Source organism: Serratia sp. BNK-23 (genome assembly GCF_047456145.1).
Lineage (GTDB): Bacteria > Pseudomonadota > Gammaproteobacteria > Enterobacterales > Enterobacteriaceae > Serratia > Serratia nematodiphila.
The window spans coordinates 4,256,479-4,314,149 of sequence record NZ_CP179900.1; the positions used below are offsets into that span (position 1 = coordinate 4,256,479).

General features: G+C 60.1%; 49 protein-coding genes and 1 other annotated feature (1 of these 50 running past the window's edge). Of the genes, 14 read left to right on the forward strand and 35 right to left on the reverse strand.

Going from position 1 to position 57,671, the window contains the following annotated elements:
- Positions 1 to 55 precede the first annotated feature (55 nt).
- Together ACMGF9_RS20265 and ACMGF9_RS20270 are read right to left on the reverse strand one after the other, a co-directional pair.
- On the reverse strand, positions 56 to 520 hold the full coding sequence (locus tag ACMGF9_RS20265) for a threonine/serine exporter (RefSeq protein ID WP_015376621.1): 465 nt from the start codon (positions 518 to 520) through the stop codon (positions 56 to 58).
- Positions 517 to 1,317 (reverse strand): threonine/serine ThrE exporter family protein, encoded by an 801-nt coding sequence (locus tag ACMGF9_RS20270; protein WP_015376620.1) that lies wholly within the window; start codon positions 1,315 to 1,317, stop codon positions 517 to 519. The genes ACMGF9_RS20265 and ACMGF9_RS20270 overlap by 4 nt, the downstream gene beginning before the upstream one ends.
- Before the next feature lie 128 nt (positions 1,318 to 1,445).
- On the opposite strand from ACMGF9_RS20270, the gene ACMGF9_RS20275 reads away from it, so the two are divergent.
- Positions 1,446 to 2,060, forward strand: a complete 615-nt coding sequence (locus ACMGF9_RS20275; RefSeq protein ID WP_015376619.1) for a LysE family translocator — start codon at positions 1,446 to 1,448, stop codon at positions 2,058 to 2,060.
- Positions 2,061 to 2,095: 35 nt separating this feature from the next.
- Here the strand turns inward: ACMGF9_RS20275 and kefC are convergent, their stop codons facing one another.
- The 8 genes from kefC to pvcA form a co-directional block, all read right to left on the reverse strand.
- On the reverse strand, positions 2,096 to 3,949 hold the full coding sequence (gene kefC / locus ACMGF9_RS20280; RefSeq protein ID WP_033651689.1) for a glutathione-regulated potassium-efflux system protein KefC: 1,854 nt from the start codon (positions 3,947 to 3,949) through the stop codon (positions 2,096 to 2,098).
- Positions 3,942 to 4,499, reverse strand: coding sequence for a glutathione-regulated potassium-efflux system oxidoreductase KefF (gene kefF / locus ACMGF9_RS20285; RefSeq protein ID WP_160125732.1), 558 nt, complete (start codon positions 4,497 to 4,499; stop codon positions 3,942 to 3,944). Before kefF ends, kefC begins: the two co-directional genes overlap by 8 nt.
- A 171-nt stretch (positions 4,500 to 4,670) precedes the next feature.
- Positions 4,671 to 7,895 carry a carbamoyl-phosphate synthase large subunit gene (gene carB / locus ACMGF9_RS20290; RefSeq protein WP_414160384.1) on the reverse strand — a complete coding sequence of 1,075 codons (3,225 nt, stop codon included), beginning with the start codon at positions 7,893 to 7,895 and terminating at the stop codon, positions 4,671 to 4,673.
- Between the two features lie 16 nt (positions 7,896 to 7,911).
- The gene (gene carA / locus ACMGF9_RS20295) at positions 7,912 to 9,060 is read right to left on the reverse strand and encodes a glutamine-hydrolyzing carbamoyl-phosphate synthase small subunit (RefSeq protein ID WP_004932920.1); all 1,149 of its coding nucleotides are present in this window, start codon (positions 9,058 to 9,060) and stop codon (positions 7,912 to 7,914) included.
- A gap of 470 nt (positions 9,061 to 9,530) precedes the next feature.
- Positions 9,531 to 10,352: a 4-hydroxy-tetrahydrodipicolinate reductase gene (dapB, locus tag ACMGF9_RS20300; protein WP_021505361.1), complete on the reverse strand. Its 822-nt coding sequence runs from the start codon at positions 10,350 to 10,352 to the stop codon at positions 9,531 to 9,533.
- Positions 10,353 to 10,615: 263 nt separating this feature from the next.
- Positions 10,616 to 11,875, reverse strand: a complete 1,260-nt coding sequence (locus tag ACMGF9_RS20305; RefSeq protein ID WP_160125757.1) for a glycosyltransferase — start codon at positions 11,873 to 11,875, stop codon at positions 10,616 to 10,618.
- A gap of 25 nt (positions 11,876 to 11,900) precedes the next feature.
- Positions 11,901 to 12,764, reverse strand: a complete 864-nt coding sequence (locus ACMGF9_RS20310) for a TauD/TfdA dioxygenase family protein (protein ID WP_004932933.1) — start codon at positions 12,762 to 12,764, stop codon at positions 11,901 to 11,903.
- Positions 12,765 to 12,859: 95 nt separating this feature from the next.
- Positions 12,860 to 13,828 carry an L-tyrosine isonitrile synthase gene (gene pvcA, locus ACMGF9_RS20315; RefSeq protein WP_004932937.1) on the reverse strand — a complete coding sequence of 323 codons (969 nt, stop codon included), beginning with the start codon at positions 13,826 to 13,828 and terminating at the stop codon, positions 12,860 to 12,862.
- 212 nt (positions 13,829 to 14,040) lie between these two features.
- Between pvcA and ACMGF9_RS20320 the strand changes: the two genes are divergently transcribed.
- Positions 14,041 to 14,946: a LysR family transcriptional regulator gene (locus ACMGF9_RS20320; protein WP_021505363.1), complete on the forward strand. Its 906-nt coding sequence runs from the start codon at positions 14,041 to 14,043 to the stop codon at positions 14,944 to 14,946.
- A gap of 271 nt (positions 14,947 to 15,217) precedes the next feature.
- Here the strand turns inward: ACMGF9_RS20320 and ispH are convergent, their stop codons facing one another.
- From ispH to ribF, 5 genes are all read right to left on the reverse strand, one after another.
- Positions 15,218 to 16,171 (reverse strand): 4-hydroxy-3-methylbut-2-enyl diphosphate reductase, encoded by a 954-nt coding sequence (ispH, locus tag ACMGF9_RS20325; protein WP_004932946.1) that lies wholly within the window; start codon positions 16,169 to 16,171, stop codon positions 15,218 to 15,220.
- Positions 16,152 to 16,622: an FKBP-type peptidyl-prolyl cis-trans isomerase gene (gene fkpB, locus ACMGF9_RS20330; RefSeq protein WP_004932949.1), complete on the reverse strand. Its 471-nt coding sequence runs from the start codon at positions 16,620 to 16,622 to the stop codon at positions 16,152 to 16,154. Before fkpB ends, ispH begins: the two co-directional genes overlap by 20 nt.
- A gap of 1 nt (position 16,623) precedes the next feature.
- The gene (gene lspA, locus ACMGF9_RS20335; protein ID WP_004932951.1) at positions 16,624 to 17,133 is read right to left on the reverse strand and encodes a signal peptidase II; all 510 of its coding nucleotides are present in this window, start codon (positions 17,131 to 17,133) and stop codon (positions 16,624 to 16,626) included.
- Between the two features lie 13 nt (positions 17,134 to 17,146).
- Positions 17,147 to 19,963, reverse strand: a complete 2,817-nt coding sequence (gene ileS, locus ACMGF9_RS20340) for an isoleucine--tRNA ligase (RefSeq protein ID WP_015376613.1) — start codon at positions 19,961 to 19,963, stop codon at positions 17,147 to 17,149.
- Between the two features lie 156 nt (positions 19,964 to 20,119).
- Positions 20,120 to 21,058 carry a bifunctional riboflavin kinase/FAD synthetase gene (gene ribF, locus ACMGF9_RS20345; RefSeq protein WP_060558553.1) on the reverse strand — a complete coding sequence of 313 codons (939 nt, stop codon included), beginning with the start codon at positions 21,056 to 21,058 and terminating at the stop codon, positions 20,120 to 20,122.
- Between the two features lie 390 nt (positions 21,059 to 21,448).
- Between ribF and rpsT the strand changes: the two genes are divergently transcribed.
- Positions 21,449 to 21,712 (forward strand): 30S ribosomal protein S20, encoded by a 264-nt coding sequence (rpsT, locus tag ACMGF9_RS20350; protein WP_004932960.1) that lies wholly within the window; start codon positions 21,449 to 21,451, stop codon positions 21,710 to 21,712.
- A gap of 71 nt (positions 21,713 to 21,783) precedes the next feature.
- Here rpsT and nhaR read toward each other — a convergent pair whose 3' ends face one another.
- The 4 genes from nhaR to dnaK all read right to left on the reverse strand — a co-directional run bounded on the left by nhaR (position 21,784) and on the right by dnaK (position 27,423).
- Positions 21,784 to 22,683: a transcriptional activator NhaR gene (gene nhaR / locus ACMGF9_RS20355; protein WP_025159627.1), complete on the reverse strand. Its 900-nt coding sequence runs from the start codon at positions 22,681 to 22,683 to the stop codon at positions 21,784 to 21,786.
- 192 nt (positions 22,684 to 22,875) lie between these two features.
- Positions 22,876 to 24,042 carry a Na+/H+ antiporter NhaA gene (gene nhaA, locus ACMGF9_RS20360; RefSeq protein WP_021505367.1) on the reverse strand — a complete coding sequence of 389 codons (1,167 nt, stop codon included), beginning with the start codon at positions 24,040 to 24,042 and terminating at the stop codon, positions 22,876 to 22,878.
- A gap of 236 nt (positions 24,043 to 24,278) precedes the next feature.
- Positions 24,279 to 25,403, reverse strand: coding sequence for a molecular chaperone DnaJ (dnaJ, locus tag ACMGF9_RS20365; RefSeq protein WP_004932969.1), 1,125 nt, complete (start codon positions 25,401 to 25,403; stop codon positions 24,279 to 24,281).
- Positions 25,404 to 25,509: 106 nt separating this feature from the next.
- Complete coding sequence (dnaK, locus tag ACMGF9_RS20370) at positions 25,510 to 27,423, reverse strand: molecular chaperone DnaK (RefSeq protein WP_004932972.1); 1,914 nt, start codon at positions 27,421 to 27,423, stop codon at positions 25,510 to 25,512.
- Positions 27,424 to 27,747: 324 nt separating this feature from the next.
- Between dnaK and satP the strand changes: the two genes are divergently transcribed.
- Positions 27,748 to 28,347, forward strand: coding sequence for an acetate uptake transporter (gene satP, locus ACMGF9_RS20375; protein WP_015376609.1), 600 nt, complete (start codon positions 27,748 to 27,750; stop codon positions 28,345 to 28,347).
- A gap of 44 nt (positions 28,348 to 28,391) precedes the next feature.
- On the opposite strand, the gene ACMGF9_RS20380 is transcribed toward satP, so the two are convergent.
- The 3 genes from ACMGF9_RS20380 to tal all read right to left on the reverse strand — a co-directional run bounded on the left by ACMGF9_RS20380 (position 28,392) and on the right by tal (position 31,516).
- Complete coding sequence (locus tag ACMGF9_RS20380; protein ID WP_015376608.1) at positions 28,392 to 29,699, reverse strand: MFS transporter; 1,308 nt, start codon at positions 29,697 to 29,699, stop codon at positions 28,392 to 28,394.
- 124 nt (positions 29,700 to 29,823) lie between these two features.
- A complete protein-coding gene (mog, locus tag ACMGF9_RS20385; protein WP_015376607.1) occupies positions 29,824 to 30,411 on the reverse strand; it encodes a molybdopterin adenylyltransferase in 588 nt (195 codons plus the stop codon).
- 151 nt (positions 30,412 to 30,562) lie between these two features.
- Positions 30,563 to 31,516, reverse strand: coding sequence for a transaldolase (gene tal, locus ACMGF9_RS20390; protein ID WP_004932982.1), 954 nt, complete (start codon positions 31,514 to 31,516; stop codon positions 30,563 to 30,565).
- Between the two features lie 383 nt (positions 31,517 to 31,899).
- Between tal and ACMGF9_RS20395 the strand changes: the two genes are divergently transcribed.
- Both ACMGF9_RS20395 and yaaA read left to right on the forward strand, forming a co-directional pair.
- On the forward strand, positions 31,900 to 33,336 hold the full coding sequence (locus ACMGF9_RS20395) for an alanine/glycine:cation symporter family protein (RefSeq protein WP_082997241.1): 1,437 nt from the start codon (positions 31,900 to 31,902) through the stop codon (positions 33,334 to 33,336).
- A 105-nt stretch (positions 33,337 to 33,441) separates the two neighbouring features.
- Positions 33,442 to 34,218 (forward strand): peroxide stress protein YaaA, encoded by a 777-nt coding sequence (yaaA, locus tag ACMGF9_RS20400; protein ID WP_118892456.1) that lies wholly within the window; start codon positions 33,442 to 33,444, stop codon positions 34,216 to 34,218.
- A gap of 46 nt (positions 34,219 to 34,264) precedes the next feature.
- On the opposite strand, the gene thrC is transcribed toward yaaA, so the two are convergent.
- From thrC to ACMGF9_RS20425, 5 genes are all read right to left on the reverse strand, one after another.
- On the reverse strand, positions 34,265 to 35,554 hold the full coding sequence (gene thrC, locus ACMGF9_RS20405) for a threonine synthase (RefSeq protein WP_015376606.1): 1,290 nt from the start codon (positions 35,552 to 35,554) through the stop codon (positions 34,265 to 34,267).
- Positions 35,555 to 35,557: 3 nt separating this feature from the next.
- A complete protein-coding gene (gene thrB, locus ACMGF9_RS20410) occupies positions 35,558 to 36,487 on the reverse strand; it encodes a homoserine kinase (RefSeq protein WP_004932993.1) in 930 nt (309 codons plus the stop codon).
- Between the two features lies 1 nt (position 36,488).
- Positions 36,489 to 38,948: a bifunctional aspartate kinase/homoserine dehydrogenase I gene (gene thrA, locus ACMGF9_RS20415; protein WP_414160385.1), complete on the reverse strand. Its 2,460-nt coding sequence runs from the start codon at positions 38,946 to 38,948 to the stop codon at positions 36,489 to 36,491.
- A gap of 24 nt (positions 38,949 to 38,972) precedes the next feature.
- Positions 38,973 to 39,090: a sequence feature (Thr leader region), on the reverse strand.
- Positions 39,029 to 39,115, reverse strand: coding sequence for a thr operon leader peptide (gene thrL, locus ACMGF9_RS20420; RefSeq protein ID WP_071525951.1), 87 nt, complete (start codon positions 39,113 to 39,115; stop codon positions 39,029 to 39,031). Its footprint overlaps the feature before it by 62 nt.
- A 194-nt stretch (positions 39,116 to 39,309) precedes the next feature.
- Positions 39,310 to 39,996 carry a tRNA/rRNA methyltransferase gene (locus ACMGF9_RS20425; protein WP_004933000.1) on the reverse strand — a complete coding sequence of 229 codons (687 nt, stop codon included), beginning with the start codon at positions 39,994 to 39,996 and terminating at the stop codon, positions 39,310 to 39,312.
- Positions 39,997 to 40,625: 629 nt separating this feature from the next.
- Between ACMGF9_RS20425 and arcA the strand changes: the two genes are divergently transcribed.
- Positions 40,626 to 41,342, forward strand: coding sequence for a two-component system response regulator ArcA (gene arcA / locus ACMGF9_RS20430; RefSeq protein ID WP_004933003.1), 717 nt, complete (start codon positions 40,626 to 40,628; stop codon positions 41,340 to 41,342).
- Between the two features lie 51 nt (positions 41,343 to 41,393).
- Here arcA and creA read toward each other — a convergent pair whose 3' ends face one another.
- Complete coding sequence (creA, locus tag ACMGF9_RS20435) at positions 41,394 to 41,873, reverse strand: protein CreA (protein WP_004933005.1); 480 nt, start codon at positions 41,871 to 41,873, stop codon at positions 41,394 to 41,396.
- Between the two features lie 342 nt (positions 41,874 to 42,215).
- Between creA and robA the strand changes: the two genes are divergently transcribed.
- A complete protein-coding gene (robA, locus tag ACMGF9_RS20440; RefSeq protein ID WP_015376605.1) occupies positions 42,216 to 43,085 on the forward strand; it encodes an MDR efflux pump AcrAB transcriptional activator RobA in 870 nt (289 codons plus the stop codon).
- Here robA and gpmB read toward each other — a convergent pair.
- Entirely contained in the window at positions 43,082 to 43,729 is a 648-nt protein-coding gene (gpmB, locus tag ACMGF9_RS20445; protein WP_004933012.1) for a 2,3-diphosphoglycerate-dependent phosphoglycerate mutase GpmB, read from the reverse strand. The two genes, robA and gpmB, sit on opposite strands and share 4 nt — an antisense overlap.
- Positions 43,730 to 43,830: 101 nt before the next feature.
- Between gpmB and yjjX the strand changes: the two genes are divergently transcribed.
- Complete coding sequence (gene yjjX, locus ACMGF9_RS20450) at positions 43,831 to 44,349, forward strand: inosine/xanthosine triphosphatase (RefSeq protein WP_004933015.1); 519 nt, start codon at positions 43,831 to 43,833, stop codon at positions 44,347 to 44,349.
- 11 nt (positions 44,350 to 44,360) lie between these two features.
- Here yjjX and trpR read toward each other — a convergent pair whose 3' ends face one another.
- Positions 44,361 to 44,690, reverse strand: coding sequence for a trp operon repressor (gene trpR / locus ACMGF9_RS20455; RefSeq protein WP_004933017.1), 330 nt, complete (start codon positions 44,688 to 44,690; stop codon positions 44,361 to 44,363).
- A gap of 54 nt (positions 44,691 to 44,744) precedes the next feature.
- Positions 44,745 to 46,673 carry a murein transglycosylase gene (gene sltY / locus ACMGF9_RS20460; RefSeq protein ID WP_414160386.1) on the reverse strand — a complete coding sequence of 643 codons (1,929 nt, stop codon included), beginning with the start codon at positions 46,671 to 46,673 and terminating at the stop codon, positions 44,745 to 44,747.
- Positions 46,674 to 47,311: 638 nt separating this feature from the next.
- On the opposite strand from sltY, the gene ACMGF9_RS20465 reads away from it, so the two are divergent.
- From ACMGF9_RS20465 to ettA, 4 genes are all read left to right on the forward strand, one after another.
- Positions 47,312 to 47,917, forward strand: coding sequence for a YfiR family protein (locus ACMGF9_RS20465; protein WP_015376603.1), 606 nt, complete (start codon positions 47,312 to 47,314; stop codon positions 47,915 to 47,917).
- Positions 47,914 to 49,161, forward strand: coding sequence for a diguanylate cyclase domain-containing protein (locus ACMGF9_RS20470; protein ID WP_015376602.1), 1,248 nt, complete (start codon positions 47,914 to 47,916; stop codon positions 49,159 to 49,161). Before ACMGF9_RS20465 ends, ACMGF9_RS20470 begins: the two co-directional genes overlap by 4 nt.
- Before the next feature lie 38 nt (positions 49,162 to 49,199).
- Positions 49,200 to 49,697, forward strand: coding sequence for an OmpA family protein (locus ACMGF9_RS20475; RefSeq protein ID WP_015376601.1), 498 nt, complete (start codon positions 49,200 to 49,202; stop codon positions 49,695 to 49,697).
- Between the two features lie 142 nt (positions 49,698 to 49,839).
- Positions 49,840 to 51,507, forward strand: a complete 1,668-nt coding sequence (gene ettA, locus ACMGF9_RS20480) for an energy-dependent translational throttle protein EttA (RefSeq protein ID WP_015376600.1) — start codon at positions 49,840 to 49,842, stop codon at positions 51,505 to 51,507.
- Between the two features lie 30 nt (positions 51,508 to 51,537).
- On the opposite strand, the gene ACMGF9_RS20485 is transcribed toward ettA, so the two are convergent.
- Entirely contained in the window at positions 51,538 to 52,449 is a 912-nt protein-coding gene (locus tag ACMGF9_RS20485; RefSeq protein WP_015376599.1) for a LysR family transcriptional regulator, read from the reverse strand.
- 97 nt (positions 52,450 to 52,546) lie between these two features.
- Here ACMGF9_RS20485 and ACMGF9_RS20490 point away from each other — a divergent pair, with 97 nt between their 5' ends.
- Complete coding sequence (locus tag ACMGF9_RS20490; RefSeq protein ID WP_015376598.1) at positions 52,547 to 53,548, forward strand: zinc-binding alcohol dehydrogenase family protein; 1,002 nt, start codon at positions 52,547 to 52,549, stop codon at positions 53,546 to 53,548.
- Positions 53,549 to 53,579: 31 nt separating this feature from the next.
- Here ACMGF9_RS20490 and ACMGF9_RS20495 read toward each other — a convergent pair whose 3' ends face one another.
- The 3 genes from ACMGF9_RS20495 to radA all read right to left on the reverse strand — a co-directional run.
- Positions 53,580 to 55,013: a glycosyltransferase family 39 protein gene (locus tag ACMGF9_RS20495; RefSeq protein ID WP_414160387.1), complete on the reverse strand. Its 1,434-nt coding sequence runs from the start codon at positions 55,011 to 55,013 to the stop codon at positions 53,580 to 53,582.
- Between the two features lie 133 nt (positions 55,014 to 55,146).
- On the reverse strand, positions 55,147 to 56,421 hold the full coding sequence (gene nadR / locus ACMGF9_RS20500; RefSeq protein ID WP_015376596.1) for a multifunctional transcriptional regulator/nicotinamide-nucleotide adenylyltransferase/ribosylnicotinamide kinase NadR: 1,275 nt from the start codon (positions 56,419 to 56,421) through the stop codon (positions 55,147 to 55,149).
- Positions 56,422 to 56,479: 58 nt separating this feature from the next.
- Positions 56,480 to 57,671, reverse strand: the 3' portion of a protein-coding gene (radA, locus tag ACMGF9_RS20505) for a DNA repair protein RadA (RefSeq protein ID WP_015376595.1). The gene runs 194 nt beyond the window's last position; the window shows 1,192 of its 1,386 coding nt (coding positions 195-1,386); its start codon lies off the right edge, out of view; the stop codon is at positions 56,480 to 56,482.

Genomic DNA, 57,671 nt, shown 5'->3' on the forward strand with positions numbered 1-57,671 from the left:
ATAAGATAGCTCTTATCAGCATATCTAATAACCAACGTTCTTCCGCCGGGAAATTTCACACGCCGGGGCGTTTGCGGTACAGCCACAGGCCCGGTAACGACAGGCCGATCGACAAGGCACCGACGATAAAACTGGCCTTGAGGAAGTTAGTGATCATGGTCTCCATCAAGGCCTCGCTGTAGCCCAGATGCGAGATCTCCACCACAGTTATCATCGCGGTATAGGCGGAAATGCCGGGGAACATCGGGATCACCGCCGCCACGGTGAACACCTTCGGGTGCGCCAGCAGCCAGCGCGACCAGTAAATGCCGATGATGCCGATCAGGATCGCCGCCAGCAGCGAGGCCCACTCGATGTTCATGCCGGCATGCATCATCAGCATGCGCGAACCGCGCCCGATAGCCCCGAGCAATGCGCAATAGCGCAGCGCACGCAGCGGCACGTTAAACACCATGGCGAAGCCCAGCGCCGGCACCGCCGCCAACAGCATCTCCTGCAACAAGGCCCACAGCAGATTCATGACCACCCCCGCAGATCCCACAGCGACATCGCCATCACTACCCCGATACAGGTCGCCAGCGTCAGCAGGCTGGCCATCGCCCAGCGCGCCAGCCCGGTATTCACATGCCCCTTGAACATGTCGGCCACCGCGTTGATCAGCGGGAAGCCCGGCACCAGCAGCAGCACGCTGGCGGCCATCGCCACGCTCGAGGTGTCTTTAAACGCCGGCAGGCGCAGCAGCAGTCCGGAGATCGACGTCGCGACAAATGCCGTCAGGCAGAAATTGATCAGCGGATTCATCTGGCGGGCGGTGAGGATTTGGCGTACCAACATCGCCGTGCCGCTGGCGATAAAGGTCACCAGGAAGGCGTCGCCGCCACCGCCGTTGAGCATGCTGAAGCACCCGCAGGACAGCCCCACCATCAATACCACCAGCCAGCGCGGGTAGCGCAGCGGCCGGATCCTTTCAAAGCGGCGCGCCACGTCGTGCGCATCCGCCAGGCGATGCTCGGCGAGGATCACGATATGCTGCACTTCGGTCACCACCTGCATATTGATGCCGCGATCGACGTTCTTACGGGTGGTGGTCAGACAGGCACCATGGCTAAGAGTGGTCAATACCACCGCATTGGCGGAGATCGAGCTTTCCACGCTGTCCATGCCCAGCGCCAGTCCCAGGCGAGTTGATAACTGTTCCACCACCGTGCTCTCGGCGCCGTGCTGCAACAGCAGCAACGCGCATTGAATGCACAGTCGGGTGATTTCACGCTGTTGCCGGTGCGGTTCCGGCCTGTCTGTGGCGGTAGTCTGCTGCATGGTGCTCCGTCGCGGGCGGTAGATGAATTATTATCATAGAGCCTAACAATACCTCATTGGGTTGATGCGCATCAGAGGAAGCGGCGTTATTATCGCCAGATTGCTGCCTTTTGCGCGAGACGTCTCCCATGCTTGAAACTTCGTTGTTCGTCGCCGGCATTGCCGCCCTCGGCATGCTCTCCCCCGGCCCGGATTTTTTCCTGGTGATCAAAAACGCCGCCCGCTACCCGCGGCTGGCCGCCATGATGACCGCCTTCGGCGTGATCTGTGGCGTCGCCACCCACATGTCCTACTGCGTCGCCGGGCTGGCGGTGGTGATCACCACCACGCCGTGGCTGTTCAACCTGCTGAAATACGCCGGGGCGGTCTATCTGGTGTGGATCGGCATCCAGGCGCTGCTGTCGCGCGGCGGCGGCAAAATGAACGTCAGCAATCTGCCGCAGCAGCAGGTCAGCCTGAAGAGCGCCTTTGCGCAAGGCTACCTGTGCAACCTGCTGAATCCGAAAGCCACCCTGTTCTTCCTGGCGGTCTTCACCCAGGTGCTGCAGATCGATTCCGGTCTGGGTGACAAGCTGTGGTACGCGGGGATTATTCTCGGCCTGTCGGTCATCTGGTGGCCGCTGCTGGTATTTTTGATCCAGAGCGGGCCGGTGCGCCGCGGGCTGGAAAAGACGCAGAAGATCGTCGACAAATTGCTGGGCGGCATGTTGATCGCCTTAGGCATCAAGGTCGCGCTGAGCTAAGCAAAAAAAGGGGCGCCATCACGGCGCCCCTCCCCTTATCCTTTGGCTTCCACCACTTCATCCTCCGGCGCCTTGCCGTCGATACTGCCGCGCCAGCCGGTCTGCTGCACCCGCGCCAGCCGATTCTGATCCTGCTCGATGGCCGCGCTGAGCATCTCCTTGGCCCGCTGCAGGCTGGCGATACGGAATTCAGTATCCTGGTAATTATCCAGCGTATCTTCCAGCATCTTCAGGTTATAGCGACGGAACGTGTCCGCTTTCTCGCGCGCCTCATAGGCGTCCAGCCCCAGCAACTCCAGCGTTTCACGGCCGACGCGCAGCGAGCTTTCGAAGGTTTCGCGCTCCGGTTTTTCCACCCCCAGCTGCCGCAGCTGATACCAATGATCGACGTCGCGCGCCCGCGCCACCACCTTAAGATGCGGGAAGTGCTGCCTGGCCAGCTCGGTTAACGCCAGGCTGTCTTCCACGTCGTCGATGGCGTTGATCAGCACCTTGGCGTGAGCGGCGCCGGCGGCCTCCAGCAGATCGGCGCGCGTGGCGTCGCCGTAGAACACCTTGGTATCGAATTTGCGCAGCGTTTCGATATGGTCCGGATCGTGATCCAGTACCACGGTGTGCACGCCGTTGGCCAATAACAAACGACCGGCGATCTGGCCGAAACGGCCGAAGCCGGCGATGATCACGCTGGCATTCTCGTCATCAATGACGTCAGCCGGGCGATCCTCTTTCGGCGCATTTTTCTCCAGCTGCGCGGCGATCACCAACAGCAGCGGGGTGGCCGCCATCGACAGCGCCACCGCCAGCGTCAGCGACTTGGCCCACTCAACCGGCAAGACGCCGGCCAGCTGTGCGGCGCTGAAAATCACGAAGGCGAACTCACTGCCCTGCCCCAGCAGAATGGCGAACAGGCCGCGCTGGCGCTTCGGCACGCCGAGCAGCGGCCCAATCAGCCACAGCAACGCCGCCTTGATCAGCATAAAGCCCAGCAGCAGCGAGGCGATCAGCAACGGATGATGGAACAGCGTGCCGAAGTCGATCGACATGCCGACGCCGATGAAAAACAGCCCCAGCAGCAATCCCTTGAACGGCTGAATATCGCTCTCCAGCGCGTGGCGGTATTCCGAGCTCGCCAGCAGCACCCCGGCGAGGAACGCCCCCATCGCCATCGATAACCCGGCCATCTCCAGCAGGATGCCAAAGCCGAACACCAGGAACAGCGCCACGGCGCTGAACACTTCGCGCATGCCCGAACGGGCGACGAAGTGCAGCAGCGGGCGGGTGACGTAGCGGCCAAGCAGCACCACCATCGTCAACGCGCCCACCACCTTGGCCGCCGACAGTACGAAAGCGCCCAGCGTGGTGGTGGCGCCGCTGCTGGCCAGCAGCGGGATCATCGCCACCAGCGGGATCGCCGCGATATCCTGGAACAGCAGCACCGCAAACGCGCTGCGGCCGATCGGCGACGGCGTCAGATTGCGTTCGCTCATCGCCTGCATGGCGATGGCGGTGGATGAGAGCGCCAGCGTCAGGCCAATCAGCAGCGCCACCTTCCAGTTGAGGCCGAGGAAGTAGCAGAAGGCGCTCAGCGCCAGGCCGCAGCCCACCATCTGAATGCTGCCGCCGCCGAACACCGAGGCGCGCAGCGTCCACAGCCGTTTGGGATCCAGCTCCAGGCCGATGATAAACAGCATCAGCACCACGCCGATCTCGGCGAAGGTCAGGATAGACTCGGCATCCGACACCAGCTTCAGCCCCCAGGGACCGATAATGCAGCCGGCGATCAGGTAACCGAGCACCGAACCCAGCCCCAGGCGCACCGCAATCGGCACGAACAGCGCGGCGGAACCGAGATAGATCAGCCCCTCGATCATCATGTGGTGATTATCCATGGCTGGCCTCCCGGGTTTCCGCTTCGGCATGTTCCATCAGGTAGTCGACCAACCGCTGGCGGTAGGCTTCGCCGGCGGCGATCAGCGCCGGTTCGTTGCAGGTAAAGGTGTTGTGCACGGCGAAGTACGGCTGCCAGTTCATGCCGCAATAGATCGCCGTGGCCTGCAGCGGCTGCGCCAGCGCGGCGAAGTTGGGGAAGTCGCCCAGCTCGAAGTGGTGCTCGTCACCGCCGCTGGTCACCGCCCACAGGCAGTCTTTACCCACCAGCGCATTGCCGTCGTGGCCGTAGGCCCAGCCGTGCTCCAGCACTTTGTCGATCCACAGCTTCAACAACGGCGGGAAGCTGTACCACTGCATCGGATGTTGCAGCACCACCAGGTCGGCGCGCTCCACCGCCCGCTGCTCGGCGTTGATGTCGATATTGAAATCGGGGTACAGCTCATACAGCGAGCGCACCTCCACCTCGGGGAGATCCTTCACCGCCTGCAGCAGGCGGTGATTGGCATGCGAATGCCGGGGATACGGGTGAGCATAAATTATGAGAATCATTGTTATCGTCGTTCCTTCGTTCCTTGCCAATACACCAAGCATATACCAATCACACAGAGTGACAGTTTGCCCACTGATTGATAGCGGAAATTTTTAACGCCAGCCGACAAATTCGCTGAATAAAAAAGGGCGCTGCATCTGCAGCGCCCCTTACGTTGCGTTATCGCGCGGTTACTTGCCGATGCGCGCGTGCATTTCCTGCACCGACGTCACCTGCTCGGTCGGATCCGCTTTCAGCGCCATCGCGGTGGCGAAGCCGCCGTTCAGCGTGGTGTCGTAGTGCACCTTGTACTGCAGTGCGCTGCGGCGAATCAGCTTGGAGTCCTCAATCGCCTGACGGCCTGCCGTGGTGTTGACGATGTAAGTGTACTCGCCGTTCTTGATACGGTCCTGAATGTGCGGACGCCCTTCGTGCACCTTGTTGACCAGGCGCGGGTTGATGCCCGCTTCGCCCAGCACCACCGCGGTGCCGTGGGTGGCGTCCAGCTCGAAGCCCTGCTTCAGCAGGCTGGCGGCCAAATCGACCACGCGGGCTTTATCGCCTTCGCGCACCGACAGCAGCGCGCGGCCCTGCTTCTTCATGCCCGAGTTGCTGCCCAGCATCGCTTTGGAGAAGGCTTCCGCGAAGGTGCGGCCCACGCCCATCACTTCCCCGGTAGAGCGCATTTCCGGCCCCAGAATCGGGTCGACGCCCGGGAATTTGTTGAACGGCAGCACCACTTCTTTCACCGAATAGTACGGCGGGATGATCTCTTCGGTCACGCGCTGCTCGGCCAGCGTTTTGCCCGCCATCACGCGCGCGGCCACTTTGGCCAGCGGCACGCCGGTCGCTTTGGAGACGAACGGCACGGTGCGCGCGGCGCGCGGGTTGACTTCAATCAGGTAGACTTCGTTGTCTTTCACCGCGAACTGCACGTTCATCAGGCCGCGCACCTGCAGCTCGAACGCCAGTTTTTCCACCTGACGACGCATCACGTCCTGAATTTCCTGGCTCAGGGTGTACGCCGGCAGCGAACACGCGGAGTCGCCGGAGTGCACGCCCGCCTGCTCGATGTGCTCCATGATGCCGCCAATCAGCACGCGCTCGCCGTCGCAGATGGCATCGACGTCCACTTCCACCGCATCGTCCAGGAAGCGATCCAGCAGCACCGGCGCATCGTTGGACACGCTGACCGCGGTCTGGAAGTAGCGGCGCAGGTCGGTTTCGTCGTAAACGATTTCCATCGCCCGGCCGCCCAGCACGTAGGAAGGACGCACCACCAGCGGATAGCCGATGGCCGCCGCCTTCTCCACCGCCTGTTCGATGGCGGTGACGGTGGCGTTGGCCGGTTGCTTCAGGCCCAGACGGTTGACCGCCTGCTGGAAGCGCTCGCGGTCTTCGGCGCGGTCGATGGCGTCCGGACTGGTGCCGATAACCGGCACGCCTGCGGCTTCCAGCTCGCGTGCCAGCTTCAGCGGAGTCTGGCCGCCATACTGCACGATTACGCCCTTCGGCTTCTCTATGCGCACGATTTCCAGCACGTCTTCCAGCGTTACCGGCTCAAAGTACAGGCGGTCTGAGGTGTCGTAGTCGGTGGAGACGGTTTCCGGGTTACAGTTGACCATGATGGTCTCGTAGCCGTCTTCACGCAGCGCCAGCGAAGCGTGCACGCAGCAGTAGTCAAACTCGATGCCCTGGCCGATACGGTTCGGCCCGCCGCCCAGCACCATCACTTTCGGCCGGTCGTTGGTCGGATTGGACTCGCACTCTTCTTCATAAGTGGAGTACATGTAGGCGGTGTCGGTGGCGAATTCCGCCGCGCAGGTATCCACGCGCTTGTAGACCGGATGCAGGCCGTAGCTGTGGCGCAGCTTGCGAATTTCGCTCTCGGCGACGCCGGCCAGCTTGGCCAGACGCGCATCGGCGAAGCCTTTGCGCTTCAGGGTGCGCAGGAACTCTTGGTTCAGGCCGTTGATGCCCGCGTCGGCCACCTGCTCTTCCAGGCGCACCAGCTCTTCAATCTGCACCAGGAACCAGCGGTCGACGTTGGTCAGGTTGAACACGCCGTCGACCGACAGACCGGCGCGGAAGGCGTCGGCGATGTACCAGATGCGGTCGGAACCGGCGTCTTTCAGCTCGCGGCGGATTTTGGTCAGCGCTTCCGGATCGTCCAGGCTCACTTTCGGGTCGAAACCGGTGGCGCCCACTTCCAGACCGCGCAGCGCTTTCTGCAGCGACTCCTGCTGGGTGCGGCCGATGGCCATCACTTCACCGACCGACTTCATCTGGGTAGTCAGGCGATCGTTGGCGCCGGCGAACTTCTCGAAGTTGAAGCGCGGGATCTTGGTCACGACGTAGTCGATGGACGGCTCGAACGACGCCGGGGTGCGGCCGCCGGTGATGTCGTTCATCAGCTCATCGAGGGTGTAGCCCACCGCCAGCTTGGCGGCAATCTTGGCGATCGGGAAGCCGGTGGCTTTCGACGCCAGCGCCGAAGAGCGCGACACGCGCGGATTCATTTCGATAACGATCAGGCGGCCGGTTTTCGGGTTGACCGAGAACTGCACGTTGGAGCCGCCGGTTTCGACGCCGATCTCACGCAGCACCGCCATCGAGGCGTTGCGCATGATTTGGTATTCCTTGTCGGTCAGGGTCTGGGCCGGCGCGACGGTGATCGAGTCGCCGGTGTGGATGCCCATGGCGTCGAAGTTTTCGATGGAGCAGACGATGATGCAGTTGTCGTTCTTATCACGCACCACTTCCATCTCGTACTCTTTCCAACCGATCAGCGATTCGTCGATCAGCAGCTCGTTGGTCGGCGACAGATCCAGACCGCGTTCGCAGATCTCTTCGAACTCTTCGCGGTTGTAGGCGATGCCGCCGCCGGTGCCGCCCATGGTAAAGGAAGGACGGATGATGCACGGGAAGCCGACGTCAGCGGCCACCGCCAGCGCTTCTTCCATGGTGTGCGCGATGCCGGAACGCGCGGTATCCAGACCGATTTTCTTCATCGCCACGTCGAAACGGCGACGGTCTTCGGCCTTGTCAATCGCATCGGCGGTGGCGCCGATCATGGTAACGCCGAACTCGGCCAGCACGCCCTGACGCTCCAGTTCCAGCGCGCAGTTCAGCGCCGTCTGGCCGCCCATGGTCGGCAGCACCGCATCCGGGCGCTCTTTTTCGATGATCTTGCGCACCACTTCCCAGTGGATCGGCTCAATGTAGGTCGCATCGGCCATTTCCGGGTCGGTCATGATGGTCGCCGGGTTGGAGTTGACCAGAATGACGCGGTAACCCTCCTCGCGCAGCGCTTTACACGCCTGGGCACCCGAGTAGTCGAACTCACACGCCTGGCCGATAACGATCGGGCCAGCGCCGAGGATCAGGATGCTTTTTATGTCTGTACGTTTTGGCATTTTTTACTGCTCCTGATTATTTGGCGTTAGAACGGTAAGTCTCAATCAGTTCGATAAAGTGATCGAACAGCGGCGCGGCGTCGTGCGGGCCTGGGCTGGCTTCCGGGTGGCCCTGGAAGCTGAACGCCGCTTTGTCGGTGCGGTGAATGCCCTGCACCGTGTGGTCGAACAGCGATTTGTGCGTCACACGCAGGTTCGCCGGCAGATTGTTCTCATCTACCGCAAAGCCGTGGTTCTGCGCGGTGATCATCACGGTGTTGTTGTCCAGATCCTTCACCGGGTGGTTGCCGCCGTGGTGGCCGAGCTTCATCTTCATGGTTTTCGCCCCGCTGGCCAGCGCCAGCAGCTGGTGGCCCAGGCAGATGCCAAACACCGGAATGTCGGTTTCCAGGAACTGTTTGATGGCGGTGATGGCGTAGTCGCACGGCTCCGGATCGCCCGGGCCGTTGGACAGGAAGATGCCGTCCGGATTCATTTTCAGCACCTCGTCGGCCGGGGTCTGCGCCGGCACCACGGTCAGGCGGCAGCCGCGATCCACCAGCATGCGCAGGATGTTGCGCTTGGCGCCGTAGTCGTAAGCCACCACGTGGAACGGCAGTTCCGCGGCGGTTTTGGCTTCGGGCAGGTCGCCTTCAAGCGTCCAGCTGCCTTGCTGCCAGCTGTAGGCCTCTTGGGTGGTGACCTCTTTCGCCAGATCCATGCCCTTCAACCCCGGGAAACCTTGCGCCTTGGCCAGGGCCAGCGCGGCGTCCGGCGAATCGGCGGCGATGATGCAGCCGTTCTGGGCGCCCTTCTCGCGCAGCAGGCGGGTCAATTTGCGGGTATCGATATCGGCGATCGCCACGATGTTGTGACGCTTGAGGTAGTCGGACAGGCTTTCTTCGTTGCGGTAGTTGCTGGCGATCAGCGGGAGGTCGCGAATGACGAGGCCTTGGGCGTGTACTGCGGAGGATTCTTCGTCGGAAGCATTGGTGCCGACATTGCCGATATGAGGATAAGTAAGAGTAACGATCTGGCGGGAATAGGAAGGATCAGTGAGGATTTCTTGATAACCGGTCATCGACGTATTGAAGACCACTTCCCCCACTGCCGTTCCCTCTGCCCCGATGGCCCGACCGTGGAATTGGGTTCCGTCTTCCAGAACCAATAGCGCTGACTTTATCAAAACACCCTCCAAGGAATAATCAATCACAATATTTGCATATTAATTCAGATATCGCGATCTAAATCAATGCAAAAACCGTCCGCGAGGCCAATTTTTGGCAAATTGGGCGCATTTTAATGATGAGTGCCTGGCTTGTCTACCCAAACTGCCGTTTTTTGTTTTATTTTTGCAGTTCTCGGCGCTCATGCGGCTTGAGCGGCGATAAAAACACAGAAAACCGGGGCTGGAAAACGGTTGCGGGGAAGAATGACGGAAAATAGCGCCGGAATGGGACAAAAAAGACGCTGAAAAAGCCGAGGGTGGAAAAAAAGGAGATGATTAGCAAAGTAAACACAGACAAATAACAGCTTTGGCAATGAAATAAAATCAACATGATATTTATCATGTTAAAAAAAAGGACAATAAAATTATTGCCCGATTATCATAGCATTATGATCAATACAACCACATCACGATGGTATGCAAATCAATTATAACTGGTCCAAATTCAACACGTCTCGCATATCAAATAAACCTTTATCCCGGTTATGCAGCCAGGCAGCCGCGCGCACCGCACCGCTGGCAAAAGTCATGCGGCTGGAAGCCTTATGGGTAATTTCCACCCGTTCACCGATGTCGGCGAACATCGCGGTATGCTCGCCGACGATGTCGCCGGCGCGAATGGTGGCAAAGCCGATGCTCTTCGGATCGCGCTCGCCGGTATGGCCTTCGCGCGCATAGACCGCACAGCTTTTCAGATCGCGCCCCAGCGCGCCGGCGATCGCTTCGCCCATCGCCAACGCCGTGCCCGACGGCGCATCCACTTTGTGGCGGTGGTGCGCCTCGACGATTTCGATATCGGTATAGTCGCCCATCACCTGCGCGGCCTTCTCCAGCAGTTTCAGCACCAGGTTGACGCCGACGCTGAAGTTGGCGGCGAACACGATGCCGATATGCTGCGCTGCAGCGCGGATCGCCTGCTTGCCCGCGTCATCGAAGCCGGTGGTGCCAATCACCATCGCCTTGTGGTGCGCCACGCAAAAATCCAGGTAGTTCCGCGTGCTTTCCGGGCGGGTGAAGTCGATCAAAATGTCGAACTCGCTCGCCACTTTCTCCAGGCTGTCGCTTACCTTGACGCCCAGCGCGCCAATGCCCGCCAACTCGCCGGCATCGACGCCGATCAGGCTTGAACCCGGGCGCGACAACGCCGCGCCCAACACCACGCCTTCCGCCTGCTGCACCGCCTGGATCAACTGACGGCCCATCCGGCCGCCGGCGCCCGCAATCGCAATGCGGATTTGTGAATCACTCATGCTTGCTCTCTTCTTGATTTGACGCCTATCCCATTAGGCTATCGATTCAGGGTAACTGCCCCGCTGCAGCGCCGCCAGAGGATTCATTTCATAATTAGAAAATTATGATATTCCCCCGTTTTCATCAGCGGCGCTGTCGTGAGATTAACATTCAACCGATTTGGCGGCCTGCGACGATTGTACATAATCATGCAGTTTCCATGGCAAAAAAATGCAGAAAAAAGGCGCCGAAAACGGCGCCTGAGGAACGGAGTGCGGCGATGTCAGGCGGTAATGGCGGCCACTTCGTTGGCGATCGCCGTCAGCGCATCGTGGCGGGCATAGTCCTCACGCACCAGCGCCGCGCGCTGGCGATAGATCGGCTGCTGCAGAATGCGCGTCGCCGCCGCCAGGATCTGTTCAGGGCTTGGCGTGCTGGTGTGCAGGCTGATGCCGCAGCCGGCGGCGACCACGCGCGCGGCCGCCTCCAGTTTGTCTTCGCCGGTGCCGGCGACGATCAGCGGCACGCCGCTGTTCAGCGCATAGTTGATCGAGCCGTAACCGCCGTTGGTGATCAGCAGCGCCGTCTCCGGCAACCAGCGTTCGAAGGAGATAAACTCCCGCACTCTGGCATTGGCCGGCAGCGCGTCCATCAGTCCTTCCGTCGCCCGCCCGCCGGTGGTGGCCAACACCCGCACCGGCAGATGCGCCAGCGCCTGCAGCGTCGGCACGATCAGCTGATGCAAATCGACATTGGCCAACGTGCCCTGAGACACGATCACCAGCGGCCGGCGGTCGTCCGCCTCCCACAGCGTCTCTTCCGACGCCGGCTGGCCGCCGCTGCGCAGCGGGCCGACGAAGCGCACGCCGCTCGGCAGATCGTCGCGCTCATATTCCAGCGCCGTGGTAGCCAGCTGCAGGAAACGCTCGCAGCCGCCGATCAGCGCGTCGGTGAACGGGCGATCCAGCGCCCGCCCGCCCGCCTGCACCAGCGCCGCATCGAAGCTCTGCTGTACTTCATCGAGCAGCACGCGCGTTTCTTCATCCACCAACTGCTCACGGGTCAACGCCTGCGGCAGCAGCGCCGGCGGGATGCGCGGGCCATAAAAAATAGCATCGCGCGAAGAATACGACAGCGGCGTAACGCCGATACCGAAGACCGGCGGCCGTTCGGCAGACTGCAGCAGCGGCAGCACGCCGTAGAAGCAGTTCTCCACCATCAGCAGATCGGTGTCTTCGGCAGCGATAGTCGCACGCAGTTGCCGATCCAGCAGCGGGATCGGCGCGGCGAAGAAATCTTTCAGCGCCAGCGCCATCTGTGCATTGCCCGGCGGCAGGGCGGCGCGCTCGGGGAAGTGCTGCTCCAGGTGGCGGTAATCGAAATCCACCTGCGCGTCGAACGGCACGAAGCTCGCGCCCGCCGCCTCGGCGCGTTCGCGGAACAGCGCGCCGGTCATCACCCGCACCTGATGCCCTTGGGCAATCAGGTGGCGAGCGATAGCTAACATCGGGTAGACGTGCCCCGGAGTGGCGACCGCCGCCATCAGTATCCTTGCCATAATGCTCCTTTTAAGCTTCTGCGTTGGCCGGCTTCAGCGCCAGATTGGCGCACACCGGATTGCTTTGAATATGCACGCGCTGCAAATGACGCGCGGAACGGGCGGTAAAGCCCTCGCGGCCGTGCAACAGCGAGAAGTTGTCCGCCACCACCACGTCGCCCTGTTGCCATTGGTGGGCATAATAGTGACGCGGATCGTACAGATGCTGCTGCAGAGTGTGGTGGAACTGTTCCTGCTGTTGTTCCGGCACGCCGTGATATTCCAGCGCATGTTGATTGAGGAATTTTTTCCCCTCCGTCGGCGGTTCATTGTAGCGCATGATCAAGCCCCTGCCGTTCGGGTGCTGCACCACCAGCGGCGAACAGACTTCACCGCCGTAGTGCACCACCTGCTTGATGCGGTAGGTGATCGAGACCGACAGCCACTGCTCCAGCAACGCTTCGTCCGCATTGGCCAGCAAGCGCGTGGTGTCGACGAAGGTGGTGCATCCGCCTTCGTCCGGCGACGGCGCCGCCACGCAGTGGAATAACTGGAACTCGGGGATGGTCGGCTTATACATGCCATCCCAATGCAGCGGGACGTAGCTGCTGTCGAAAATATGATCCTTGGCGTCCGGATGTTCCTTCACGTCCAGCACCGCGCCAAACGGCCACATCATGATCTCGCCCCACTGCTCGGCGTAGCGCGTCAAAACCTCCCCATCGCTAAAACCGGAGTCGAATCCGCGCAGCACCAGCAAGTGATGCTCCTGCGCCAGCGCCCGCAGCGCTGCCACCGGCAGTTCGCCGATCTTTTGCCCCGGATGCTGCGGCGTCAGGATCGCGCCGAACGGGGTATTCGGTTGAATATGGCAATTAAGCGGTTGGTTATTCATCGGTGATTCTCCTTGCATCGAATGTGCTGCTCACACGGCAACGTGCCGTCAAAACGCGTCCGCCAGGATTTCGGGCGCAAAAGCCTGCAGCGGCCTCAGGCCATCTGCGGTTGTTCGATCAGGTAATGGCTCGGCGTGCCGCGGATCTCCACCAATTCGCCGTCCAGGCTCTGCGCATCTTTACGCTTCATCAGCACGAACTGGCCGTTCACGTTGGCTGCCACGCCATGCCACGGCGTCAGCCAGTCGTCTTTGGTCGGCATCATGTGGATGCCTATCTTCAGGCTGTCGGCCGGCTGCGGGTGAATCGACAGGCGGATCGCCGCCGGGAAATGCTGGGCCAGCAGGTTGCCCCAGGCCCAGCTGCGCTGGATAACGCCGCAGGCGCGCCGTTTGGCGTCTTTTTGCAGCGCGGCGTTGGAACCGCTGTAGCCCGGCAGGAGGCTGTCTTCATACAAGAAGCGCGTGATGGCGCGATACAGCATTAATCCCTGCTCGTCCTGCATCAGCTGGCGCTTGATCGCCTCTTCCGATTCGGCATAACCGTCCACCAACAGCCGGCGCAGCAGATCGTAGTCATCGGTATGCTCCGCCAGGCCTTTGACATCGCCGAGGTTGAACACGCTCAGGTGGGTTGCGCCCACTTCATGCAGCAGGCTTTCAATCTCGCGTTGATAATGGTTGATCGCTTCGTCGCTGACGCGGATCAGATCGCCGAACACGTGGCCGTCGGAACAGATAACGATATGCGCGCCCGGCGGGTAATAGAGTTGAATACGCTGGCACAGCGAGTTGAGGAAGATCAGCGACAGCCGCTCCGCCATGTCCGGCACCGCGCCTATCACCTTATTGGCGTTGGGTGACTTGGTCGGAAAAGCCGGCAGCACGAATTCGATGCGCTGGTCGTTTTCAATGAATGCCCGAATGCGCGGCAATTGCACCTGAGTGACCTGCCGCTCTTCTTCAGCCAGAGAAGCATCGTCGGCGATGAGGCGACGTCGATATTGCAATAATTCACGTAGGATTTTTAATGCTATTTCTTCTTTTTTCTGTGCGCTATCCACAATGAGCTCCTGTTGCGATGTGGCGCGGGTGTATTATTGGCAAGCGCAATAAGATTTATCAAAAAGAGATAAAACGCATGCAAAATAATAATCAGCCCGTCGTTTATATGCTTCAGGCAATATAGGAAAGATGGTGCTATATTATTAGCCCGTATAAATCACAATCTAGGTTAAGTTGTGCTTAACAAACTATGAGCAATATTTTAAAACGCATGGCCATTTTCTCAAAAGTGGTCGATTGTGGCGCATTCAGCATGGCGGCAAAAGAATTGGGCATGACGACATCGGCCGTCAGCCAGCATATTCGCCAGCTGGAGGAACATCTGGGCATTCAATTACTGTTGCGATCGACGCGCTCATTGAGCCTGACCGAAGCCGGATTGTGCTTTTATGAAGATTGTCTGCTGATGATCCACGCCGCCGAGCGCGGGCAACAGCGGATCGCCGCGCTGCGCGGTGAGCTGGTCGGTGAACTGCGCGTCGCCACCTCGACCGAATTCGCCACCCATTATCTGGTGCCGGCGCTGCAGAGCTTCCTCGACGAACACCCGCGCATCACGCTGCGGTTGGAAATCCACGATGAGAGAATAGACCTCATCGCGCAACGCATCGATCTGGCAATACGCGGCGGCGCGCTGGCTGACTCCAGCTACGTCTCAACGCGGCTGGCGCGCTGCCGCGAAGTGCTGTGCGCGTCCCCGGCCTATCTGGCACACCACGGGGTGCCGGATTCGCCTCAGGCGCTGACCCATCATCATTGGGTCACCTTTACGCCGCTCGGCAATCCGCAGTTTGTTCGCCTGATCCATCGCGACGGCGGCGAGCACCGCATGCGCATGACCGGGCGACTGTTCACCAACAGCGGCATGGCGATGAAGGAGCTGGCGCTGACCGGCAAAGGCATCATTCGCAATTTCTTCGCCAACGTTGAACGAGAGTTGCGCAGCGGCGAGCTGATTGAAATATTGCCCGACTGGCGATTACCGGAAATTAATTGCTATGCCATTATGCCGAGACGGGAGATCCAGCCATTAAAAGTCCGGCGATTGCTGGAGCATATGAAGCTCTATTTAAAGGAGAAAGGATTAAACGACCTAGAACAGATTCGACAAGAATAAAATAAGAAACATCTGCAAGACTACTATTGTAATTATTGTAATCACGTTGACGACACCAGGCCCTATTTAGATTGCAGCCTAATGATATTCTATTTAATGACTTCATTCAGCCTATATAATTAATGACGCCACCGCTATTTCAAATACTCAGAATAAATTTGACTTTAGTTAGCAGAAAATTTGAATATACTCAGCATTTTATTTTCAATGCCGTTGGCATTCCAAAAAAAACGGGAAGCCTAAGCTCCCCGTTGTCATTCACTCACGCACCTCAGTCAATCTGACGGACGTCCACGCGCAGCTCTTTCGGCACTTCGAACACGATGTTCTCTTCACGCCCGCTGATTTCATGCACGTCCAGGCCGCCCAGCGCTTTCAGGCGGGAGATCACCTCCTGCACCAGCACATCCGGTGCCGAGGCGCCGGCGGTAACGCCAATATTGCGCGCTTCGCTCAGCCAGCTTTCCTGAATATCCGCCGCCGAATCGATCAGATAAGCCGGTTTTCCAACGCGCTGCGCCAGTTCCGCCAGACGGTTAGAGTTGGAGGAGTTCTTCGACCCCACCACCAGCACCACGTCCGCATCGCCGGCCAGGTTGCGCACCGCTTCCTGACGGTTGGTGGTGGCGTAGCAAATGTCATCCTTGCGCGGACCGATAATGCTCGGGAAGCGTTGACGTAGCGCGTCGATCACGTCCGAGGTATCATCCACCGACAGCGTGGTCTGCGTCATGAAGCACAGGTTGTTTTCGTCTTTCACCTGCAGCTTCCACACGTCATCCGGCGACTCGACCAGGTACATGCCGCCCTGCGGATTGCTGTACTGGCCCATGGTGCCTTCCACCTCCGGGTGCCCGGCGTGACCGATCAGAATCGCTTCGGTGCCGCGGCGGCTGGCGCGCGCCACTTCCATATGCACCTTGGTCACCAGCGGACAGGTGGCGTCGAACAGCATGGTCAGATCGCGCGCCTTGGCTTCGGCGCGCACGGCTTGAGACACGCCGTGCGCCGAAAAGATCAGGATAGAGCCGTCCGGCACTTCGGCGATCTCTTCGATAAACACCGCGCCGCGCTCACGCAGGCTGTCGACCACGTAGCGGTTGTGCACCACTTCATGTCGCACGTAGATCGGCGCGCCATACAGCTCCAGCGCGCGTTCCACGATGCTGATCGCACGATCAACCCCGGCGCAGAAGCCGCGCGGGTTAGCCAGCAATATTTGCATGCGTCTCCTCCTGCTGCGGATCGATCTCCAGCACTTCGATGTCGAAGGTCACCGGATGACCCGCCAGCGGATGGTTGAAATCGACGGTGATCGAATCTTCCGCCACTGCGCGCACCACGCCCGGCATTTCACTGCCGTCGATGGCGGTAAACAGCATGATGGTGCCCACGTCCGGCACGCCGGTTTCCGCGAAGTCGCGGCGCGAGAAGAACTGGACCAGATCCGGGTTCTCCGCGCCGAACGCCGCTTCCGGCTGCAGGGTAAAGGCGCACTTGTCGCCCGCGCGCAGGCCGAGCAGTTGCTCTTCCAGCGGCGCCGACAGGCTGCCGTCACCCAGGCGGAACAGCGCCGGTTTGCCGCTGCTGCGGGTGGATTCGGCGGTCGAACCGTCTTCCAGTTTCAGCGTGAAGTGAACCAGCACCGCGCTGTCACTGATAACCTGAGCCGTCATATTACTCACCTTTACTCTTTGCGCCTTTGCTCGCCGGCGACAGGAAACCTTCCAGCACGATCATCGCCGCACCCACGCAGATAAAGCTGTCCGCCAGATTAAAGGTCGGGTAGTGCCAATCACCGACGTAGAAGTCGATGAAGTCGACCACGAAACCGTGCCACAGGCGATCGAACAGGTTGCCCAACGCCCCGCCGATAATAAAGGCGTAGGCGATGTTGTTCAGCTTCTGCTGCGCGGTGCTGCGGTACATCATCACCAGCAGCACCGCGACGATGGCGATGGCGATGCCGGCAAAGAACCAGCGCTGCCAGCCGCCATGGTCGGCCAGGAAGCTGAACGCGGCGCCGTAGTTGCGCGCGTAAAACAGGTTGAACGACGGGATCAACGGCTGGGACTGGCCCAGCGTAAAGTTAGCGAGGATCCACTGTTTGCTTCCGAAATCCAGCGCCAGCACCGCCACCACAACCCACAGCCAACGCAGGCCGGTCGAACAAATTGGTTTACTCATCAGGCGCAAGTTCTCAGGCAAAGTTACGCTTCTCGCCGTCACCGGCGACGTTGCTCACACAGCGGCCGCAGATGTCTGCATGCTCCGCCACCAGGCCGATATCGGTGGTGTAATGCCAGCAGCGCGGGCACTTCTCACCTGGCGCTGTGCTGAAGGCGATCTTCAGCCCTTTCAACAGCTCGGAGGCCTGCGCATCGGCCGGCGCATCCGCCAATGGCGCAACGCTTGCCGCAGAGGTCAGCAGCACAAAGCGCAGCTCATCCTGCAGGCTGTTCAGACGCGCCGCCAACTCGCTGTCGGCATACAGCGTCACCGCCGCTTCCAGCGAACCGCCGAGGCGTTTGTCCGCACGCGCCTGCTCCAGCACCTTGTTCACTTCGCCGCGCACTTTCAGCAGCTCAGCCCAGAAAGCGTCGTTCATCGGCTCGCCTTCCGCCAGCCCGAACAGGCCGTCGTACCACTCTTCGGTGAACACGTACTGCGCGCGTTTGCCCGGCATGAAGCCCCAGATCTCATCTGCGGTGAACGACATGATCGGCGCCATCCAGCGCACCAGCGCTTCCACGATGTGATACAGCGCGGTCTGGCAGCTGCGGCGAGCGACGCTGTCGCTCTTGGCGGTGTACTGACGATCCTTGATGATATCCAGGTAGAAGGAGCCCATCTCGACCGAGCAGAACTGCATCAGGCGCTGCACCACTTCGTGGAAATCGTAGTTGGCGTAAGCCTGCTCGATATCCTGCTGCGCCGCCAGCGCGCGGCCGACCGCCCAGCGATCCAGCACCACCATGTCTTCCGGCGCCACGCAATCGGTGCTCGGCTCGAACCCGTTCAGGTTGGCCAGCAGGAAGCGCGCGGTGTTGCGGATGCGGCGGTAAGAGTCGGCGGAACGCTTGAGGATCTCGTCGGACACCGCGATCTCGCCGGTGTAGTCGGTCGACGCCACCCACAGACGCAGAATGTCGCCGCCCAGCTTGTTCATCACGTCCTGCGGGCTGACGGTGTTGCCGATCGACTTGGACATCTTGCGGCCCTGGCCGTCGACGGTGAAGCCGTGGGTCAGCACTTCCTTGTACGGCGCCTTGCCCTTCATCGCGGTGGAGATCATCAGCGATGACATGAACCAGCCGCGGTGTTGGTCGGAGCCTTCCAGATACATGTCGGCGCCGTGGCCGTTGAATTCAGGACGCACGTCGACAACCGAGGCGTGGGTGGAACCGGAATCGAACCACACGTCCAGCGTATCCGGCACTTTCACGTAGTCGGCGGCTTCCGCGCCGAGGATGTCGGCCGCGTCCAGATCCCACCAGGCCTGAATGCCGTCTTGCTCGACGCGTTTGGCCACTTCTTCCATCAGCTCAACGCTGCGCGGGTGCAGCTGTTCGGTCTCTTTATGCACGAACAGCGACATCGGCACGCCCCAGGTGCGCTGACGCGAGATGCACCAGTCCGGGCGGTTGGCCACCATCATTTCGATGCGCGCCTGGCCCCAATCCGGGATCCACTGCACGCCCTTGATCTCTTCCAGCGACTGCTGACGCAGGCCTTTCTGATCCATGCTGATGAACCATTGCGGCGTGGCGCGGAAGATGATCGGCGTCTTGTGGCGCCAGCAGCACGGATAGCTGTGCAGGAACTTCTCGACGTGCAGCAGCGCGCCTTTGTCACGCAGCAGATCGACGATCAGATCGTTGGCCTTGAAGACGAACTTGCCGTCCAGCAGTGGATAGGTCCCGGTCAGGTAGCAGCCGTTCGGCCCTACCGGGTTGGCCACTTCCAGGCCGTATTTCTGGCCGATCACGAAGTCGTCCGGGCCGTGGCCCGGCGCGGTATGCACCGCACCGGTACCGGCGTCCAGCGTCACGTGCTCGCCGAGGATCGCCGGCACGTCGAAGTCCATGAACGGGTGTTTGAAGCGCAGCAGCTCCAGATCGGCACCTTTGCAGCTGCCCAGCACTGTCCACTCGGTGATGCCGGCGCGTTTCATCACGCTTTCCACCAGTTCGGCCGCCAGGATCAGGCACTGGCCGTCAACCTGCACCAGCTGATAGGTGAAGTCCGGGTGCAGCGAGATCGCGCGGTTGGCCGGCAAGGTCCACGGCGTGGTGGTCCAGATAACCAGCGAGATGGCGCCGTTGAAGTGGCTCACGCCGAACTTGGCCGCCACGGCAGCCGCGTCGGCCGCATGGAAGCTCACGTCGATCGACGGCGAAGTCTTGTCGTAGTACTCCACTTCCGCTTCCGCCAGCGACGAGCCGCAGTCGGTGCACCAGTGAACCGGCTTGGCGCCTTTCAGCAGGTGGCCGTTGCTGATGATCTTGCCCAGCGCGCGGATGATGTTGGCTTCGGTTTTGAAGTCCATCGTCAGGTACGGACGATCCCAGTCGCCCAACACGCCCAGACGGATGAAGTCCTTCTTCTGGCCTTCAACCTGCTCGGCCGCGTACTCGCGGCACTTCTGGCGGAACTCGGCCGCCGTCAGCTTCTCGCCCGGCTTGCCGTACAGTTGCTCAACCTTCAGTTCGATCGGCAGGCCGTGGCAGTCCCAACCCGGCACATAAGGCGAGTCGAAGCCGGCCATCCCTTTCGACTTGATGATAATGTCTTTGAGAATCTTGTTAACCGAGTGACCAATGTGAATGCTGCCGTTCGCATACGGAGGGCCGTCATGCAAAATGAAGGTTTTTTTGCCCTTTTTGGCAGTACGAATAATCCCGTACAGATCCTGTTCATACCAACGTTGCAGCATGCCAGGTTCGCGCTTGGCGAGATCGCCGCGCATCGGGAACCCTGTTTCCGGCAAGTTCAGGGTATTCTTGTAGTCACTCATGAGATTCTCGTTTCCGTTTTCGGCTATTTACCCGTCACACTTCAAGCTGCATCTTTGTCGGCCGCCCTTTCTCACCCGAATCACTTGCCTATGCAAGCTCATCGGGGTTCGCGCGGTTGCCGCCGCGATGCAACTCGAATTGTTTAGGGTAAACGATTAAACCAGTGTTTTTAACCCGAAGAACTTCCGGGCCGTCACCACATCATTGGCGATTTGCTGCTTAAGGGCATCGAGCGAAGCAAACCGCTGTTCATTGCGCAATTTTGCGCGGAGCACCACCTCAATATGGCGCCCGTAAAGATCCATTGTGACATCCAGCAGATGCACTTCCAGCTGCTGGCGCACGCCGGCGACGGTCGGGCGCGTGCCGATATTGGCCACGCCCGGCAGCGGCTTCGGCCCCAGGCCGTACACTTCCACCGCATACACTCCTTTCACCGGTGCCACCAGACGCTTGAGCGGCAAATTGGCAGTCGGGAAGCCGATGGTGCGCCCCAGCTCGTCGCCGTGCACCACGCGCCCGGAAATGCTGTACGGGTGGCCCAGCAGGGTCTCCGCCAGCGGCAGATCGTCCTCGCTCAGCGCGGTGCGGATCGCGGTGCTGCTGATGCGCCGCTCGCCTTCGCGGAAGGTCGGGGTGCTGACCACCTCGAAGCCGTACTCTTTTCCGGCCTGCTGCAATAGCGGAAAATCGCCCTGACGCCCGGCGCCAAAGCGAAAATCATCCCCCACCATCAGGAATTTGACGCCCAGTTTTTCCACCAGCAGCTCGGCGACGAACGCCTGCGCGGTGTTGGCGGCGAAACGCGGATCGAACTTGACGCACAGCAGGTAATCGACGCCCGCCTGCGCCAGATAGTTGGCCTTGTCGCGCAGGCGCGTCAAGCGGGCCGGCGCTTTGTCTGCGGCGAACATCTCCAGCGGCTGCGGCTCAAAGATCATGACCATCACCGGCAGCCCGAGGCGTTGCCCTTGTTGCTTCAACTGCTCCAGCAGCGCCTGATGACCGCGGTGTACGCCGTCAAAGTTGCCGATGGTGAGCACGCAACCATGGTGGCGCGCCCGGATATTGTGAATGCCGCGAATTAGCTCCATAGCTGGCTCAAAACAGTGGAAATCGGCGGATTATACCTTGTACAGCCGGTAAGGTTAACCCGCGATTGGTGCCTTTATGTAATAGACATACCATACCGGAGATAATCTGTGCGTGAAACGGCTTCGCCGCAGTTTATCCGGCGCTGCCGGGGCGATTATCGACCGCGGCCAACGGCTTGCGCCCGCCGCGGCAAATCATTGGCGAATTTTCTCGCGAAACACTGTATTCCCAAGAGCGAAGCTGGTAAAATCCTGCGCCATCACAACGTAGCGAGTGCCGCCTGTACAAACGGCGCTTATTTGCACAAATCCATTGACAAACGAAGGCTAAAAGGGCATATTCCTCGGCCTTTGAATTGTCCTCAATAGAATATATTTGGGAGTTGGACCTTGGCTAATATCAAATCAGCTAAGAAACGCGCCGTACAGTCTGAGAAACGCCGCAAGCATAACGCAAGCCGTCGCTCAATGGTGCGTACCTTCATCAAGAAGGTAGACGCAGCTATCGCAGCTGGCGACAAAGAAGCAGCACAAAATGCATTCCTGGTAATGCAGCCTCTGGTGGACCGTCAGGCAGCTAAAGGCCTGATCCACAAAAACAAAGCAGCGCGTCATAAGTCAAACCTGACTGCACGCATCAACGCAATGCAATAAGCATTTCGTTATCTGCTTGATAAAAAAACCGGCTCAGGCCGGTTTTTTTACGTCCTGCGTTCAGTGAACCGCTAGCAGGAAAACAGCGCCGAGAAGTCTTTGTTGCAGACGCGCTGCACCGCCGGATGCTGGATCATGCGCTCGGCGAAGATGATGTAATACTCCTCCTGCACGCTGTCGATGCGCCCAATCTCCACCACGTTGTCATCGTTGTAGGTATCCTGCGCATACAGCGTCGGCGCCACGAAGATCGCATTGTGGTACATGCCGAAGGCCTTCATCAGCGCCGCATCGTCGAACTCGCCCAGAATTTCCACCTGAATGCCCTGCGTATTGAACCAGTTGAGCAGCTTGCGCCCCAACATCGAACGACGGCCGGGGATCAGCAGCTTGCGCTGCTCCAGACAGGCCGGAAACGGCAGCTCCGGCGCCGGCTGGCGACAGAAAAAGCTGATGCCGCACTCGCCCAGCTTCAGCGAGAACAGCCCTTCCTGCTGGCTGGAGTCCACCGGGCAATCCGACAGGATCATATCCAGCTTGTGCTGGCTGAGCTGCTCCAGCAGCATCTCGTGCGTCGATTCAAAGCAACGCAGGTGGATCTGCTCGTTGTCCACCACCACCGCCGCTTCCAATACCTGGCTGACCAGCCGCTTCGACAGCGCGTCCGCCACGCCGACGTCGAACAACAGGTTGGACTCTTTGCGGTAGTTGACGATATCCAGCATTTCCTGGCTGAGCATGAACATCTTGTCGGCATAGCGGAACACCAGCTGCCCCAGCTCCGAAGGCACCAACCCGCGCCCCTGGCGTTTGAACAGCTTGCCGTCCAACCGCTCTTCCAGCGCTTTGATCTGGCCGGTGATGGTCTGCGGCGTCAGAAACAACGCTTCGGCGGCACCGACCACGGAACCGGCCTTGCAGACCTGCCAGAAATAGTAAAGGTGATTAAAGTTGATATGCGACATCCTCACGAGCGGCTCTCCTTAACAACGTTTCGCAGCGGCAAACGGTGTGCCGTGACGAGCGACAAACTTCCTTTCCCTGCTTCAGACAACGTATAGCCCCATTAGTCCCAACGAAGAACGGCCGAAGCTGCACATATTTTATACCGTACAGCTCCGACCAGCCATTTTATTATGTGCCCTTACCGGGCACATTCAGGATTAACGCACGCGCGGCAACGCCAGACGCAGTAATCCATACCCTACCACCGCCGCAGTGGTGGAGCCCAACAGGATCCCCAGGCGGGAATAGGTGCTGAGCGCCGCATCCGCATCGCCGAACGCCAGCGAGGCGATAAAAATCGACATGGTAAAACCAATGCCGCAAAGCACCGAAACGGCAAACACCTGTTTGAAGCCGATACCTTCAGGCAAACGGGCGATGCCCATTTTCACCGCCAGCAGGCTGAAGAGGAAAATCCCCAGCGGCTTGCCGATAAACAGGCCAGCCGCAATCCCGACCGGCAGCAGCGACGTCAATCCCTCCAGCGATACGCCCTGCAAAGAGACCCCGGCGTTGGCGAAAGCGAACAGCGGCAGGATCATGAACGCCACCCAAGGGTGCAGCTCATGCTCCAGCGTTTCCGACGGCGATGGCCCCTTTTTGACGTTCAACGGGATCATAAAGCCGACAATCACCCCGGCCAGCGTCGCATGCACCCCGGACTTGAGGATCGCCACCCACAGCACCAGGCCGACCATCATGTACAGCGAGGTCTTGCCCACGCCGCGCCAGTTCATCACCGCCAGCAGCGCCGTCGCCGCCGCCGCCACGCCCAGCGCCACCATCGACACTTCGTGGGTGTAGAACAGCGCGATGATGATGATCACGCCCAGGTCATCGATGATCGCCAGCGCCAACAGGAACACTTTCAGGCTGGTTGGCACGCGGTTGCCCAGCAGCGCCATGACGCCCAGCGCAAAGGCGATGTCGGTCGCGGCCGGGATCGCCCAACCCTGGCGGGTAACTTCATCCGCGCCGTTGAACAGCAGGTAAATCAGCGCCGGCGCCAACATGCCGCCCAGCGCGGCGATCGCCGGAAACACCGCTTTGTCGCGCCCGGACAGCGAGCCTTGCATCAGCTCGCGCTTGACCTCCAGCCCCACCACCAGGAAGAAGATGGCCATCAGGCCGTCGTTTATCCACAGCAGCAGCGGTTTAGCGATCTCCAGCGAAGCTACCTTCACCATCACCGGCAGGTTAAGGAATGCCTGATAGATCCCCTGCGCCGGGGTGTTGGCCATGATCAGGGCGACGATCGCCGCCGCGATCAGAATGATACCGCCCGCGGCTTCCTGACGTAAAAATTGACGAATGATGTTGGTCACAGTACGTCTCTCCAAATCTGTGCAGGACATAGCGCCCTGCGAACCACAGTCATGAAGTGAGTATAGAGGGCGTTTTAGTTCGAAAAAATAAGTTTATAAATGCTAAATAGCTCGAAAAAACCGATAAAAAGCACGAATAAGTCACATTTACGTTGTGGAATTAGCGGTTTAGCGCGCAAATAAAAACCCCGGGACAGATGCCCGGGGTTCGCACATAAACCAACAGAAACAGCAGGTTAGCGAGTCAGATCGTCAAAGAACTTTTTCACCCCGTCGAAGAAGCTCTTCGAGCGCGGGCTGTTCTTGTCGCCGGACGGGCCACCCAGGCTCTCTTCCAGCTCACGCAGCAGCTGCTTTTGCTTGTCGTTCAGATTGACCGGGGTTTCCACCACCACGCGGCACAGCAGGTCGCCCTGGCTGCCGCCACGCACCGATTTCACGCCCTTGCCGCGCATGCGGAACAGCTTGCCGGTTTGGGTCTCCGAAGGCACCTTCAGTTTCACCCGGCCGTCCAGCGTCGGCACTTCAATCTCGCCGCCCAGCGCCGCCATGGCGAAGTTGATCGGCACTTCACAGTACAGGTTGTTGCCTTCACGCTCAAAGATCGGGTGCGCCTTCACCTGCACCTGAACGTACAGATCGCCCGCCGGTGCGCCGTGCTCGCCGGCTTCGCCTTCACCCGCCAGGCGGATACGATCGCCGGTATCCACGCCGGCCGGAATTTTCACCGACAGCGTTTTGGATTTTTCTACCCGGCCGTGGCCGTGGCACTTGTTGCACGGATCTTTGATGATCTGGCCGCGGCCATGGCAGTGCGGACACGCCTGCTGCACGGTGAAGAAGCCCTGACGCATCTGCACCTGGCCCTGGCCGTGACAGGTTGGACAGGTGACCGGCGAACTGCCCGGTTTGGCGCCGCTGCCGTGGCAGACGTCGCACTCTTCCAGCGTCGGGATGCGGATCTCTTTGGTGACGCCACGTACCGCTTCCTCGAGGGTCAGCTCCATGTTATAGCGCAGATCGGAACCGCGGCTGGCGCGCTGACGGCGGCCTCCGCCGAAGATGTCGCCAAACACGTCGCCAAAGATATCGCTGAAGTCGGCGCCGCCGCCAAAGCCGCCGCCGCCCATGCCGCCCTGCTCAAAGGCCGCGTGCCCATACTGGTCGTAGGCCGCGCGTTTCTGATCGTCGGTCAGGACTTCGTAAGCTTCTTTAACTTCTTTAAACTTGGTTTCGGCGTCTTGTTCCTGGTTGCGGTCAGGATGGTATTTCATCGCCAGGCGTTTGTACGCCTTTTTGATCTCACGTTCATCCGCCGTCTTGCTGACGCCGAGAATCTCGTAATAGTCTTTCTTCGCCATTCTTTCGCTTACCCTTAACATGCGTGCACGGGCGCAGAGTTGCCTCGACGCCCGTGCTGGTTTCCGGGAGCGGCACCTCGGCCGCCCCGTGCCCGCTTAAGGGCGATTATTTTTTGTCTTTAACTTCTTCGAACTCGGCGTCAACCACGTCGTCGTCTTTCTGCGCCGCGTTGTCCGCGCCGGCGTCAGCACCCTGCTGAGCCTGCTGCGCCTGAGCCATTTCCAGCAGCTTGCCGGAAACCTGCACCAACGCCTGGGTCTTCGCTTCGATCTCGGCTTTATCTTCGCCTTTCACCGCCGCTTCCAGATCTTTCAGCGCCGCTTCGATCGCCGTTTTGTCTTCCGCCGGCAGTTTGTCGCCCGCTTCTTCCAGCTGTTTGCGCGTGCCGTGGATCAGGTGATCCGCCTGGTTGCGAGTCTGTACCAGCTCTTCAAACTTGCGGTCAGCTTCAGCGTTCAGCTCGGCGTCGCGCACCATTTTCTGGATTTCGTCTTCGTTCAGGCCAGAAGATGCCTTGATGGTGATCTTCTGCTCACGGCCGGTGTTCTTGTCTTTGGCAGACACGTGCAGGATGCCGTCGGCATCGATATCGAAGGTCACTTCGATCTGCGCCATGCCGCGCGGCGCCGCCTGGATGCCGTCCAGGTTGAACTGGCCCAGAGATTTGTTATCGCTGGCGCGCTTACGCTCACCCTGCAGCACGTGGATGGTTACCGCAGACTGGTTGTCTTCCGCAGTAGAGAACACCTGGCTGTGCTTGGTCGGGATAGTGGTGTTTTTGGTGATCAGCGGCGTCATCACGCTGCCCATGGTTTCGATACCCAGCGACAGCGGGGTCACGTCCAGCAGCAGAACGTCTTTCACATCACCGGCCAACACGCCGCCCTGTACCGCAGCGCCCACGGCAACCGCTTCGTCCGGGTTCACGTCTTTGCGCGGCTCTTTGCCGAAGAAGTCTGCGACTTTCTTCTGCACCATTGGCATACGGGTCTGGCCGCCCACCAGGATCACGTCCTGGATGTCGGAAACCGACAGGCCTGCGTCTTTCAGCGCCACTTTCAGCGGCTCGATGGAGCGCGCCACCAAATCTTCAACCAGCGACTCGAGTTTGGCGCGAGTCACTTTGATGTTCATGTGTTTTGGACCGGTCGCGTCTGCAGTGATGTACGGCAGGTTAACGTCGGTCTGCTGAGCGGAAGACAGTTCGATCTTCGCTTTCTCAGCGGCTTCTTTCAGACGCTGCATCGCCAGCGGATCGTTGCGCAGATCGATGCCCTGATCTTTCTTGAACTCTTCCACCAGGTAGTTGATCAGACGGCTGTCGAAGTCTTCGCCACCCAGGTGGGTGTCACCGTTGGTCGCCAGCACTTCGAAGGTTTTTTCGCCGTCAACGTCGTCGATTTCGATGATGGAGATATCGAAAGTACCGCCGCCCAGGTCATAAACCGCGATGGTGCGGTTGCCGACTTCTTTGTCCAGGCCATAGGCCAGGGCCGCCGCGGTCGGTTCGTTGATGATGCGCTTGACTTCCAGACCCGCGATGCGGCCGGCGTCTTTGGTCGCCTGACGCTGGGCGTCGTTGAAGTAAGCCGGTACGGTGATAACCGCTTCAGTTACCGGTTCGCCCAGGTAATCTTCCGCCGTTTTCTTCATTTTTTTCAGCACTTCCGCAGAGATCTGCGGCGGAGCCATTTTCTGGCCTTTCACTTCCAGCCAGGCGTCGCCGTTGTCGGCTTCGACGATTTTGTACGGCATGATCGCTTTGTCGCGCTGCGCTTCTTCATCCTGGAAGCGGCGACCGATCAGGCGCTTGATGGCGAACAGGGTGTTTTCAGGGTTGGTGACTGCCTGACGCTTAGCCGGCTGGCCAACCAGAGTTTCACCGTCCTGGGTATATGCGATAATAGAAGGAGTGGTGCGGTCGCCCTCGGCGTTTTCCAGCACGCGTGCCTTGGCACCATCCATAATTGCTACGCAAGAGTTGGTCGTACCCAGGTCGATACCAATAATTTTGCCCATCTAAACGTCTCCACTAAAAAATTCATAATCAGTCAGGTTGCTAACCTATATGCGGGCGATTTTTTGCTTTTCAACTGCCCGATATCTCAGTGCGACCCGCGGTTAGCAGCTGCGGTTGCAAATAAGATGGGGCCATCCAACCCGGCATCAAGGGGCAAGGCGAAAAAAATTTCTTTTTTTATCGTCATTCAGATCATTGTTTCCGGTTGCGGGGATCATTATGATGCGCGCGCTCTGGTGGAAAACTTCGATTTTTTGGCCATTCAGACCATTTATGATTTTAATTCGCTGTTTCCGTTAATTTTCTGTTATCGCAGAGGACTTATGCACACCAACAAGTTGGCGAATCCCGGCCCTCTCGGCCTGATGGGCTTCGGGATGACCACCGTCTTGCTGAACCTGCACAACGCGGGCTTTTTCCCACTGAACTCCGCCATCATCAGCATGGGGATTTTCTTCGGTGGCCTGGCACAGATCCTGGCCGGACTGCTGGAGTACAAGAAGGGCAACACCTTCGGCATGACCGCCTTCACCGCCTACGGCAGCTTCTGGCTGAGCCTGGTCGGCCTGCTGCTGCTGCCGCGTCTGGGCCTGGCAGAGGCCACCGAGGCCCACGTGCTGGGCATCTACCTGGCGCTGTGGGGCGTCTTCACCCTGTTCATGTTCTTCGGCACCCTGGGCGCCAACCGCGTGCTGCAGTTCGTGTTCGCCAGCCTGACGCTGCTGTTCGCCCTGCTGGCCGTCGGCAACATCACCGGCAACCACACGCTGCTGACCTTCGCCGGCTATGAAGGGATTATCTGCGGCGCCAGCGCCATTTACCTGGCGATGGCCGAAGTACTCAACGAGCAGTATGGCCGCACCGTGCTGCCGATTGGCGAACCGGCTCCGGCGCGCGTCGCGGCCTCACCGGTCACGGCGTAATCGCCCGCCCCTGATGAAAAAGCCCTGCACTGCAGGGCTTTTTTTTAGCTGTAGGAATCGGCTCGCCGCTCCCCGGCTTCGCTGTTCAGGTCACGATGCAGGTAGAAGCCGAGCAGCAGCCCGATGAGCGACAGCGCCAACACATAGTAAGCGGGCGCTAACGGGGTTAATTTCATGATCAACGTCACAAAAATAGGGGTTAAACCGCCAAAAATAGCGTACGAGACGTTATATGAGAACGAGATACCGGTAAACCGCACTTCCGCCGGGAATGCCCGCACCATCACGTACGGTACGGCCCCCACCACGCCTACGCTGAACCCCACCAGAGCATAACAGGCGAACAGCATTTCCGGGCGCACGCCCACCGTCTGATAGAACAGCCAGCTGCAGCCGGCCAGCAGTACACTGCCGACCACCAGCGTTTTGCTGGCACCGAAGCGATCGGCCGACAAACCGGCGACGATGCAGCCGGCGATCAACATGATGGTGGCGATGCTGTTGGCCTGCAGCGTCAAGGCCGGCGCGATGCCGAACTGCTTTTGCAGATAGGTCGGGGTCATCAGGATCACCACCACGATGCCGGCGGAGAGCAGCCAGGTCAGCAGCATCGACACCGCCACTTCCCGTTTGTAGTTGAGCACCACCGATTTCAGCGGCAGCTCCTCGGCCAGCGCTTTACGCGCCTGCATCTCGATAAAGATCGGCGTTTCCTGCAGCCAGCGGCGCAGGTACATCGCCACCAGGCCGAACATGCCGCCAAGCAGGAATGGAATACGCCAGCCGCCGCCGGCAATGCTCTGCGGGCTGAGCGTGGTGTTGATCACCGTCGCCACCACCGAGCCCAGCAGGATGCCCACCGTCAGCCCGGCGGTCAGCGTGCCGCAGGCGAAGCCGATGCGCCGGCGCGGCACGTGTTCGGCGACGAAGACCCAGGCACCCGGCACCTCACCGCCGATCGCCGCCCCCTGCAGCACGCGCATCAGCAGCAGCAACAGCGGCGCGGCGATGCCGATGCTGGCGTAGGTCGGCAGCAGGCCCATCGCCAGCGTCGGCAACGCCATCAGCAGAATGCTCAGGGTAAACATCTTTTTGCGGCCGACCAGATCGCCGAAGTGCGCCATCACGATGCCGCCCAGCGGGCGGGCCAGATAGCCGGCGGCGAAGATACCGAAGGTTTGCACCAGCCGCAGCCATTCCGGCATGTCCGCCGGGAAGAACAGATCGCCGACCACGGCGGCGAAGAACACGAAGATGATGAAGTCGTAAAACTCCAACGCGCCGCCCAACGCGGCCAACGTCAGCGTTTTGTAGTCTTGCCGGTTCAGCCGGCGATTAGTGTCGTGAGGCATAGGGCACCGTCGGTAAAGGCTGTAAAAATAAAAGCCGCAGGCTTTCTGTAAAAGAATCCTTACTATAGCGGCAAATTATTTTCACACCAGACGGGTTGAAGCCGATCTCGCAGATTGCTGAAATTTAGAGGTTTATCTCGCGACGCGCGCTCTTTGGCCGAAATGCTGCTACCACTGCGGCATGCGTTTCGACGTAAGGCCCGTCGAGCAGCTGAATGCAGTAAGGCACGCTGGCGAAGATGCCGTGCACCACCGCATTGCCCTGCTCATCCTTTACCCCTTCCAGCGTTTCCTTGATCGACTTCGGTTGGCCGGGCAGGTTGATGATCAGCGCCTGTTTGCGGATCGCCCCCACCTGGCGAGAAAGAATTGCCGTTGGCACATAGTGTAGGCTGATCTGACGCATTTGCTCGCCGAAGCCGGGCATCACGCGATCGGCGATCGCCAGCGTGGCGTCGGGGGTGACATCACGGCGCGCCGGCCCGGTGCCGCCAGTGGTCAGCACCAGATGGCAGCCCATTTCGTCCACCAGCTCGCACAGCGTCTGTTCTATTTGCGTCTGCTCATCGGGGATCAGCCGGGTTTCCAGCTTGAACGGCGTCGCCAGCGCGCCGGCCAGCCACTCCTCCAGCGCCGGAATGCCTTTATCCTGGTAAACGCCGCCGGAAGCGCGGTCGGAAACGGAAACCAAACCAATACGTAAAATATCCATGCGTAACCTCTACAGCCTGATGGGGTCCGAACGGGCTCGTCCCCCGTTCTGTTGTCATTGCCGAGAGTATAAGGGCTTCCCCCGCCGGCAGGGGCGTCGGGCATAAAAAAAGGTGGCCTGAGCCACCTTTTTACTGCGCGATCTGCGGGAATTACAGCAGGTCGGCGATCATTTTTTCCAGTTTGCCCTGGTCTACGGCGAACTTGCGGATGCCGTCGGTCAGTTTCTCGACCGCCATCGGATCCTGGTTGTGCTGCCAGTAGAACTCAGGTTCGGTCAGTGCGGCAGGACGCGCCTTCACTTCACCGGTATAAGACAGTTTGCGCTCCAGCGCGCCTTCGCTCTCCGCCAGCTCTTTCAGCAGCGCAGGGGCGATGGTCAGGCGGTCGCAGCCGGCCAGCTCGATGATTTCGCCGACGTTGCGGAAGCTGGCGCCCATCACCACGGTGTTGTAGCCGTGCTGTTTGTAATACTGGTAAATTTCGGTCACGGAGATCACGCCCGGATCTTCGTGCGGGGCGAACTCTTTCTTGTCGCCGTTGGCTTTGTACCAGTCGAGGATACGGCCGACGAACGGCGAGATCAGGTAAACGCCGGCTTCGGCACAGGCGCGAGCCTGAGCGAAGGAGAACAGCAGCGTCAGGTTACAGTTGATGCCTTCTTTCTCCAGCTGCTCCGCCGCGCGGATGCCCTGCCAGGTCGAGGCCAGTTTGATCAGAATGCGATCGTTGCTGATGCCGGCTTCGTTGTACAGCTTGATCAGGCGCTTGGCCTTGGCCACGCTGGCAACGGTGTCGTAAGACAGGCGTGCATCCACTTCGGTGGAGATGCGGCCCGGAACCAGTTTGAGGATCTCCAGACCGATGTTGACCGCCAGCTTGTCGGCGGCATCGGCGATTTGCTGCTCGCGATCGCTGCTCTGGCCGCGCGCCCAGGCGATGGCTTCGTCAATCAGTTTGCGGTATTCAGGAATTTGGGCTGCATTGAGGATCAGCGAAGGGTTGGTTGTGGCGTCCTGCGGTTGATACAGCTTCATTGCCGCGATATCACCCGTATCTGCAACCACCGTGGTCAGCTGGCGCAGGGAAGTTAATTTGTCGGTCATGTTGGCATTATCTCATCGTTTGTGCATGAACTTTTGGCATTGTTCAACCATGCCCTACCCTGATAATAACATGCGCCAAGCCCGGTGCAAGGCTGGAAAACCGCGGCGCACAAGCATCTGTTTTATCCTTGGGCGAGCAACCGTTTACGCCGATATCTTTCGCCATTACCGAGCGGATGGAAAGGCAATAACGTGCTATTGTCCGAATAAATTATGTTAAATTCGAAAAAATTGATGCAATTCGTCCGCTAATCTGCGAAAAATCTTAATCGACTGACGCCGGACAGATTCCAGCTAAGCTCTTGTAAAAAATAGGCCAATGTTTTTCACCTGCGGTGGATGCTGCAAGGTGCGCATTAAATTTCGATAAGAGGAGGGATCCATTGACGGACCTGATGAATTTTATAAACAACATTTTGTGGGGGTCGGTGCTGATTTATCTGCTGCTCGGCACCGGCATTTACTTCACGCTGCGCACCCGCTTTATCCAGCTCCGCCACTTCAGCCACATGTTCTCGGTGTTGAAAAACAGCAATAAAAGCGACAGCGCCGGCATCTCCTCTTTCCAGGCGCTGTGCACCACGCTGGCAGCGCGCGTCGGCACCGGCAACCTGACCGGCGTCGCCATCGCCCTGACCGCCGGCGGCCCCGGCGCCATCTTCTGGATGTGGGTGGTGGCGTTTATCGGCATGGCCACCTCATTTGTGGAAAGCTCGCTGGCTCAGCTCTATAAAACCAAAGACGATAACGGCAACTACCGTGGCGGCCCGGCCTATTACATGGAAAAAGGCCTTGGCATGCGCTGGATGGGCGTGCTGTTTTCGATCTTCCTGATCATCGCATTCGGTCTGGTGTTCAACGCCGTGCAGGCCAACTCCATCGCGCAAGCTTCCGCCGTCGCCTTCCACTTACAGCCGCTGCACGTCGGCATCGGTCTGGTGCTGCTGAGCGGCGTGGTGATCTTCGGCGGCATCCGTTCCATCGCCAAAGTGGCCGAACTGGTGGTGCCGCTGATGGCCGGTGCCTACCTGTTGCTGGCCCTCTGGGTGATTGGCCATAACATCGAACACATGCCGGCGATCCTGGCGCTGATCTTCAAAAGCGCCTTCGGCCTGCAGGAAGCCGCGGCCGGCGCCGTCGGTTACGGCATCTCCCAGGCGATGACCCAGGGCGTACAGCGCGGCCTGTTCTCCAACGAAGCCGGCATGGGATCGGCTCCCAACGCGGCGGCGTCCGCCTCGCCTTATCCGCCGCATCCCGCTTCGCAGGGCTACGTGCAAATGCTCGGGGTGTTTATCGATACCATCGTCATCTGCAGCGCCACCGCGGCGATCATCCTCTCCTCCGGCATTCTCGATCAGCCGACCGACAGCATCAGCGGTATCGATCTGACACAGCGCGCGCTGTCGACCGCCGTCGGCAGTTGGGGTACGCCGTTCGTCGCTATCGCCATCTTCTTCTTCGCCTTTACCTCGATCATCGCCAACTACGCCTATGCCGAGAGCAACCTGGTGTTCCTCGAACACAATCATCCGGGCGGCCTGCTGATTTTCCGCTGCGTGGCGCTAGGCATGGTGATGTTCGGCGCGCTGGCGGAGCTGCCGCTGGTGTGGAAAATGGCGGATACCTCCATGGCGCTGATGGCGATCACCAACCTGACGGCGATCCTGCTGCTGTCGCGGGTCGCGCTGAAGCTGGCCGACGACTACCATCGCCAGCGCCGCCTGGGCAAGCTGCCGACCTTCGACGCCAACCGTTATCCGGAGCTGAAATCGCAGCTGGAGCCGGGCGTGTGGGACGACAAGCAGCCGCCGCGCTGAGTATTCCGGGGCGCGTGAGATGCGCGCCCCACCTATTAGACCGATAGCCCCTTTTCCCCGCGCTTTTTGCTACAGTATGCGCACTTGGATAAACAGGATCTGGCCATGCTCGTTATTATTTCCCCTGCAAAAACGCTCGATTACGACAGCCCGCTGGCGACAGAACGCTTCACGCAGCCCGAACTGCTGGACAAGTCTCAGCGGCTTATCAACATTTGCCGCGAGCTGACGCCGGCGCAAATCGCCAGCCTGATGAGCATCAGCGACAAGCTGGCCGGGCTCAACGCCGCGCGCTTTAGCGAATGGCAGCCGAAATTTACCCCGGACAACGCCCGCCAGGCGCTGCTGGCGTTCAAGGGCGACGTTTACACCGGCCTGCAGGCGCAGGATTTCAACGAAGCCGATTTCGACTTCGCCCAGCAGCATTTGCGCATGCTGTCCGGCCTGTATGGCGTGCTGCGGCCGCTCGATCTGATGATGCCGTACCGGCTGGAGATGGGCATCAAGCTGGAAAACCCGAAGGGCAAAGATCTGTACAGCTTCTGGGGCGATCAGATCACCCAAAAGCTCAACGAAGCGCTGGAACAACAGGGCGACGACGTGGTGGTCAACCTGGCGTCAGACGAGTATTTCAAAGCGGTGAAGCCGGCCAAGCTGCACGGCTCGCTGATCAAACCGGTGTTCCTCGACGAGAAGAACGGCAAGTTCAAGGTCATCAGCTTCTACGCCAAGAAAGCGCGCGGGTTGATGAGCCGCTTTATCATCAAAAACCGCCTGACGCGCAGCGAGCAGCTGGCGGACTTCAACCTGGAAGGCTACGCCTTCGACGAAGCCGCTTCGCAAGGCAATGAACTGGTGTTCAAACGCCCGGAGCAGGCATAAAAAAAGCCGTCGCAAGACGGCTTTTCGCCTTCTAGCCTGCCGAACTTCAGGCCGGCAGCGCCATCAGGAATTTGCGCAGCTCGCCGAAACTGGCCGGCAGCGTGTGCGACAGCAGCGGCAGATCGGCCCGCAGCGCCAGCGCTTTCGGCAACGGCAGCTCCTGGCCGAGGATCGCTTCCACGCTCTCTTTAAACTTGGCCGGATGCGCCGTGCCGAGGAACAGCCCGAACTCCCCTTCCTGCAGCTGATCGCGCAGCGCGCGGTAAGCGATGGCCGCGTGCGGTTCGGAGATATAGCCCAGCTCGGCCAGCTCACGCATCGTGTCTTTGGTGGTCTCGTCGCTGACCGCCGCGTGACCCAGCTCTTTCAACTGCCAGACCTTGCGACGGAACAGCTCTTCCACGCGCGGCCAGTTGTTCGGCTGGCTGACATCCATGGCGTTGGACAGCGTCGCGACCGTAGCGTGCGGCTGCCACTGGCCGCTGGTCAGGAAGCGCGGCACGGTGTCGTTGGCGTTGGTGGCGGCGATGAAGCGCTTCACCGGCAGGCCCAGCGATTTGGCCAGCAGCCCGGCGGTCAGATCGCCGAAGTTGCCGCTCGGCACCGAAATCACCAGCTGATTGCGCGCTTCCTGCGGCAGCTGCGCCACCGCTTCGAAGTAGTAGCAGATCTGCGCCAGCAAGCGACTGATGTTGATCGAGTTGGCCGAGTTCAGGTGCAGCGCGTCTTTCAATTCCTGATCGTCGAACGCCTGTTTCACCAGCGCCTGACAGGCGTCGAAGTCGCCGTCGATCGCCACGGTGTGAATATTGCCGCCCAGGGTGCAGAACAGCTTTTCCTGCAGCGGGCTGATTTTGCCCTGCGGGTAGAGGATCACCACCCGAACGTTCTTCAGGCCATAGAAGGCGTGCGCCACGGCGGCGCCGGTGTCGCCGGAGGTGGCGGTCAAAATGGTCACTGGCTGATCGCCGGCCACTTCCGCCAGCATCTGCGCCATAAAGCGGCCGCCGAAGTCTTTGAACGCCAGCGTCGGGCCGTGGAACAGCTCCAGGCAGGAGACGTCTTCCGTCACTTTCGCTACCGGCGCCGGAAACTCAAAGGCGGCCTGTACGCGTTTCTTCAGCGCCGCTTCCGGCACTTCTTCGCCGATAAAGGCCGACAGAATGCGGCTGCTGCGGGTGACAAAGTCCTGCTCCAGCAGCTGGTCGATCTCGGTCAGTTCGAACGCCGGCAGCTCCAGCGGGAAGAACAGCCCCTGCTGCTTGCCCAGGCCTTGTTTGATCGCCTGCGCGAAGCTGACCTGCTCGTTGTGATCCTTAAGGTTGTACAGTTTCATGCGTTATCCCAGTAGTCGAGCGCCTGCGGTATCCAGACGGCAAATATGAACAAAACCTTCGTCGTTTTGCAGATAGTGTTGTTGCAGCCAGGCGGCCATGCGTTGCGCGGTGGCGCCGTCGTTGCAGACGGCGAACAGCGTCGGGCCGGAGCCGGAGATGCCGCAGGCCAGCGCGCCTATCTCCTGCGCCGCCTTGCGCGCTTCGGCGAAGCCCGGCAGCAGCCGGGTGCGGTACGGCTCGGCGATCACGTCCTGCATTAATTTGGCGGCCAGCTGCGGCTGCCGGGTGTGGCAGGCGTGAATAAAGCCGGCCAGATAGCGGCCGTGGCTGATGCAATCCTGACGGCGGTACTGCGCGGGTAAAATGGCGCGCGCTTCGGCGGTGGAGACCTTGATGCCCGGATAGGCCATAACCCACAGCCAATCGTCAAAGCACGGCACTTCCTGGCTGATAATGCCTTCTTCTTCCAGCATCAGCTGCAGGCCGCCCAGATAGCAGGGCGCCACGTTGTCGTAATGCACGCTGCCGGAAATACGGCCTTCCAGCTCGCCCATCAGGCCGAGCAGCGTCGTCTTATCCAGCGGGCGATCGCAAAATTCGTTCATCGCCATCAGCCCGGCCACCACCGAACAAGCGCTGGAGCCCAGCCCCGATCCGATCGGCATGTTCTTTTCCAGCCGCATCGCCACCGGCACTTCGCGGCCGATCTCCTGGCAGAAACGCTCCCAGCATTGATAAACGATGTTCTCTTTCGGTTCGGCCGGCAGCTTGCTGACGAAGCGCCCGGCGTTTTGCAGACTGAACGTCTCGGCGGCTTCCACGCTGACGCAGTCGCCCAGCAGCGTGCCGTCGATCGGCGAAACCGCCGCGCCCAGCACATCAAAACCGACGCTGACGTTACCGATCGAGGCCGGTGCATACACCTTAACCATATTAAACTCCCAACTTCCATGACAGTGTGCGCAGCAGATCGGCGAACACGCCCGCTGCGGTCACATCGTTACCGGCGCCGTAGCCGCGCAGCACCAGCGGCAGCGGCTGATAATAACGGCTGTAGAAGGCCAGCGCGTTCTCGCCGTTCTTCACTTTATACAACGGATCGTTGCCGTCCACCGCCTCGATGCGCACCTTACAGCGCCCTTCGTCGATCAGGCCGACATAGCGCAGCACCTTGCCTTGCTCGGCGGCATTGGCCACGTTGCGCGCGAACTCTTTATCCAGTTCCGGCAGCCGCGCCAGGAAATGCTCCACGTCGCCCGACGCGTCGAAGGACGGCGGCAGCACCGGCTCGACCTCGATATCGCTCAGCTCCAGCTTGTAACCGGCTTCGCGCGCCAGGATCAGCAGCTTGCGCGCCACGTCCATACCGGACAGATCGTCGCGCGGATCCGGCTCGGTGTAGCCATTGGCTCTGGCCTGCAGAGTCGCCGCCGACAGCGACAGCCCTTCATCCAGCTTGCCAAAAATAAAGGACAGCGAACCGGACAGGATGCCGGAGAAACGCACCAGCTCATCGCCGGCGTTCAGCAGGTTTTGCAGGTTCTCGATCACCGGCAGACCGGCGCCGACGTTGGTGTCGTAGAGGAACTTGCGGTGCGAACCGGCGGCGGCGGCGCGCAGTTGCTGATAATAGTTCATCGACGAGGTGTTGGCCTTTTTGTTCGGCGTTACCACATGGAAGCCGTCCGCCAGGAAGTCCACATACTGATCGGCCACCGCCTGGCTGGAGGTACAGTCGACGATCACCGGGTTCAGCAGGTGATACTCCTTCACCAGCCGGATCAGGCGGCCGAGATTGAACGGCTCCTGCGCGCCGGCCAGCTCGTCCCGCCAGCTGTCCAGCGCGATGCCGTGCACGTTGGTCAGCATCACGCGCGAGTTGGCGATGCCGCACACCCGCAGGTCGATATGTTTTTGCTTCAGCCACGGCTGCTGGCGGTAGATCTGCTCGATCAGCGCCCCGCCGACGCCGCCGACGCCGATGACGAACACTTCGATCACCTGATCGGTGTTGAACAGCATCTGGTGGCTGACGCGCACGCCGGTAGTGGCGGAATCATTGCTGACCACCACCGAGATTGAACGCTCGGAAGAGCCCTGGGCGATGGCGACGATATTGATGTTGGCGCGCGCCAGCGCGGAGAAGAAGCGAGCGGAAATGCCGCGCAGGGTGCGCATGCCGTCGCCGACCACCGAGATGATCGCCAGGCGTTCCATCACGTCCAGCGGATCCAGCACGCCGTCTTTCAGCTCCAGATAGAACTCCTCTACCAGCGCGCGACGAGCGCGCTGCAGTTCACCCTGCGGCACGCAGAAGCTGATGCTGTATTCGGAAGAGGATTGGGTGATCAGCACCACCGAAATGCCGGCGCGCGACATCACGGCGAACACCCGTGCGGCCATGCCGACCATGCCTTTCATGCCCGGGCCGGAGACGTTGATCATCGCCATATTATTCAGGTTGGTGATGCCTTTCACCGGCATATCGGCATCGGTGCTGTCTTTGCCGATCAGCGTGCCGGGAGCCTGCGGGTTGGAGGTGTTTTTTATCAGGCAAGGAATTTGGAATTGGGCAATCGGCGTGATGGTGCGAGGGTGCAGCACTTTGGCGCCGAAATAGGAAAGCTCCATCGCCTCCTGGTACGACATCGATTTCAGCAGCCTGGCGTCCGGCACGGTGCGCGGATCGCAGGTATACACGCCGTCGACGTCGGTCCAGATTTCGCAACAGTCGGCACGCAGGCAGGCGGCCAGCACCGCGGCGGAATAGTCGGAGCCGTTGCGGCCCAGCACCACCAGCTCACCCTTGTCGTTACCGGCGGTGAAACCGGCCATCAGCACGATGTGGTCGACCGGGATCGCCGCGGCGGCGATGCGCAGCGTGGACTCGGCGATATCCACGGTAGACTCCAGGTAGTGGCCCTGCGCCAGCAGTTTCTCCACCGGGTTGATCACCGTGACCGGATAACCCTTGGCGCGGAACACCCCTTCCATGATGGCGATGGAGAGCTTTTCGCCGCGGCAGATGATCGCCGCGTTGACGCTGTCCGGGCACTGCCCCAACAGCGAGACGCCGTGCAGCACCTGCTTGAGTTGCGCGAACTCCTGATCGACCACGCCTTTCAAACGATCGTATTCAAAGCCCGGCAGCGCCTGCGCCAGCCCGCTCAGCAGGTCGGCAAAGATCCGCTCGGCGTCGCTGATATTCGGCAGAATGTCCTGGCCCGCCACCGTTTTGTCGATCATTGCCACCAGATGGTTGGTGATCTTTGCGGGGGCGGACAAGACCGTGGCTACCTGTCCCTGACGCGCATTACTCTCCATGATGTCGGCGACGCGCAGAAAACGTTCTGCATTCGCCACCGAGGTTCCGCCAAATTTCAGCACTCGCATGTGTGATCTCTCCGAATTTAAGCCGAAAAAAAAGCCCGCACTGATTAGGTGCGGGCTTTTTTCTGTGTTTCCTGTGCGCGTCAGCCCGCCCCGTTACCTGTGGTATCGGTGGTGGTAATAATTGTGGTTTTCAGGCTGATGTTGCGCATGTTGTCTGTCTGTCTCATGAAATACTCTGTCCCCTCTATTGGTTAAAGCAATCGCTATCCCAAGTCAAACTATTTCTTTTTTTTGCTTATTTTCCGTTCAGCGGCGGTAATGCGCGATGCAACAGGTGAAAAGCAAAATGACAGAACAAAAAAACAACTTAAAGCCGATTTACTAGTGGATCACGCTGGGTAATCGTCTGATGGAGCCGCTATCACTTGGCGAGTTTTTTTTCGATGTCGTGCAGCAGCGTATGCAGCATCGCCGTATCTCGCTGTTGCAGCGCGCCGAGGCGCTGGTGCAGCCAGTCGCGCAATTTTTGGTCATCGCCGACCTCCAACGCGTTCAACAAGGCATCGGCGCGGCGGCGCAGCGCCTTGAGCTGCCCTTCCGACGCCGCCGTTTCCTGCGGTGTACTGACACCCATCAGGCTCGCCAGCTGGTAGCAGTAAACCATCACCGCCTGGCCCAGGTTAAGCGACGGATAGTCCGCCTGCATCGGCACACCGGTCAGCAAGTCCGCCAGCGCCAGCTCTTCGTTGGTCAGGCCGGAATCTTCGCGGCCGAACACCAGCGCGGCCTGGCCGACCCACTGCTTACGCTCGCTCAGCTGTTCCAGCAGTTCGGGCGGCGTACAGTAGTAGTGAAAGCGCGCGCGGCTGCGGGCGGTGGTGGCGACGGTAAAATCCACGCCCGCCAGCGCCTGTTCCAGCGTGGCGAACGTTTGCACGCCGTCGAGGATCTCGCCGGCACCATGCGCCACCCAGCGCGCCGCCGGCTGCAGGTGCGCTTCGCTGTCGACGATGCGCAACGACGTGAAGCCCATGGTTTTCATCGCGCGCGCCGCCGCGCCGACATTTTCCGGCCGCGCCGGAGCCACTAAAACAATATGAAGCTGCATGACTCTTCCACCGAAGGCGGGCCTGCGTTTTTGACGATGGCGCAGCGCCCGCTTATATTTACAATTACGCAACAATAAACGCGTTAATAGCAACAAACAAGATTAAACGGCTCGTTGAACGAATAAACCCGTCGTAATAGTCGTTATTCGCGCTTATGTTTTACTGCGTTTATTTATCAATAAGTTAAAACAACGCGATGATCAATAAGCGAATAATTGTATCCTATCGGGCCGGATAATGCTGAATCGTTCACAGAATTTGAGGTTCTGTGACTTAAACTGGCATTTCTGTAAGTGTTTTTCACAAATCTGTTAACGTGCTACAATTGAATTTGATATATGTCAACAAAGCGTAGTTTTGTTGGGTGATGAATTCGGCACGCGCTGTTATATTGCTGTTAATGGGGTTAGGATATGCGCCGTTTCGGCACCCAAGGGGTTGTAGGGAACAGCATCCCCACCAGGCTAGCGATCTTGTTGACATGAGATGGAAAGTGCATCAAGAACGAGTTTACGTACTTTAGTCATTTGCTGAGAGGGAACGTGGCGCTATCTCTGCCCTCCTCTAAGAAAACAAAGACTTCTGTACTTCCGATTTTCTATTTTGTTGGCAATTTTAGGTAGCAAATATGCAGACCCCGCACATTCTGATTGTCGAAGACGAGTTAGTCACTCGTAACACCCTGAAGAGCATTTTCGAGGCGGAAGGCTACATTGTTCATGAAGCCAATGATGGTGCAGAGATGCACAATATCCTGTCTGAAAATGATATCAATCTGGTCATCATGGACATCAACCTGCCAGGCAAAAACGGCCTGCTGTTGGCGCGCGAACTGCGTGAACAGGCCAGCGTAGCCTTGATGTTCCTGACCGGTCGCGATAACGAAGTGGACAAAATCCTCGGCCTGGAAATCGGCGCCGACGATTACATCACCAAGCCGTTCAACCCGCGTGAGCTGACCATCCGCGCGCGCAACCTGCTGTCGCGCACCATGAACCTGGGCAGCCTCGGCGAAGAGCGCCGTCTGGTCGAGAGCTACAAGTTCAACGGGTGGGAGCTGGACATCAACAGCCGCTCTTTGATCAGCCCGGCCGGCGAACAGTACAAGCTGCCGCGCAGCGAATTCCGCGCCATGCTGCACTTCTGCGAAAACCCGGGCAAGATCCAGTCGCGCGGCGAACTGCTGAAGAAAATGACCGGCCGCGAGCTGAAGCCGCATGATCGCACCGTGGACGTCACTATCCGTCGCATTCGCAAACACTTCGAATCGACGCCGGATACGCCGGAAATCATCGCCACCATTCACGGCGAAGGCTACCGCTTCTGCGGCGATCTGGAAGAGTAATTCCGGCCTGCCGTCATGAAAACGGGGTTCAGCATGCTGAACCCCGTTTTTTTATTTCGTCTCAGCCCATGGCATGATCGGCACCGCGCTCAACGCGTTCTTCGGCGAACCGTCGATCACCTTGTCGGAGTAGCTCAGGTAAATCAACGAATTGCGCTTGGCGTCATAGAAGCGCACCACCTGCAACTTCTTGAACACCAGCGAGGTGCGTTTCTGGAACACCACATCGCCTTCCGCCTTGCCGTTTTTGATCTTGTCGCTCAGCTCAATAGGCCCCACCTGCTGGCAGGAAATGGCCGCGTCGGCGGTGTCTTCCGCCAGCCCCAAGCCGCCTTTGATGCCGCCGGTTTTGGCGCGGCTGATATAACAAGTTACATTTTTAACATCCGGATCGTCGAACGCTTCCACTACGATTTTGTGGTCCGGCCCCAACAATTTAAACACCGTATCAACGGAGCCCACCTGCTCCGCCTGCGCGCTGCCAACGGTTGCGCAAACCAAACCGAATAAAAATATCCAGCTTTTTTTCATTTACTTAACTCCGGTATAACCTTGCCGCAAAAATAGGTTCGGCGGTCGCCATTATTTATGTCTAAGCTCACGGAATCGGTTTTTTACGGGTCCGCACCGTCCGTTTTAGCACAGAGCGTGACAAAAATCTTTGAGAGTCGCGGAGTAAAAAAATTGCTATGATGCGGCGTCGTTATTTCTTTGCGCCCACTACGGTGTACCCCAATCCAACTCTGGCGCGGCATGCGCAGCAGAGGCAAAGAGTGCAACGCATAATGGCTCATGGATCGGTCTGATAGCGCAGCACCAGCGTGACGAATCAACAGTTCGGGTTCCTACCCCCAAGCTTTACGAGGAAGATCTATGGATCAAGCCGGTATCATTCGTGATCTGCTTAGCTGGCTGGAAAGCCATTTGGACCAACCCTTGTCGCTGGATAACGTGGCGGCCAAGGCAGGCTACTCCAAATGGCATCTGCAACGGATGTTCAAAGATATTACCGGTAACGCCATCGGTGCTTACATCCGGGCAAGGAGGCTGTCCAAAGCCGCCGTCGCGCTGCGTTTGACCAGCCGGCCGATTTTGGATATCGCCCTGCAATATCGCTTCGACTCGCAGCAGACCTTCACCCGCGCCTTCAAAAAACAGTTTGCGCAAACGCCGGCGCTGTACCGCCGCGCCGAAGACTGGAATGCATTCGGCATCTGTCCGCCGATCCGTCTGGGAGCCTTCACCTTGCCGCAGCCGGAGTTCGTCTCGCTGCCGGACAAGCAGCTGGTCGGCCTGACCCAAAGCTACTCCTGTACGCTGGAACAGATCACCACCGTGCGCACCGAACTGCGCTCACAGTTCTGGCGTCAGTTCCTCGGTGACGTCGAAACCCTGCCGCCGGTGCTGTACGGGCTGCACCACTCGCGACCGAGCCAGGAGAAGGACGACGAACAGGAAGTGCTGTACACCACGGCGCTGGAGCCGGATCAGGTGCCTGACAAGGTACAGGAAGGCCAGCCGCTGGTGTTGCCGGGCGGTGAGTTTGCGATGTTCAGCTACGAAGGGCCCACCGAGGGACTGCAAGACTTTATTCTGACGGTCTATGGCACCTGCCTGCCGGCGCTCCAGCTGACGCGCCGCAAAGGGCACGACATCGAGCGCTTCTATCCGAAAGGCGAGCGCCGTCCGCATCAGGCACCTATCGAGATCAAGTGCGATTACCTGATCCCGATTCGGCGTTAACGCTGCAGTTCGTCCAACGCGGGCATGTCCAAATGCGTGACATCGCCCGCCGTTTCCACGATCCAGCCGGAAGCCAACCACGGGCTCTGCTGGTGATCGACGCGCGACAGTGAGCAATTGCGCAAGCGCAGGCGGCGTTCCGCATAGGCCGGCAGCCCCAGCACCGTACTGATCAAACACCCCAACGCGATACCATGACTGACGAGCAGCGGCTTGCTGCCTTCAGGCAGCATCAGGCAACTCTCCAGCGCGGCGCGCATGCGCTCGCCTAGCTCCTCCATGGATTCGCCTTGAGGGATTCGGCCGTCAGGAGTACCATCGACCATCTGTTTGCGCCACTGCTCTTCCTGCGGCGTCAAACTGTCGATCAGGCGTTCTTCCAGAACCCCCATGTGCAGCTCACGCAAACGCGGATCGCTAATCACTTCGCAGCCACAGGCGTCGGCGATGATCTGTGCGGTGCGGCGCGTGCGCCCCAGATCGCTGGTAATGATGTGCGTAATGCCTTCTTTGCTGACGCGCCTGGCGACCAGACGGGCCTGGTGTTCACCCATGGCGGTTAACGGGCTGTCGGACTGACCCTGGATGCGGCGAGCCGCGTTCCATTCCGTTTCGCCATGGCGAACGAGGTATACCTGTAACATTTTTGTTTTCCGTTATACTGCGTGAAATTTGCATTTATCCCCGGCCCGGTGGCGCTTTTGCCGCTGCCCGGCGTATCGGCCAGAAGGATATCAAACCCGTTATGTACCATGTTGTCGCTGCAACTACCAACCCGGCAAAGATCAAGGCTATTCAACTGGCCTTCGATGACGTCTTTGGCGCAGGCCAATACCGCATTGAATCCGTTGACGTCGCCAGCGGTGTCTCGCTGCAGCCGATAGGCAATCACGAAACCCGCACCGGCTCGCGTCAACGCGTTATGGAAGCGCGCCAGGTCAGGCCCGAGGCCGATTTTTGGGTCGGCGTGGAAGCCGGGATTGAAGAGAATATGACCTTCGCCTGGATGACCATCGAGAACCCGCACATCCGCGGCGAATCTCGCTCGGCGAGCCTGATGCTGCCGGAGGTCATCTTACAAGGTATTCGCGCCGGTCGCGAATTGGGCAGCGAAATGGCGGCGATCACCGGCAATGCCGAGGTGAAGCGCCAGGGCGGCGCCATCGGCGTCTTCACCGACGGCCGGCTGAGCCGCACCAGCGTTTATCACCAGGCGCTGCTGCTGGCGCTGGTGCCGTTTCACAACGCCATCTATCAGCAATAGCGCAAAACCTGCTAGGGCGCATCGTGCAGCAGCTGCTGCTCAAGCCACTGTTTCAGCTCGGGTGAAGCCGCTTTCAGGCTGTTCGATCCGCGGGTGATGGTGGCGATCCCCGCGCCCAGTTCATTTTTCAGCTCGCGCTGGCTCATCTCGCCGCGCATCAGTTCCTGGATGATTCGCACCCGGGTGCCCAGCGCGGTGCGCTCGTCCGGCGTCAGCATCAGCTGCAGCAGCGGTTGATGCAGTTCTTGCGCAAACGAATTCTGCAGCAGCGCGACGAAGCGCAGCCAATCCTCATTGCCTTGTTCTGAAAGAGCGGGGTCGTTTAACGATAATTGCGTCATGGCAGCCACCATACTATTTAACTAGTACAGCAGCATACCATAGGGCCGTCAAAATCAATAACGTCTCTGCCACTCGGCGTCGGTCAGCACCTTGGCCGGCCGGTGCGTCAGATAGCGGTAAAACGCATCATAGGCCAACACATTCTTGACGTAGCCGCGAGTTTCCGAGAACGGAATGCTTTCGATGAACGCCACCGGATCGATCCGCCCCGCGCTGTTGCCCAGCCAGGTGTTCACCCGCGACGGGCCGGCGTTATAGGCGGCGCTCGACAGGATGCGGTTGCGGCCGAACTGCTGATAGACCGACTCCAGATAGCTGGTGCCGATGGTGATGTTAGTCTGTGGATCGAACAGCTGGCTCGGGCCGACGTAACCGGGAATATTGAACATCTGCACCGTATGCTGCGCGGTGCGCGGCATCACCTGCATCAGGCCGGTAGCGCCAACCGGCGACTGCGCTTTCGGATTCCAGGCGCTCTCCTGACGCGCGATAGCCATCGCGTAGCTGGTGGTGATCCCCTTGTCATCGGTCGCGCGGCGGAACTCCTGCGGCCAGGCGACCGGGAAGCGCTCCTCCAGATGATCCCACAGCTTGCCGACGATGGTCGCCTGCACGCTCAGATCGGCCCATTTTTGCTCAAAGGCGTAGCGCGCCAGCGCTTCTTGTTCCGGCCGGCTGCGGCTGGCGACGTAAGAGCCCCACTCGCTGCGGGCCAGGTTATCCATATTCCAGTACATCAGCTCGCGCACCCGGGCGACCTCCGGCCCGTCGACCAGCGACGTGCGCGGCTTGGCCGCCACCGCCACCATCACCGGATAAGTGGCGTTCAGCTTCTGCGCCGCGACCATCGGATAGAAGCCGCGTTCGGTCATCAGGTTACGCAACATCTCCTCGCCTTCGGCGCGTTTGCCTTCGTCCATCAGTTGACTGGCGCGCCAGTAGCGCCACTCATCCTTGTTGCGCGACTCTTCCGGCAGGCGGGCCAGCCAGGTCGCGACGCCCTGCCGATCGCCATAGCCCAACGCCATGCGTACTCGGCGCTCCAACAGCGAAGGCGAACGGCTGCGCAGAATCACCTGATCGCGCCACTGCGCCTGCTCGTAGGTAGCGTCGCTGCCCATCAGGCGCCAGGCCACCGCCTCTTCCAACCCCAGCCGTTCGTCGTCGCTCATTTTCTGCAGCCGCGCGAGCGTCGGGATCATCGCCCGCGCGTTTTCCACATCCTGCCGCGCCAGGCGTTCAAAGGCGATGCCGGTAGCGGCGCGGGTAAAGTCAGTTGGCCCCACGCTGCGGGCGAAGGCTTCCACGGTGGTCGGATCGTTTTGCAAGCGCACCAGGGCGTTGCCCATGGTCTGGTAGTCGGCCGGCAGCTGGCTATAGAGGTTGCTGACCAGCGAGCTGTTGCCTTCTTTCAGCGCCAGCTTCATGCGCGCCAGAATATCCAGCGGCGTTTGCTTGCCCGCGCCACGCCAGACGCTGAACAGACGATCGCAGGCGCCCGGCAGCGTTTTGCCGTTCAGCCACAGCTCGTCGGCGCCGCTCCAGGCCGCCTGCTGGTCGCCGGTGGCCCATTTGGCGTAGTAATAGTTGCAGCGCGCCGCCACCGGTTTGGGCGGCTGCGTGCTGAAGGCCAACAGGGTGCGCCAATCTTCGCGCCGCGCCAGTTCATTGACGAAGCGCGGCACCAGTGATTTCGCCGGCGGCAGCGTCGGGTGGCGTTTGATAAAGTCGTTCACCTCGGAGAACCCCGCCTGGCTCAGATCCTGTGTCAGCTCGCGGTATTCCAGGTAAGGATAAAGCGGGTAATCGCGCAGCGTCGGCATCAGCTGCGCCACCACGTCCATCTGATTGCCATCCCACGCCTGTTTGATCTGCTGGTAACGCTGACGTTGCGCATCCAGAGAATCCGCCAGCGCCGCGCCTGAAAACGCCGTCAGACACAGGCCCATTGCCAACAGCCGTCGCTTGTCCACCTTGACCATCCTCGCTCTTTCCTCACTGGTTATACCGCAGGAGCCGCCCAGCTCCCCGGTGACCGCCGCACCACGGCGCCGCGGGACAAAATAAAGCCGGGCGCACGGCCCGGACGCAGATATCTACCATAGACAGCGCAATCGCTTATCCATTCAATACTGTAGAAGAAGAAGTGTATCGCCATGACGCGGGCCAGGTAAAAACGTTTACTTTGGCTGACAAATCAGGCCGGCGGGATATTTCCAGCCACCGGATTTTTATTAGCTGCCCCGGCGCTTATTGGAGAAGTAAAATACTTTTTAATTATTAGTCATCACATTATTTGATTTGTTATATGGCGCCACCGTTGCGCAAATCGCCTGACAGCGGGCTAAACGCGCCAACTTTGCAGAAAAGCGGTGGCAAACCCGGGTGGGCATTTTTATACTATCAAAAATAAGTAAGATAATTCCGAGAAAACAGCACATAAAGCGCCCAACGAAGACATCTTATAATACAATCCGCGCCAATTATGGGTTAGATAGTGTTCATTAGGCAGTGCGACTGACAGCTTTCAGCAAAACGATTGTCCCTTCAAGCGGGCCGGATTTTTCCTTGTCAGGCCACGGCCTGCGGGCAGTGGATCAGGCCGGAATGGCGGGTGAAGATGGTGAATAAGACCGCGATAGCGATGCGTTGCGCAAAAAGCCCCGAACCGGGCTTCCTTGACGCACGCCTGAATATCGGCCGCCTGCTGCTGATCGTTTTGTTGGTGCTGCTGACGTTGTCCGAGCCTGCGCACGCCGCCGCTGATCCCTATCAAAAGCGCACGCACGCCGTGACGACCGTAGTGGTAGGCATCATCAGCTACGCACGCTGGTCGCGTGAACCTAATCCGATCCGCTTGTGCGTGACCGCACCCACCCAGTATGCCGAAGGGCTGTTCGATCCGATCCTGCTGAGCGCGCCGCGTCCGATTAAAGCCGAGCGCGTGCCGTTCGATAGCCCAACGCTGAGTACCGGCTGTGATGTCATCTACTTAGGGAACATCACCGCCGCGCAGAGACAAAATTTCATGCAGCGCATTTCTGGCAACTCCATTCTCAGCATCAGCGAGAACGATAGCGAATGCTCCGCCGGCAGCGCATTTTGCCTGCAGATTGATGGGGACCAGGCCAGTTTCAAAGTCAACCTGGACGCTCTGGCGCGCAGCGGCGTGCGCGTTCACCCCAACGTGTTGCAGCTGGCACGCAAACAGGCGCCGCCGCTATGAGGCTGTTGCGTAAAAACCGCTCCGGCAATGCGCGCCCGACGCTGGGCCGAGTGCTGCAGCGGGTGCATCTTGGGCTGGCGCTGATCGCCGTCGGCACCGCCGGCATCTTTTTGACGCTGGTGGCGCTGTTTGCGCTGCGCGCCTATGCCAATCACAACCTGCACCTGATCGCGCGCTCCATCAGCTATACCGTCGAGGCCGCCGTGGTGTTTGAAGACCGCACCGCCGCGCGCGAGGCGCTGATGCTGATATCCTCCAACGAAGAGGTATCGGACGCGCGGATCCTCGACAACAACGGCAAGATGCTGGCCAACTGGCGCCATCCTACCGATGGGCCGCTGCACGGCCTGGAGCAGATCGTCGCGCACTGGGCGCTGCCCGAACCGGTCATTCTGCCTATCACCCACGAGGGCAAGCAGGTCGGCCAGGTCTGGCTGAGCGGCAACGGCGGCAGCCTGCTGCGTTTCCTGTTACGCGGCATGGTCGGCATGATCGCCTGCCTGGTGCTCAGCACCCTGTGCGCCCTGGTGCTGTCGCGCCGCATGCTGGTCGGCATCGTCAGTTCGCTGGACGACATCGCCAACGTGGCGCATGCGGTTCGCCGCGATCGCACCTTCGGCCTGCGGGTGCCGTCGGCGCCTATCGCCGAGCTGCATGAGCTCAGCAACGATTTCAACGGCTTGCTCGACGAGCTGGAGGCCTGGCAGGCCCATCTGAAGCAAGAGAACGACTCGCTGGCTCACCGGGCGACGCACGACAGCCTGACCGGCTTGCCGAACCGCGCCTTCTTCGAAGGGCGGCTAAGCCGCGCGCTGGGCGATATCGAACCGCCGGCGAAATTGGCGGTGCTGTTTATCGACGGCGATCGCTTCAAGGAGGTGAACGACAGTTACGGCCACGCCGCAGGCGATGCGGTGCTGACCACCATTGCCGGGCGCATTCGCGCGCAGCTGCGCGAGACCGATCTGGTCGCCCGCCTGGGAGGGGACGAATTCGCCGTGCTGCTGGCGCCGGTACACAGCACGGAAGATGTCTTGCAGATCGCTGACAACATCATCGACTGCATGACGCAACCGGTCATTCTGCCGAACGACGAGACGGTCATCACCTCTCTGAGTATCGGTATTGCGCTGTACCCTGATCACGCATCGACGCCTCAGGGTCTTTTGCACGAAGCTGACGATGCGATGTATCAGGCAAAGCATCGTTATAACGGAGGCTGGCGGCTGGCTATACATAAATAAGAGCCCCGGCTATAACACTTGAACTAGGGATTTTGACTATGATACAGCAACTTTTTAAAGGCCGTTTTTCACTGCTGACGATGATGTTCGTCGCTCTGCTGGCGCTCGCCGGCTGCCAGAGCAAACCGCAGGGCCTGACACCCGAGCAGGTCGCGCTGTTGCAATCGCAGGGCTTCAAACTGACCGATAATGGCTGGGAGTTCGGCCTGTCGGACAAGGTGCTGTTCGGCAACAACATCGGCAAACTGAACCCGGAAAGCACCGAGACGGTACAGAAGATGGGCCGTGCGCTGCTGAGCGTCGGCATCACCAAGTTCCGCCTGGACGGCCATACCGACAACTACGGTGAAGACAGCTATAACGATCAGCTCTCCCTGCGCCGCGCCGATGCGGTGGCCGATCTGCTGGCCAGCGTCGGCATTCCACGCGCCAATATCGAAACCCGCGGCATGGGCAAGCGCGATCCCGTTGCCGATAACCGCACCTCCAGCGGCCGTGCGGAAAACCGCCGCGTCGCGATCGTCGTCACGCCATAAGCCACCAATATGCGCCTTTATCGGCGCATAAACGGTTATACTTAGCGATCGCTGAGCGATGTCTGGGATCCGAGATCGAAACGGGCTACACTCATGCCGCCAGACATCCTATAAATACTGATATAGAGAGGCTTAGAGCAACGTGGCTCAATACGTCTATACCATGCACCGCGTCGGCAAGGTGGTACCGCCGAAGCGCCATATTTTGAAAAACATCTCCCTGAGCTTCTTCCCTGGGGCTAAAATCGGCGTGCTGGGCCTGAACGGCGCCGGTAAGTCCACCCTGCTGCGCATCATGGCCGGCATCGATACCGATATCGAAGGGGAAGCGCGCCCGCAGCCGGGCATCAAGATCGGTTACCTGCCGCAGGAGCCGCAGCTTAACCTCGAACACACCGTGCGTGAGTCGGTGGAAGAAGCGCTGGCGGAAGTGGTCGGCGCGCTGAAGCGCCTGGACGAAGTGTACGCGCTGTACGCGGAAGAAGGCGCAGACTTCGACAAGCTGGCCGCCGAACAGGGCCGCCTGGAAGAGATCATTCAGGCGCACGACGGTCACAACCTCAACGCCCAGCTGGAACGCGCCGCCGATGCGCTGCGCCTGCCGGACTGGGACGCCAAAATCGCCCACCTGTCCGGCGGTGAACGCCGCCGCGTGGCGCTGTGCCGCCTGCTGCTGGAAAAGCCGGACATGCTGCTGCTGGACGAACCGACCAACCACCTGGACGCCGAGTCCGTGGCCTGGCTGGAACGCTTCCTGCACGACTTCGAAGGCACCGTGGTAGCGATCACCCACGACCGTTACTTCCTGGATAACGTGGCCGGCTGGATCCTCGAACTTGACCGCGGCGAAGGCATTCCATGGGAAGGCAACTACTCCTCCTGGCTGGAGCAGAAAGACGCGCGTCTGGCACAGGAAGCGTCCGCCGAAGCCGCTCGTCGCAAGTCGATCGAGAAAGAGCTGGAGTGGGTGCGTCAGGGCGCCAAAGGCCGTCAGTCCAAAGGCAAGGCCCGCCTGGCCCGCTTTGAAGAGCTGAACAACACCGAATACCAGAAACGTAACGAAACCAACGAGCTGTTCATTCCGCCTGGCGCACGCCTGGGCGATAAAGTGGTCGAAGTCAGCAACCTGCGTAAGTCCTATGGCGACCGCCTGTTGATCGACGACCTGTCGTTCTCGGTGCCGAAAGGCGCGATCGTCGGCATCATCGGCCCGAACGGCGCGGGTAAATCCACGCTGTTCCGCATGATGTCCGGCCAGGAGCAGCCTGATTCCGGCAGCATTGTGCTGGGCGATACCGTCAAGCTGGCGTCCGTCGATCAGTTCCGCGACAACATGGACGGTTCGAAAACCGTGTGGGAAGAAGTCTCCGGCGGGCAGGACATCATGCGCATCGGCAACACCGAGATGCCAAGCCGCGCCTATGTCGGCCGCTTCAACTTCAAGGGCGTCGATCAGGGCAAACGCGTGGGCGAGCTGTCCGGCGGTGAGCGTGGCCGTCTGCATCTGGCCAAGCTGCTGCAGGTTGGCGGCAACGTACTGCTGCTCGATGAACCGACCAACGACCTGGATATCGAAACCCTGCGCGCGCTGGAAAACGCCCTGCTGGAATTCCCTGGCTGCGCCATGGTGATCTCGCACGACCGTTGGTTCCTCGACCGTATCGCCACCCACATCCTGGACTACCAGGACGAGGGCAAGGTGGAATTCTTCGAAGGCAACTTCACCGAGTACGAAGAGTACAAGAAGCGTACGCTGGGCGCCGATGCGCTCGAGCCGCACCGCATCAAGTACAAGAAGATCGCCAAGTAATACGAAAGGCGCCGCATGCGGCGCCTTTTTTTACTCCCGCGCCAGCTCGCGCGCGTAGTCGTCGAACGCCGGATGCTGCAGCACCACATCGATGAAGCAGGCCAACGCCGCGGAATTCAGCTTGCGGCTCGGGTAGACCAGATATAGCTCATTCCCTTCTGCGCGCCACGCCGGCAGCACCTCCACCAACAGTTTCTGCGCCACCACCTCGCGGCTGAGAAACGCCGGCAGCAGCGTGATCCCCGCGCCGGCGATGGCGCATTCGCGCGCATACAGCAGGTTGTCGGTGGTGTGCGCCAGCGGCAGCTGCCAACGGTAGTAGTCATCGCCGCAGCGCAGGTTCCAGGCCGTCCAGGCGCGGTGGGCGATACAGCGATGCTGCTGCAGCTGCTGCGGATGTTCGATCGGCGGGTGCTGCGCCAAATAGGACGGTGCGGCCAACAGATAGCGCGGCGCATACCCGAGACGGCGGCCGATCAGCGAAGAATCCTGCGGCTTGCCGGTGCGCAGCGCGGCGTCGAAACCTTCCTGCACCAGATCCACCATCGCGTCGGACACCGACACCTCCAGCGAAACGTCCGGGTACTGGCGCTGAAAATCCGCTGCCAGCCGCGCCACCAGGGTCGCCCCCAGCCCGGCGGGCGTCGAGATGCGCAGGCGGCCGCTCGGGTTATCGCGCAGCCGCTGCAATGCCAGATCGGCACGTTCGGCAGCAGACATCATGACCTGACAATGTTCCAGATAACGCTCACCGGCGAAGGTCAGGTTCAGCTGGCGCGTGGTGCGATTGAGCAGCCGTAGCCCCAGCGTCTGCTCGAGCTGGCTGATGCGCTGGCTGACGCTGGATTTCGGCAACCCAACGCGCTGCGCGGCGGCGGTAAAACTGCCGCACTCCGCCACCAGCGCGAACAACGCCATGTCCTGCAGTTGTTTGAATTCCATTGTTCACCTTAAACGAACACTCCGTTAGATATTGTCCATCTTATCACCCCACTGTCGCGGGTCTACACTGGGGGCATCATTTGAAAGGAGTACAATCATGTCGATAAAAGCCATTGCCGTAGACCCGCAGAACCCCGTCGATTTCATCGAAATCTCACCGGAGATGCCGGTGCCCGGCCAGTACGATCTGCTGGTGGAAGTGAAAGCGGCGTCGGTCAACCCGGTGGACACCAAAGTGCACGCCGGTCTGCAGAAAAACGGCCTGCAGCAGCCGCGCATTCTCGGCTGGGACGCCAGCGGCGTCGTGGTGGACGTGGGCAACGGCGTCAGCGGCTTCAAGCCCGGCGATGAAGTGTGGTACGCCGGCGACATCACCCGCCCCGGCAGCAACAGCAGTCACCAACTGATCGACTCACGCATCGCCGCGCACAAGCCGCGCAGCCTGAACTGGGCCGAGTCCGCCGCCATGCCGCTCACCGCCCTCACCGCCTGGGAGGCGCTGTTCGAACACCTGAACATTCAGGACGCGCCGGAGCACAAGACGCTGCTGATCATCGGCGGCGCCGGCGGGGTCGGTTCGCTGGCCATTCCGCTGGCCGCGCTGCGCAGCAAGGTGAAAGTGATCGCCACCGCATCAAGACCGGAATCCGCCGCCTGGTGCCTTGAGCGCGGCGCCGATCTGGTGGTGGACTACCGCGATCTGAAGGGCAACCTGGCGCAGCAGGGCATCGAGCAGGTGGATTACATCCTGTGTCTGAACGATACCGACGGCCACTGGCCGGCGATGGCCGAACTGATCGCGCCGCTCGGCCATATCTGCACCATCGTCGAAAACGCGCAGCCGCTGGACCAAAACGCGCTGAAGCTGAAAAGCGCCGCGCTGCACTGGGAATTCATGTTCACCCGCAGCATGTTCACCACCCCGGACATCGCGCAGCAGGGCAAGATCCTGCAGCAGGTGGCGCAGCTGCTGGACGAGGGCAAGCTGAGCACCACACTGAGCGAAACCCTGCACGGGCTGTCGGTAGACACGCTGACCGCCGCGCATCAACAGCTGCTCGGCGGCCATATGCAAGGCAAGCTGGTTATCGCTTACTGAGCCTGAATCGCGGCGGCGCAGCGCGCCGCCGTTACTGCGGACGAACGAAACCGACGCACAGCGTCTGCTCGTCGCTATGCGGATCGGCGCGGAACGTCAGCGTCTGCTGCCAATCGAGGCGCATCTTCGGCCAGTGCGCCAACTCGCCGCCGAAGTCGCTGCGCGCGCAGTCCTCACCCAACCGCCCGAACAGGGCAACGCCGTGCTGCGCAATCTGCGGATAGCTGATGTTGACGTTGTAGATATTCGGCCGCGTATGATTGGACCAACGCGTAATGGTTCGCGGCCGGGAATCGGCGTACACCGTCATCCACTGCGACAGGTATTCGCCGCCGACGTAGCGCAGTTCAACGCCATACCGCTCCTGCCACTGCCGCTCCACCTCGGCGCTGAACGCCTTGATACCCACCATTTTCTGACCGGCGTTGCGCACGTTGCCCAGCATCACCGCGGCATACCCCAGATAGACCGCCAGCGCCGCGCACATCAGACCAATGGTCGCCGCGCGCAGCGAACGCACCGGCGGCTGGCGCACGCAACCGACCAACAGCGCAGGTGCCAGCATGAAGAACGGCTGCAGCCATTCGGTCAGCCGGCCGCCGACGTTGAAAGAGAACCAGAAGGTAATGATGCCGAGCGGCAACAGGTAGACCCACAGCAACACCCGCATCGGCAACGCCGATGGCCAGGCCAGCACCGCCCCGCTGCGCCGCAGGATCCCCCACAGCACCAGCGACGGATAGAACACCAGCAGCAGCGACTGCAGCATGTCGAGATTGAGCTGCATCTTGATCTGCGAATCCACCCACTTGAAGGCGGCGAAATCGTGGTTCCACAACCAGAACACGTTCGGCAACACCAGCGCCAACCAGATCACCACCGCCAGATAGAACTGCGGCTGGCGATAACAGCGGCGGATCTGCGGTACGAACAGCGTCGACAGCGCGGCGAAATAGACGAAGGCGAAGGTCGAGTACTTCGCCATCATCGCCAAACCGGCCGTCAGCGCGAAGGCCGGCCACCAGTTGGCCGAACGCGAAATAGCCATGTGGAAAAACAGCGCCATCCACGGCCACAGCATCACCAACAGGTAATTGTCGTTGTAGGGAATGATGTCGAAATTGATGATGCCGGACAGGTTGAGCGTCAACAGCGCCATCCAGGCCAGCGAGGTGCTGCCGCTCAGCCGGCGCGCCAACAGCCAGACGCCCAACATGCCGATGGCGATGGCGATGAAGTGCCCGCCATACCAGTACAGGTTCAGCGGCAGCCACGAGAACCCGATCGCCGGCTGCATCGCCGCCCCGACCAGCCACGGGTTTTTCGGTGAGCCCCATTCGCCGTTGAGGCCCCAGTTGAGCGCCTCGACGGCGTCGTAAGGCAGGGTAGGATCGAGATGAACAGTCAGCAGCGTCCAGGCTGCGGCATAGCAGACCAACCAAAGAGCGAGCAAGCGATAAGACATGTCTTCTTCTAAGCGTTATTGTAAAGAAAAGCTTAACGTAGTCGCTGTCGAATGAACCATGTTTAAACAAGCCGTTAAATGTGCGCCCGGGCGGCCGTTTCTGCCGCGCGATCGCACATTACGCTAATTTTGCTCAGCCTGCGGCGTGATGCTGGGCGGGCGCGTTCGCCAACCGGCCAGCGTCCGCCGCCAGCAGCTGTTGCACCAGCTCGACGCAGCGCAGGAAGCGCTCTTCGTAATCGCTGGACTCAACGTGCACATACTCGATATTGTTGGCGCGCAGCATCTCCTCCAGCAGGCGCTGGAACGCCAGCCGATCGGCGGTACTGCCCAGGCTGCGCAGGCCGTCCGCCACCCACGGCGTGTTGTTTTCCAGCAGGATCACCAGATCGAAACGGTATTCGTCGATCAGCGCCTGCACGAAGGGGTGTTCACGCCCCTCATACTTTTTGCAAAACGCCTGGGTGGTGACGAAATCGGTATCGATAAATGCCACCTTGTTGGCGTACTTGACCGCGAAATCCACGTATTGCGCCTGCCCGAGGGCAATTTTGTCGTAGTCGGAGTACTGCAGCGCCATCTCGTCGCCGCCCAGGTGCGAGAACACGTAATCGCGGCCATATTCCCAGGCGCTGGTGGTGTTGAAGATGTTGGCCAGCTTGTTGACCAGCGTCGATTTGCCGCTCGACTCGCCGCCGAGGATCGCCACGGTGCGCACGAAGAACGGCTTCACCTCGGTCGGGATGTAATCCCAGTAGCGGAACGGATCCTGGCGGATCTGATTGCCGCTGATGTTCATGAACGAACGCTCGGGGTCGACCAGAATGGTTTCGATGCCCAGATGCTCGCGGTAACGCGGCGCATCCTGCGCTTCGCTGGAATAGATAAAGCTCGGCACGATGCCTTTCTGTTCCATAAAGGCCTTCATGCCGTCGCTCCACACGTTCCAGCCGTGCGGGTAGGGCTCGATGCCCTGCTCGTCGAACGAGTGGATATGGATGTTTTTCTGGTACTTGAAGGTCTGCAGCAGCCAGCGCAGGCGATCGCTGACCGTCGGCTGTTGCGACATCGAACTGTTCTCGAACAGTTCGCGGTCGCGCGGCTCGTCGTGGCACAAAATGACGTGCAGCTCATCCACCTGGCTGCAGGCGCGCTGGATCAGGTAGATATGGCCGGTGTGCAGCGGGTAAAATTTACCAAACACCACGCCGACTTTAACCTCTTTACGCGGGAACTCCAGCCCGAGAAAACGGTGCAGCGCTTCGAGCTTTTGCGCACTCGGGCTTTTGATCTTGTCGTTCAACAGCTGGCTCAGATAGCCCTTGGTCATGCCGCTGGCATCCGCCACCTGCTGCAACGTGCAGCCTTTTTGCTTGATGGACGTCTTCAGGTAATCAAATTGCGGCATGGCCACCTCCGTTTAGTATGCTAAACAAAATAGCATATCTTGCTCGCCGTCGGCGACATTAATAAAACTCTTCCAGCACGTCCAGCGCGTCCGCCAGCTTCTTGACCCCGAACACCTGCATGTTGGCCGGCGGCTTCTTCGGCATATTGCCGTGCGGCACGATGGCGCGCTTGAAGCCGTGCTTGGCCGCTTCGGCGATCCGCTCCTGGCCGCTCGGCACCGGGCGAATTTCCCCCGCCAGCCCCACTTCGCCGAACACCACCAGATCGTTCGGCAGAGGCCGATCGCGCAGGCTCGAGACCAGCGACATCAGCAACGCCAGATCGGCGCTGGTCTCACTGACTTTCACCCCGCCGACCACGTTGACGAACACGTCCTGATCCGACATCTGCAGCCCGCCGTGCCGGTGCAGCACCGCCAGCAGGATCGCCAACCGGTTCTGCTCCAGGCCCACCGCCACGCGGCGCGGGTTGGACATCATCGAGTGATCCACCAGCGCCTGGATCTCCACCAGCAGCGGCCTGGTGCCTTCCCACACCACCATCACCGAGCTGCCGGAGGTGACTTCATCGCCGCGGCTGAGGAAGATCGCCGAAGGGTTGCTGACTTCGCGCAGCCCCTGTTCGGTCATGGCGAACACCCCCAGCTCGTTGACCGCGCCGAAGCGGTTCTTGTGGCTGCGCAGGGTACGGAAGCGGGAATCGGCGTCGCCGTCCAGCAGCACCGAACAGTCGATACAGTGTTCCAGCACTTTTGGCCCGGCCAGCGAGCCGTCTTTGGTGACGTGGCCGACCATCACGATCGCCACGCCGCGCGTCTTGGCGAAGCGCGTCAGGTAGGCGGCGGTTTCCCGCACCTGCGCCACGCTGCCCGGCGAAGACTGAATGTCCGCCATGTGCATCACCTGAATCGAGTCGATCACCATCAGCTTCGGCTGTTCCTGCTCAGCGATCAGACAGATCTGCTCGATGCTGGTTTCCGACAGCATGTTCAGGCCGCCGGTCGGCAGCCCCAGACGGTGAGCGCGCATCGCCACCTGCTGCAGCGACTCCTCACCGGTGACGTACAGGGTTTTCATCTGTTCAGACAGCTTGCACAACACCTGCAGCAACAGGGTGCTCTTGCCGGCGCCGGGGTTGCCGCCGATCAGAATCGCGCTGCCGGGCACCACGCCGCCGCCCAGCACGCGGTCGAACTCGAGAAAGCCGGTGGTGAAGCGCGGCAGCGCCTCCAGGCTGATTTCCGACAGC

Excerpts from the sequence above, each read along its gene's own strand:
- ACMGF9_RS20380 (WP_015376608.1), bottom strand. The coding sequence starts at position 29,699 with ATGCCTCACGACACTAATCGCCGGCTGAACCGGCAAGACTACAAAACG.
- ACMGF9_RS20270 (WP_015376620.1), bottom strand. The coding sequence starts at position 1,317 with ATGCAGCAGACTACCGCCACAGACAGGCCGGAACCGCACCGGCAACAG.
- ACMGF9_RS20475 (WP_015376601.1), top strand. The coding sequence starts at position 49,200 with ATGATACAGCAACTTTTTAAAGGCCGTTTTTCACTGCTGACGATGATG.
- arcA (WP_004933003.1), top strand. The coding sequence starts at position 40,626 with ATGCAGACCCCGCACATTCTGATTGTCGAAGACGAGTTAGTCACTCGT.
- ACMGF9_RS20495 (WP_414160387.1), bottom strand. The coding sequence starts at position 55,013 with ATGTCTTATCGCTTGCTCGCTCTTTGGTTGGTCTGCTATGCCGCAGCC.
- ACMGF9_RS20310 (WP_004932933.1), bottom strand. The coding sequence starts at position 12,764 with ATGAATAACCAACCGCTTAATTGCCATATTCAACCGAATACCCCGTTC.
- thrA (WP_414160385.1), bottom strand. The coding sequence starts at position 38,948 with ATGCGAGTGCTGAAATTTGGCGGAACCTCGGTGGCGAATGCAGAACGT.
- creA (WP_004933005.1), bottom strand. The coding sequence starts at position 41,873 with ATGAAAAAAAGCTGGATATTTTTATTCGGTTTGGTTTGCGCAACCGTT.
- ileS (WP_015376613.1), bottom strand. The coding sequence starts at position 19,963 with ATGAGTGACTACAAGAATACCCTGAACTTGCCGGAAACAGGGTTCCCG.
- ACMGF9_RS20425 (WP_004933000.1), bottom strand. The coding sequence starts at position 39,996 with ATGCAGCTTCATATTGTTTTAGTGGCTCCGGCGCGGCCGGAAAATGTC.
- tal (WP_004932982.1), bottom strand. The coding sequence starts at position 31,516 with ATGACCGACAAATTAACTTCCCTGCGCCAGCTGACCACGGTGGTTGCA.
- ACMGF9_RS20490 (WP_015376598.1), top strand. The coding sequence starts at position 52,547 with ATGTCGATAAAAGCCATTGCCGTAGACCCGCAGAACCCCGTCGATTTC.
- fkpB (WP_004932949.1), bottom strand. The coding sequence starts at position 16,622 with ATGACGGCTCAGGTTATCAGTGACAGCGCGGTGCTGGTTCACTTCACG.
- ACMGF9_RS20275 (WP_015376619.1), top strand. The coding sequence starts at position 1,446 with ATGCTTGAAACTTCGTTGTTCGTCGCCGGCATTGCCGCCCTCGGCATG.
- mog (WP_015376607.1), bottom strand. The coding sequence starts at position 30,411 with ATGGATATTTTACGTATTGGTTTGGTTTCCGTTTCCGACCGCGCTTCC.
- ACMGF9_RS20465 (WP_015376603.1), top strand. The coding sequence starts at position 47,312 with ATGGTGAATAAGACCGCGATAGCGATGCGTTGCGCAAAAAGCCCCGAA.
- ribF (WP_060558553.1), bottom strand. The coding sequence starts at position 21,058 with ATGGAGCTAATTCGCGGCATTCACAATATCCGGGCGCGCCACCATGGT.
- trpR (WP_004933017.1), bottom strand. The coding sequence starts at position 44,690 with ATGACGCAATTATCGTTAAACGACCCCGCTCTTTCAGAACAAGGCAAT.
- ACMGF9_RS20470 (WP_015376602.1), top strand. The coding sequence starts at position 47,914 with ATGAGGCTGTTGCGTAAAAACCGCTCCGGCAATGCGCGCCCGACGCTG.
- thrC (WP_015376606.1), bottom strand. The coding sequence starts at position 35,554 with ATGAAACTGTACAACCTTAAGGATCACAACGAGCAGGTCAGCTTCGCG.
- thrB (WP_004932993.1), bottom strand. The coding sequence starts at position 36,487 with ATGGTTAAGGTGTATGCACCGGCCTCGATCGGTAACGTCAGCGTCGGT.
- ACMGF9_RS20485 (WP_015376599.1), bottom strand. The coding sequence starts at position 52,449 with ATGGAATTCAAACAACTGCAGGACATGGCGTTGTTCGCGCTGGTGGCG.
- thrL (WP_071525951.1), bottom strand. The coding sequence starts at position 39,115 with ATGAGACAGACAGACAACATGCGCAACATCAGCCTGAAAACCACAATT.
- ACMGF9_RS20320 (WP_021505363.1), top strand. The coding sequence starts at position 14,041 with ATGGCCATTTTCTCAAAAGTGGTCGATTGTGGCGCATTCAGCATGGCG.
- ACMGF9_RS20265 (WP_015376621.1), bottom strand. The coding sequence starts at position 520 with ATGAATCTGCTGTGGGCCTTGTTGCAGGAGATGCTGTTGGCGGCGGTG.
- sltY (WP_414160386.1), bottom strand. The coding sequence starts at position 46,673 with ATGGTCAAGGTGGACAAGCGACGGCTGTTGGCAATGGGCCTGTGTCTG.
- gpmB (WP_004933012.1), bottom strand. The coding sequence starts at position 43,729 with ATGTTACAGGTATACCTCGTTCGCCATGGCGAAACGGAATGGAACGCG.
- carB (WP_414160384.1), bottom strand. The coding sequence starts at position 7,895 with ATGCCAAAACGTACAGACATAAAAAGCATCCTGATCCTCGGCGCTGGC.
- dapB (WP_021505361.1), bottom strand. The coding sequence starts at position 10,352 with ATGAGTGATTCACAAATCCGCATTGCGATTGCGGGCGCCGGCGGCCGG.
- dnaJ (WP_004932969.1), bottom strand. The coding sequence starts at position 25,403 with ATGGCGAAGAAAGACTATTACGAGATTCTCGGCGTCAGCAAGACGGCG.
- ACMGF9_RS20305 (WP_160125757.1), bottom strand. The coding sequence starts at position 11,875 with ATGGCGGCGGTCGCCACTCCGGGGCACGTCTACCCGATGTTAGCTATC.
- yaaA (WP_118892456.1), top strand. The coding sequence starts at position 33,442 with ATGCTCGTTATTATTTCCCCTGCAAAAACGCTCGATTACGACAGCCCG.
- ispH (WP_004932946.1), bottom strand. The coding sequence starts at position 16,171 with ATGCAAATATTGCTGGCTAACCCGCGCGGCTTCTGCGCCGGGGTTGAT.
- yjjX (WP_004933015.1), top strand. The coding sequence starts at position 43,831 with ATGTACCATGTTGTCGCTGCAACTACCAACCCGGCAAAGATCAAGGCT.
- robA (WP_015376605.1), top strand. The coding sequence starts at position 42,216 with ATGGATCAAGCCGGTATCATTCGTGATCTGCTTAGCTGGCTGGAAAGC.
- satP (WP_015376609.1), top strand. The coding sequence starts at position 27,748 with ATGCACACCAACAAGTTGGCGAATCCCGGCCCTCTCGGCCTGATGGGC.
- dnaK (WP_004932972.1), bottom strand. The coding sequence starts at position 27,423 with ATGGGCAAAATTATTGGTATCGACCTGGGTACGACCAACTCTTGCGTA.
- nadR (WP_015376596.1), bottom strand. The coding sequence starts at position 56,421 with ATGCCGCAATTTGATTACCTGAAGACGTCCATCAAGCAAAAAGGCTGC.
- kefC (WP_033651689.1), bottom strand. The coding sequence starts at position 3,949 with ATGGATAATCACCACATGATGATCGAGGGGCTGATCTATCTCGGTTCC.
- lspA (WP_004932951.1), bottom strand. The coding sequence starts at position 17,133 with ATGAGTAAACCAATTTGTTCGACCGGCCTGCGTTGGCTGTGGGTTGTG.
- kefF (WP_160125732.1), bottom strand. The coding sequence starts at position 4,499 with ATGATTCTCATAATTTATGCTCACCCGTATCCCCGGCATTCGCATGCC.